The 57,671-nt window shown below is 31.8% G+C and carries 46 protein-coding genes (2 of these 46 cut by a window edge); 29 read left to right on the plus strand and 17 right to left on the minus strand.

Annotation, left to right across the window (positions count from 1 at the left end; all coding sequences use genetic code 11):
- On the plus strand, positions 1-384 hold the 3' end of the coding sequence (locus D1816_RS00210; RefSeq protein WP_066311305.1) for an MFS transporter. The gene continues 1,017 nt to the left of window position 1, outside the view; 384 of the gene's 1,401 nt are visible here — the last part of the coding sequence; its start codon lies beyond the left edge, outside the window; the stop codon is at positions 382-384.
- Positions 385-707: 323 nt separating this feature from the next.
- Here the strand turns inward: D1816_RS00210 and D1816_RS00215 are convergent, their stop codons facing one another.
- The 7 genes from D1816_RS00215 to D1816_RS00250 form a co-directional block, all read right to left on the minus strand.
- Positions 708-2,498 carry a cytochrome c biogenesis protein gene (locus tag D1816_RS00215; protein ID WP_118500745.1) on the minus strand — a complete coding sequence of 597 codons (1,791 nt, stop codon included), beginning with the start codon at positions 2,496-2,498 and terminating at the stop codon, positions 708-710.
- Complete coding sequence (locus D1816_RS00220) at positions 2,495-3,880, minus strand: cytochrome c biogenesis protein ResB (protein WP_233565261.1); 1,386 nt, start codon at positions 3,878-3,880, stop codon at positions 2,495-2,497. The genes D1816_RS00215 and D1816_RS00220 overlap by 4 nt, the downstream gene beginning before the upstream one ends.
- Positions 3,881-3,898: 18 nt before the next feature.
- Positions 3,899-4,258 (minus strand): hypothetical protein, encoded by a 360-nt coding sequence (locus tag D1816_RS00225; RefSeq protein WP_066311299.1) that lies wholly within the window; start codon positions 4,256-4,258, stop codon positions 3,899-3,901.
- A gap of 12 nt (positions 4,259-4,270) precedes the next feature.
- Positions 4,271-4,993, minus strand: a complete 723-nt coding sequence (locus D1816_RS00230) for a cytochrome c3 family protein (protein WP_066311295.1) — start codon at positions 4,991-4,993, stop codon at positions 4,271-4,273.
- An 8-nt stretch (positions 4,994-5,001) separates the two neighbouring features.
- On the minus strand, positions 5,002-6,042 hold the full coding sequence (locus tag D1816_RS00235) for a ferredoxin--NADP reductase (protein ID WP_118500747.1): 1,041 nt from the start codon (positions 6,040-6,042) through the stop codon (positions 5,002-5,004).
- Between the two features lie 507 nt (positions 6,043-6,549).
- Positions 6,550-7,410 (minus strand): DUF3365 domain-containing protein, encoded by an 861-nt coding sequence (locus tag D1816_RS00245; RefSeq protein WP_066311288.1) that lies wholly within the window; start codon positions 7,408-7,410, stop codon positions 6,550-6,552.
- A gap of 50 nt (positions 7,411-7,460) precedes the next feature.
- The gene (locus D1816_RS00250) at positions 7,461-7,889 is read right to left on the minus strand and encodes a globin family protein (RefSeq protein WP_066311287.1); all 429 of its coding nucleotides are present in this window, start codon (positions 7,887-7,889) and stop codon (positions 7,461-7,463) included.
- 538 nt (positions 7,890-8,427) lie between these two features.
- Between D1816_RS00250 and D1816_RS00255 the strand changes: the two genes are divergently transcribed.
- The 3 genes from D1816_RS00255 (at position 8,428) to D1816_RS00265 (ending at position 14,094) form a co-directional block, all read left to right on the plus strand.
- A complete protein-coding gene (locus D1816_RS00255; protein ID WP_118500749.1) occupies positions 8,428-11,952 on the plus strand; it encodes a nitrate reductase in 3,525 nt (1,174 codons plus the stop codon).
- 7 nt (positions 11,953-11,959) lie between these two features.
- A complete protein-coding gene (locus tag D1816_RS00260) occupies positions 11,960-13,402 on the plus strand; it encodes a rubredoxin (protein WP_118500750.1) in 1,443 nt (480 codons plus the stop codon).
- A gap of 362 nt (positions 13,403-13,764) precedes the next feature.
- On the plus strand, positions 13,765-14,094 hold the full coding sequence (locus tag D1816_RS00265; RefSeq protein ID WP_066311281.1) for a hypothetical protein: 330 nt from the start codon (positions 13,765-13,767) through the stop codon (positions 14,092-14,094).
- A gap of 122 nt (positions 14,095-14,216) precedes the next feature.
- Here D1816_RS00265 and D1816_RS00270 read toward each other — a convergent pair whose 3' ends face one another.
- Positions 14,217-14,723, minus strand: coding sequence for a lipocalin family protein (locus D1816_RS00270; protein WP_118500752.1), 507 nt, complete (start codon positions 14,721-14,723; stop codon positions 14,217-14,219).
- A 189-nt stretch (positions 14,724-14,912) separates the two neighbouring features.
- Between D1816_RS00270 and D1816_RS00275 the strand changes: the two genes are divergently transcribed.
- The gene (locus D1816_RS00275; protein ID WP_066311275.1) at positions 14,913-15,101 is read left to right on the plus strand and encodes a hypothetical protein; all 189 of its coding nucleotides are present in this window, start codon (positions 14,913-14,915) and stop codon (positions 15,099-15,101) included.
- Between the two features lie 9 nt (positions 15,102-15,110).
- Here D1816_RS00275 and D1816_RS00280 read toward each other — a convergent pair whose 3' ends face one another.
- From D1816_RS00280 to D1816_RS00295, 4 genes are all read right to left on the minus strand, one after another.
- Positions 15,111-16,565: a S41 family peptidase gene (locus tag D1816_RS00280; protein WP_066311272.1), complete on the minus strand. Its 1,455-nt coding sequence runs from the start codon at positions 16,563-16,565 to the stop codon at positions 15,111-15,113.
- A gap of 191 nt (positions 16,566-16,756) precedes the next feature.
- Positions 16,757-18,046, minus strand: a complete 1,290-nt coding sequence (locus D1816_RS00285) for a carboxypeptidase-like regulatory domain-containing protein (RefSeq protein WP_066311269.1) — start codon at positions 18,044-18,046, stop codon at positions 16,757-16,759.
- 126 nt (positions 18,047-18,172) lie between these two features.
- Positions 18,173-19,573, minus strand: coding sequence for an ATP-binding protein (locus D1816_RS00290; RefSeq protein ID WP_066311266.1), 1,401 nt, complete (start codon positions 19,571-19,573; stop codon positions 18,173-18,175).
- Between the two features lie 302 nt (positions 19,574-19,875).
- A complete protein-coding gene (locus D1816_RS00295) occupies positions 19,876-20,409 on the minus strand; it encodes a hypothetical protein (protein WP_066311263.1) in 534 nt (177 codons plus the stop codon).
- Between the two features lie 393 nt (positions 20,410-20,802).
- Between D1816_RS00295 and D1816_RS00300 the strand changes: the two genes are divergently transcribed.
- From D1816_RS00300 to D1816_RS00310, 3 genes are all read left to right on the plus strand, one after another.
- Positions 20,803-21,255: an antitoxin Xre/MbcA/ParS toxin-binding domain-containing protein gene (locus tag D1816_RS00300; RefSeq protein ID WP_082832347.1), complete on the plus strand. Its 453-nt coding sequence runs from the start codon at positions 20,803-20,805 to the stop codon at positions 21,253-21,255.
- Positions 21,255-21,719 carry an RES family NAD+ phosphorylase gene (locus tag D1816_RS00305; protein WP_066311260.1) on the plus strand — a complete coding sequence of 155 codons (465 nt, stop codon included), beginning with the start codon at positions 21,255-21,257 and terminating at the stop codon, positions 21,717-21,719. Before D1816_RS00300 ends, D1816_RS00305 begins: the two co-directional genes overlap by 1 nt.
- Before the next feature lie 206 nt (positions 21,720-21,925).
- The gene (locus D1816_RS00310) at positions 21,926-23,983 is read left to right on the plus strand and encodes a M13 family metallopeptidase (protein WP_082832346.1); all 2,058 of its coding nucleotides are present in this window, start codon (positions 21,926-21,928) and stop codon (positions 23,981-23,983) included.
- Between the two features lie 46 nt (positions 23,984-24,029).
- Here the strand turns inward: D1816_RS00310 and D1816_RS00315 are convergent, their stop codons facing one another.
- Complete coding sequence (locus D1816_RS00315; RefSeq protein WP_066311255.1) at positions 24,030-24,674, minus strand: hypothetical protein; 645 nt, start codon at positions 24,672-24,674, stop codon at positions 24,030-24,032.
- A gap of 112 nt (positions 24,675-24,786) precedes the next feature.
- On the opposite strand from D1816_RS00315, the gene D1816_RS00320 reads away from it, so the two are divergent.
- From D1816_RS00320 to D1816_RS00425, 21 genes are all read left to right on the plus strand, one after another.
- The gene (locus D1816_RS00320; protein WP_066311252.1) at positions 24,787-26,124 is read left to right on the plus strand and encodes an aspartate kinase; all 1,338 of its coding nucleotides are present in this window, start codon (positions 24,787-24,789) and stop codon (positions 26,122-26,124) included.
- A gap of 360 nt (positions 26,125-26,484) precedes the next feature.
- Complete coding sequence (locus D1816_RS00325; protein WP_118500754.1) at positions 26,485-27,231, plus strand: hypothetical protein; 747 nt, start codon at positions 26,485-26,487, stop codon at positions 27,229-27,231.
- Positions 27,228-29,987: a TonB-dependent receptor domain-containing protein gene (locus tag D1816_RS00330; RefSeq protein WP_118500755.1), complete on the plus strand. Its 2,760-nt coding sequence runs from the start codon at positions 27,228-27,230 to the stop codon at positions 29,985-29,987. The genes D1816_RS00325 and D1816_RS00330 overlap by 4 nt, the downstream gene beginning before the upstream one ends.
- A 6-nt stretch (positions 29,988-29,993) precedes the next feature.
- A complete protein-coding gene (locus D1816_RS00335) occupies positions 29,994-31,202 on the plus strand; it encodes a DUF4249 domain-containing protein (RefSeq protein ID WP_118500756.1) in 1,209 nt (402 codons plus the stop codon).
- A gap of 15 nt (positions 31,203-31,217) precedes the next feature.
- Complete coding sequence (locus D1816_RS00340; protein ID WP_118500757.1) at positions 31,218-33,017, plus strand: hypothetical protein; 1,800 nt, start codon at positions 31,218-31,220, stop codon at positions 33,015-33,017.
- A 77-nt stretch (positions 33,018-33,094) separates the two neighbouring features.
- Entirely contained in the window at positions 33,095-34,633 is a 1,539-nt protein-coding gene (locus tag D1816_RS00345; RefSeq protein WP_118500758.1) for a YifB family Mg chelatase-like AAA ATPase, read from the plus strand.
- A gap of 85 nt (positions 34,634-34,718) precedes the next feature.
- Positions 34,719-37,592, plus strand: a complete 2,874-nt coding sequence (locus D1816_RS00350) for a pitrilysin family protein (RefSeq protein ID WP_118500759.1) — start codon at positions 34,719-34,721, stop codon at positions 37,590-37,592.
- Between the two features lie 193 nt (positions 37,593-37,785).
- Positions 37,786-38,916 (plus strand): DUF2891 domain-containing protein, encoded by a 1,131-nt coding sequence (locus tag D1816_RS00355; protein WP_118500760.1) that lies wholly within the window; start codon positions 37,786-37,788, stop codon positions 38,914-38,916.
- Positions 38,917-40,137 carry an Nramp family divalent metal transporter gene (locus D1816_RS00360; protein WP_118500761.1) on the plus strand — a complete coding sequence of 407 codons (1,221 nt, stop codon included), beginning with the start codon at positions 38,917-38,919 and terminating at the stop codon, positions 40,135-40,137.
- Between the two features lie 25 nt (positions 40,138-40,162).
- Positions 40,163-40,894 (plus strand): 5-oxoprolinase subunit PxpA, encoded by a 732-nt coding sequence (gene pxpA / locus D1816_RS00365; RefSeq protein ID WP_118500762.1) that lies wholly within the window; start codon positions 40,163-40,165, stop codon positions 40,892-40,894.
- A 5-nt stretch (positions 40,895-40,899) separates the two neighbouring features.
- Positions 40,900-41,625, plus strand: a complete 726-nt coding sequence (gene pxpB, locus D1816_RS00370) for a 5-oxoprolinase subunit PxpB (RefSeq protein ID WP_118506178.1) — start codon at positions 40,900-40,902, stop codon at positions 41,623-41,625.
- Positions 41,625-42,479 (plus strand): biotin-dependent carboxyltransferase family protein, encoded by an 855-nt coding sequence (locus tag D1816_RS00375; RefSeq protein WP_118500763.1) that lies wholly within the window; start codon positions 41,625-41,627, stop codon positions 42,477-42,479. Before pxpB ends, D1816_RS00375 begins: the two co-directional genes overlap by 1 nt.
- Before the next feature lie 308 nt (positions 42,480-42,787).
- Positions 42,788-43,180, plus strand: coding sequence for a hypothetical protein (locus D1816_RS00380; protein WP_118500764.1), 393 nt, complete (start codon positions 42,788-42,790; stop codon positions 43,178-43,180).
- A gap of 748 nt (positions 43,181-43,928) precedes the next feature.
- On the plus strand, positions 43,929-44,630 hold the full coding sequence (locus D1816_RS00390; RefSeq protein ID WP_233565260.1) for a sensor histidine kinase: 702 nt from the start codon (positions 43,929-43,931) through the stop codon (positions 44,628-44,630).
- Between the two features lie 122 nt (positions 44,631-44,752).
- Positions 44,753-45,400, plus strand: a complete 648-nt coding sequence (locus D1816_RS00395; protein ID WP_066311212.1) for a response regulator transcription factor — start codon at positions 44,753-44,755, stop codon at positions 45,398-45,400.
- Positions 45,401-46,055: 655 nt separating this feature from the next.
- Positions 46,056-47,732 (plus strand): dihydroxy-acid dehydratase, encoded by a 1,677-nt coding sequence (ilvD, locus tag D1816_RS00400; RefSeq protein ID WP_118500767.1) that lies wholly within the window; start codon positions 46,056-46,058, stop codon positions 47,730-47,732.
- Positions 47,733-47,830: 98 nt separating this feature from the next.
- Positions 47,831-49,564, plus strand: coding sequence for a biosynthetic-type acetolactate synthase large subunit (ilvB, locus tag D1816_RS00405; protein ID WP_118500768.1), 1,734 nt, complete (start codon positions 47,831-47,833; stop codon positions 49,562-49,564).
- 2 nt (positions 49,565-49,566) lie between these two features.
- Positions 49,567-50,100: an acetolactate synthase small subunit gene (ilvN, locus tag D1816_RS00410; RefSeq protein ID WP_066311204.1), complete on the plus strand. Its 534-nt coding sequence runs from the start codon at positions 49,567-49,569 to the stop codon at positions 50,098-50,100.
- 119 nt (positions 50,101-50,219) lie between these two features.
- On the plus strand, positions 50,220-51,695 hold the full coding sequence (gene ilvC, locus D1816_RS00415; RefSeq protein ID WP_118500769.1) for a ketol-acid reductoisomerase: 1,476 nt from the start codon (positions 50,220-50,222) through the stop codon (positions 51,693-51,695).
- Positions 51,696-51,814: 119 nt separating this feature from the next.
- Positions 51,815-53,080 (plus strand): threonine ammonia-lyase IlvA, encoded by a 1,266-nt coding sequence (gene ilvA / locus D1816_RS00420; RefSeq protein WP_066311200.1) that lies wholly within the window; start codon positions 51,815-51,817, stop codon positions 53,078-53,080.
- A 175-nt stretch (positions 53,081-53,255) separates the two neighbouring features.
- Positions 53,256-53,804 (plus strand): porin family protein, encoded by a 549-nt coding sequence (locus D1816_RS00425; protein ID WP_147405061.1) that lies wholly within the window; start codon positions 53,256-53,258, stop codon positions 53,802-53,804.
- A gap of 141 nt (positions 53,805-53,945) precedes the next feature.
- Here the strand turns inward: D1816_RS00425 and D1816_RS00430 are convergent, their stop codons facing one another.
- The 4 genes from D1816_RS00430 to D1816_RS00445 form a co-directional block, all read right to left on the minus strand.
- A complete protein-coding gene (locus tag D1816_RS00430; protein WP_118500771.1) occupies positions 53,946-54,623 on the minus strand; it encodes a bifunctional 4-hydroxy-2-oxoglutarate aldolase/2-dehydro-3-deoxy-phosphogluconate aldolase in 678 nt (225 codons plus the stop codon).
- Complete coding sequence (locus D1816_RS00435) at positions 54,623-55,627, minus strand: sugar kinase (protein ID WP_118500772.1); 1,005 nt, start codon at positions 55,625-55,627, stop codon at positions 54,623-54,625. Before D1816_RS00435 ends, D1816_RS00430 begins: the two co-directional genes overlap by 1 nt.
- A gap of 139 nt (positions 55,628-55,766) precedes the next feature.
- Positions 55,767-56,528 (minus strand): SDR family NAD(P)-dependent oxidoreductase, encoded by a 762-nt coding sequence (locus tag D1816_RS00440; protein WP_066311188.1) that lies wholly within the window; start codon positions 56,526-56,528, stop codon positions 55,767-55,769.
- A gap of 24 nt (positions 56,529-56,552) precedes the next feature.
- Positions 56,553-57,671, minus strand: partial view of an MFS transporter gene (locus tag D1816_RS00445; protein ID WP_118500773.1) — the 3' portion only. 144 nt of this gene lie beyond the right edge of the window; the window shows 1,119 of its 1,263 coding nt (coding positions 145-1,263); its start codon lies off the right edge, out of view; its stop codon occupies positions 56,553-56,555.

The following is a 57,671-nucleotide window of genomic DNA, read 5'->3' on the forward strand; positions in this document are numbered from 1 at the left end:
TTTTTAGTAGGTTTCAGTTTAACGGTTCAGATGGCTGAAGGAGCTACTTTTTCGGTTGTTCCTTTTATAAATAATAAGGCCATAGGATCTATCTCTGGTATTGTTGGTGCAGGAGGAAATGTTGGAGCTTTTGTAGCGGCATTGGTGTTAAAGTCAAAATCTGCTATAGCAGAAAAAACGGCAATTGCTGCAAACCAAGATTTAGGGCAAGAAGCAGTAGAAGCAGCACAAGCAATAGCTTCTTCGCAAGCGGTCTCTAGTGGGTATTTTATTATAGGGATATTTGTTGTTTTTACCGCTGTTGTTTCTTTAGCTATTAAATTTTCTACTGAAGATGAAAAGGCAGTTGCTAAAGAAATGAAAAATATTCCCGCATATAGTTAAAAGAATAATTAAAAATATAAAATAAAATCTTAAGGATTTCGTTGTAAGATTTAGTGTTGAAACCTTAAAGGATTAGGTGACTTTAAGTGTTTCTTGTGTTGCCGGTTACAAGGAGTTGTAACCGGTTTTTTTAATATGAAAATTGATGAACAAGAGAATAGTTCTAATATCATTTTTAGACTATCCCAGTTTATTGAATTCAAGTTTATTTATGAGTTTGTAGGTAAGTTATTTTAAGTTAAAAAAAAATAACTTTAAATCATGTAACTTAAAAATTTCATATTCTTTAAGTTTATTTTGCTTTTGGCTTGAGAAGATTGTAATCAACTTTTTTGCCCATAATGCATAAGGGTACTTTTCTTAGCAACAGCTTTTTTAAATAATGGAATGATTGTAATTAAAAAGATAATTGGGATCATGATATAAATCCATTTAGGAATGGGAAAAGGATCGCCTTTAGCATAAGAGTGTAATCCTGATAGATAATAATTTACCCCAAAAAATGTCATAATAAGACTACCTAATGCTAGTAAACTGCAAACATTATATGTATATAGATAGTTTTTTGGGATAATAATTCTGATGTGTAATACAAACGAATATATGATTATACTTATTAACGCCCATGTTTCTTTGGGATCCCAACCCCAATATCTTCCCCATGATTCGTTAGCCCAAATTCCCCCTAAGAAAGTTCCAATTGTAAGCATATATAGGCCAATTGTACTTGTAAGTTGATTGGTGTTGGTTAATTTTTGAATTGTATTATCTGTTTCTTGCTTGTTTGTTAAAGTATAAATACACATTAAAAGAAGAGTAATTAATGACAGTAATGATCCTAATGCAAGAAACCCATAACTGGCTGTTATCACTGCTACATGAATTAAAAGCCAGTAGGATTTTAGTACAGGAACCAAGTTTGTGATTTCAGGATTCATTAGACTACCATGCGCTATTCCAAGTAGACATATAGCTAATATTGAGGCCGCAGCGGGAGTAAATGAGCTATTTTTGGAAAAACCAAAACCTGCTAGCATTCCTATCCAAGCAATAAAAATACTAGCCTCATACCCATTGCTCCATGGGGCATGCCCTGATATATACCATCTTAATGCAATTCCAAATGCATGTAAAATGAATACACCTACTAAGAAAAACATGACTACTGCAATAAGTCTTTTGATTGTTGTTTTATACTTTTTTAATATTCTTATGAAACTTAACAGCATTAATAGGCTACCAAAGCAAGTATATCCAATAAGGCACCATAAAAAAATATGATTTTTGTTGAACCAAATTTCTGTATTTACCTTTTTGTCAGATAATAAAATAGCTTTTCCATTTTTTTGTTGAAAACTTTTTATTAGTTCAATGGTTTCATTTGCCTTTTGCCAATTTCCTTTTTCAATTCCTAAATCGAGATAAGAAAAATAAGTGGGGATTATTTTGTTTACAAAATGTTTGTCGTTTTTGTTAAATTCAATTTCAGATGTTACGGGTGAGTACCATGTTAAATTGGGATCATCTATTTTTGGGAATATTTTTAAGAATTGACCATTAAAGATACTCCAGACAATATTTAGTCGCTCATCAATTTTTATAATATCTTTATCAAATACGGTTCTCTTTCCTGGGGATTTAGTGTAGGCAGAGGAGACCATTGATTTCAATTTGTAATTTCCTTTAAAATCAAAAAATTGTGAAGCGCTACTATGTCCAGACGTATTGATTTTTATTAATTCCTTTAACTTTGGGATAGCTTTTTTTTCAATTTTAATAAATTCTAATAACTGCCAAGAATCCGGTTTATACTGCATTCCGATAAACACTTGTATAGACGTTAACTGTTTTTTTTGATTTTCTTTATTAATGTAGTCAAAACTATTTTTGCCATATATTTTTCGGATTAATTCTAGAGCTAATGTGCTAATAGGTTTAATTCGACCTTGAAAATCCTGAACCTGTATCGTGGCAAATTTTTCACAATGGTGGGTGTCAATATATTGTCTGTTAACGAGTTCATAGGGTTTTAGTCCATGTAACTGTTGTGCTTGTGCAGCATTTAGTGTAGCTAAAATCAAACTAAGAAAACTATATATAATGTTTTTTTTCAACGTAAAAGCTTTAGTGTTAATCCAAAATGAGAGTTTTTCCAGAATAGACTTAATAACATACCAAGAGCTAATAAACTGTACCCGATGTAAGTGATTAATGTTCCCCAATAATCAAAATTTACAGAAAGAATAGTACCACTTTCATCTGGTAAATAAGCAGATTGAAAAAATCTATAACCTTTATGATCTAAAACATTGTTCATGAATATTGTATGATTCAACAATTTGTTTTTTTCTTGAATTTCTACATCACTATAAAATGCTGATGGACTATTTGATCCAGGATAGCGTTCTAGTTTAAAGTCTTTTAAGTAAATTGAAAAAGGAAGTTTAATGGGTTTAGCACCATACCTAAGTTTTAGATGAGTGCCATTAATAAAAAAAGTACTGAAAGGATTCATATAACCTGGGCCACCAAATAACGTAATTTCTTTATGATCAGCTCCAGATTTTGCTGAAATAATGATAGCGGCCTCAGGATTTTTTATTTCAGAATTCTTTTCTTCGGAAACAAGGGTTCGAACTTTGTTTTCGACTATTTTATTAAATACAATTTGAGTGTTATTTATTTTGCTGAGTGCTTTAAAATGGATAGGAGTAAGTTGATTTTTTGGATAGGAACCGGCTTTATTAAGAATCATAGAAAAATAGTCAGTGATTTCTGGGAAAGAAGCATGCCATGTTTCATTTTTTTTAGTAATCAAAATATCAGTTTTGAGTTTGTTTTGTGTATTAAAAGCAATGGATATTCCATAAATGTTTTCACGAGTCCCTTCCTGGATATAAAAGTCTTTTCTATTTTCGTTTTCAGCAATTACTATATGTAAATAGATATGCCCTGAAATGGTGTCTTTTAGTTCATATTTAGCTCTTGGTATATATTCTTTTAGTTCAAGTTCGATTTTTTTTCCTTCAAAATCGAAGTTTTCTGTTATATTGTTGAACCCTAACTCACTCATTAATATTGGTTTGCTGATATAACTTTTATTTATAGTGCCATTGCCAGCAATTACCTGAAGATAATTGTCAATAGAGATCATTCTATCATTAGATTCTCCTTCTTTGATCGTAATTAATGCCTCATAACCCTTATATCGAGTAATCCCGGCTCCTAATATGATAATGATAAAAGCAATATGAAACAGAAATATTGGGGCTTTTTGAATACTAAAAAGATTGTACTTTGCGATATTGCCTATAAAATTAATGACTAATAAAAGAAGCAGTATTTCAAACCATTTAGCATTGTATATTAGAGCCTTTGCAGTTTCGGTGTTATAATCGTTTTCTAGAAAAGTAGCTATGGCCATTGATATAGCAAATAAGAGTAATAATAATCCACTAAACCGACTAGAAAAAAGAGTATTTAATAGGTATTTCAATTAGTTTGTAATTAGTAGTTAATTCTTCATTCCGGTCTGCACCCATTTCTTGATAAGTTCAATATTACAACTATCTATTTTGACTCCTTTTTTATAGGGCATGGCGATATAACCTTTAGTATGAGTAATAGATCCAATAAGAACCCCAGACTTTCCGGATTTTTTTAAGCTTTCATAGTCAAATATTTTGTTTCTAGAAGCTTTTGTTTTATAAACATCTTGAGCATGACATAAAAAACAATCTGTTTCTATAATAGTTTTGATTTGTTTTGAATACGTAACTTCTTCTGGGATTTGACAAGAAATTTTGTTTTTACAAGAATTTAGAGTTGATATAGTTAAAAAAAGATAAGGGAAAATGGTTTTTTTAGAGTTCATGATAATCTGCTTTTATTTTGAATTGACATACTTAGTTTTCAATTTTAACCATTCATCTTCACTAAGAGGTTGATGTTTTTTTTTCGATGAAAAAGGATCTTTCCCTCCTTTTAGATAATTTTGTATTTCCTGTAGCGGAATAGTATCTTTTATTTTTTCTGCTACTTTGTATAGATGATTACCATGAAAATCATGACATTGTAAACAAGTATTCCATTGTTTATTAGCTATAAGAGTGCTGTGTGGAACATCTATAGGATCATTTTTGACTTCTAAATCGTAATGGCAATTAACACAAAAGTTTGCCTCAGCAAGAACAACTCTTGTATCATTATGTTCTCTATGACAAGTTTCGCACTGTGTGGCATCAATATTTGCAATTGCATCTTTAAATCTTGGTTCTAGAAATCGATGAGTTGGGTGCCGGTCATTTGGACGATCGTGACATGCGATGCATTTTTTATTATCAACATTTTGTGTTCCAAAATCCACTTTAGTTTTTCTGGTGCCAAAAGTATAAGCAATATTGGATTGTAACTGCTGAATTAAACTGCCTTTAGCATCTGTATGACAAGCATTACAGGATAAACCTTCATGACCGGTATTAAGGGGGCCTAAGCTTAGAAAATCTTCTGTCTGTTTTAAAGGTAGAATTATATACGTAATAATTGTAACCGTAATTCCAATTATTGTACCTACGTATTGTCTTTTTCGTAATGGGTTTCTGTTAAGCATGTACTTGTCTAATCGTTAATAAAACTTATGCTTACATTATTGGATCTTGGAAAACTTATACAAGTAAGTATATGTCCTTCTTCAACTTCTTCTTCTGAAAGAAAATGGCCATCTATCATTTTTACTGTACCAGATATACATTTTGCTTTGCAACTACTGCACATTCCTGATCTGCATGAATATGGTAGCATAATATTATTGGCCATAGCAGCTTGTAATATCGTTTTGTCTCCTTTGATATCAAGTATGTGTTTCTTATTATCATGATATATAGTGACAGCGCTTTCTAATTTTTTTGCATCACTTGATGTTATGAGGTTAGTATTGAAAGCTTCTAGTTTGATTTTGTCTCTTGTAATTCCTCTTTCTAAAAGAATTTCTTTGGCTTTATCCATAAACCCATGAGGTCCGCACATCATATAGTTTCCCTTCTCATAGGTTGCATGATGTTTTTTTAAGATGTTATCTACGAGTTCTTTGTTTAATAAATCTTGATGGTAATTAGGTTTCTCTGAACTCTTTTTTTCCAGAATATGTTCTACAGCAAAGGAATTAGGGTATTTCTCTTCTAAATTTTCTATTGCTTTTTTGAAAATGGTAGATTCTTCATTTCTATTGGCGTAAATCAAAATTATTTTGGATAAAGGCTCTTTTTCTAATACTGTTTTAATAATAGAAAAGATGGGGGTTATTCCGCTACCAGCTGCAAACAGGATATAGTTGAATTGTGTATTTTTGTTTGGTACTACATAAAAACTACCTGCTGGTTTTTCGATTTCTATTTTTTGACCTGGTTTAAGTGTGTCACAGATATAACTAGAAACTAGACCTTTTTCAACTTTTTTTACCGTTATTTTTAAAAAATTATCCGTTACAGGACTGCTGCTAAAAGAATAAGCTCTTTTTTCAATTTTATTTTTAATTGGGATTTTTACGGTAAGAAATTGACCAGCCTTATATCTTATTTTATTAAAAAAAAGATTGTTTTTTAATATTACACTAACAGTATCTTTTGTTTCTGGTATTATATCTTTAACAGTTAATAACATGAGATTTAATTTTTTATTTATAATAAAAGACGACACCTATATGAAAAAGGACTAAAAAAGTAATGAAGAACGAAAGTGCGACGTGTGTTATCATCCAGGATTGAAATATCCAGTTTTTTGTGCTTTTTATAATATCTAAATTAATAGTTCCGAGTATCATATTAATGAAAAATATATAGGACAAAAGTGCTAAGTAGCCATACCCAAATTCCATAGCATGGAGATAGAAAAAAATAGGAGATAGGATACCTACCCACTTGTGAATGTAGGTGAATTGCATTGCATACTTTCTCAGCCTTTTTGATATTCTTGTAAAAGTAAGTATCCATTGAAAAAGTATGAATGCGCTAACAAATACTCCAGACCATCGCTTATAATTTTCGTTAAGCTGTAAGTCATATAATACAACCCATCTCAAATTAAGAATGTATTGCAGTATATACACTAAGAATAGGATACTGCCAATAAGTATAAAACTCCCTGATTTATTCACTTTTATTTAATTCTTTAATTAGAAACTAGGTAATTGTTTTTTCTTTTGTCAGAATCTGCTAATAATTTTTCAAAGCTTTTATATGAAGTCAATTTTCTAACACTATCAATAAATACCTCAGCAGTAGGAAGAAAAAAACCTTTAGAAGGCCACTTATTTCCTATAGATGGTTTCGTGCTATCTATTTTAAAAGCTGCTATTTCATCAAGATATGCCGTATATATTGCTTTCGTTCCGTTTCGATACGCTTTAATAACATCAATTGCTTCTTTGTATGACAGTGAATCCGAAGGATATTGCCAGGTAGTTGCCCCCATTACATCTCCAAGTTTCCAATCTGTTTTTGTTGTGTTTTTATGCTCATTATGGCAGTTTACGCAAGGAGCAGCAACTGCTAAATCTGCAAACATTGATGTATATAGTTTTTGATCTTCCTCAAAGAAGTGTTGAGATTCTTTATTGGTTTTTATTTTCTCAAAGAGTTCGGCTTGTTTTCCTATGAACTTATTTGATGCATTGATAGGGAAATCAGATCCTAAATAGAGGCCTAAAGGAACGGGACTTTTTCTTATGTCAGATGATATTCCTCTTAAAAATAAAGCGGGAAGAGGACCAGCTTCAACTTCGTCATCTTGCCAGTCTTCATCAAATTTTAATCCTTGTTTTTTGCCTGCTCCAACAATGGCTTTGGTGTATAATGTCCGAGTAATATCATTTTCTTCTGCTATTAGAGTCAAAATTTCTGCAACAGCGAATACTTTATTAGATTGGGTAGTTGAAGATTTTTCTTCGGGAACACCGCCGCATGATTGAAGTGACAGAATGCTATTTATTGCCAAAAGAAAAACCAATTTTTTAATGCCGTAACGATTCATAATTTTTTTTTGATGAGTGTTTGTATTATTGTGTTGTCACAAGAGTTGTGTTAAGCTACTTCTCCATATGCAGCTGTTTTCATTACTGAAGCCATTACGTTATAAGTTTCGGTCCAAGCTTCTTTTACTTCTGGGGTGAAATCTTCTCCAAGCCCGATAGATAATGTTTCTAGTAAAGCTGCGCCGACAGTATCATAATGAGAAACTTCTACATTGTATCCAACATGAGTTTTTCCTAAGTTTTCTAGTATTGGAATTAGTTTGTCTAGCTGAGTTAAACCTGAAACAGCTGAAGCGAGCATAGTCATTAACTTATTTCCTTGTCCCTTCATAGCTTCGGGATTTGAGGCAGGGAATAACTTTTCCAACTCTGGATCCAATTCAAAAAGTTTATCATAAAAAATTTTTGCAGCTGTTTCTGCTATTGGGGCAACTTTTTCAAAAGATGATTGTACCAATTCAATTGTTCTTTTTTCCATAATTATATCATTTATAATTTTAAAATAAATACTTAAGTATTAATACTTAATTTTGATCAAATATATTTGAACTAAACTTAAATAGCAAATATGAAATATTTAATAAAAGTGTATTTTAGGTGTATTTTATTCTCTTAAAAACCTATTATTTGTTGATTTTTATGATTTTTTAGTAAAAAATATAAGAATAATTTAAAATCATGTATTCTGATTTTCGATAATCATAAAAATGATGTTTTTTAAAGTTTTATAATACCCTTAGAATCATTTGATTGAAATATTTTTTGATAAACTAAATGCTAAATAGTAAAAGACTTGTTTTTTTTGAAATGCCTTTGTAATGTGTTGTTTTATTGCTGTTTTATATTTAATTTTTTTAAATTAGGCTGCCTTTTTATTTTTGATATTTCTTTTTTTTGTACTTCTTTTAGTAATTTGATAATTAATTTGTCTTTAGTTTATTTCGTAGTTATTTAGAATGTTTTTTACGTAATTATACGTAATTTTGATTCTCAGTAAAAACTTGATAAATTTTTTTATGTCCGTATTCAAATCGTATAAAACAACATGTTCATACTGTGGAGTAGGTTGTGGAATCATTGCAAATAAAGATGCAAAAGGAGTGATGACCGTTTCTGGAGATCCAGATCATCCTGTAAATCGTGGTATGTTGTGTTCTAAAGGAATGAATTTACATCATGTGGTACAGGATAAAAGTGATCGAATTCTATATCCAGAAATGCGATGGAGTAAAGGGCATGACCGACAAAGGGTATCTTGGGATCAGGCTTTTGATAAAGCTGCAGCCGTATTTAACGCAATGATAAAAAAATACGGTCCCGATAGTGTAGGGTTTTATGTATCAGGACAATGTTTAACAGAAGAGTATTATCTTGTTAATAAATTGGCTAAGGGGTTTATAGGTACCAATAATGTTGATACTAACTCAAGGCTATGTATGAGTTCTGCTGTTGTTGGTTATAAGCAAGCGTTAGGAGAAGATAGTGTTCCGATTACTTATGATGATATAGAACTAGCTGATTGTTTTATGATAGCAGGAGCAAATCCGGCATGGTGTCATCCTATTTTATATAGAAGAATTGAGGCGCATAAAGAAAAGAATCCGAATACTAAAATTATAGTAGTAGATCCTCGTAAAACACAGTCTTGTGATATAGCTGATTTACATCTTCAAATTTTGCCAGGAACAGATGTTGCTTTGTATAACGCAATTGCAAGAAGACTAATAGACAGAAAAAAGATTGATAAAAATTTTATAGCAAATCATACCGATAACTTTGAGGAGTTAAAAAAATCTTTGATGGCGATGTCGATCTCTGAAGCATCCAAGATCTGTGGTGTTAGTGTTGCAGATATTAAAAAAGCAGCTTCTTATATTGCTGATGCTAAAGGTTTTATAACTATGTGGGCAATGGGGTTGAATCAAAGCTCTATTGGGGTAAATAAAAATAATGCTTTGCTTAATTTGTCATTACTTACAGGGCATATAGGTAAACCTGGATCAGGACCTTTTTCCTTAACAGGTCAGCCAAATGCAATGGGAGGAAGAGAGGTCGGTGGAATGGCAAATCTTTTAGCCGTACATAAAGATTTAGCAAATGATGAACATAGGAGAGAAGTAGCTAATTTTTGGGGAGGAAAAGAAATTTCTAGTAAACCGGGACTTACGGCTACAGAAATGTTTGATGCTTTAGAAAGCGGAAAGCTAAAAGCGGTTTGGGTGATTTGCACAAACCCATTAGTAAGCCTTCCTAATGCAAATAAAGTAGAAAAAGCACTTAAGCAAGCAAAATTCGTAATTGTACAGGATATATCCTATAGATCAGAAACAACAGAATACGCTGATTTATTATTGCCGGCAGCAGGGTGGGCCGAGAAGGAGGGTACTATGACAAATAGTGAACGACGTATAACCCATTTGAGTAAGGTAGTCGATCCACCAGGAGAAGCTATGTCGGATTCTGAAATTCTATGGAATTTTGCAAGAAAAATGGGGTATAGAGGTTTTGATTATAATACTGTAGAAGAGGTTTATAAAGAACATTGTACGTTAACAAAAGGAACAAGTATAGATATCACAGGGCTTAATTATGCTCGCTTAAAAAATGAAGGTAGTTTTCAATGGCCCGTGCCTCAAAATAACCATCCCGGAACGTCAAGACTTTTTGAGGATAAAAAATTTCATACAGATACAAGAAACGCAAAGTTTGTAATACCTAGGTTTATTAAGCCTACTTCAGAATTGATTACAGAAAAGTATCCCTTAATACTCACTACCGGAAGAGTAAGGGATCAATGGCATACCAGAACAAAAACAGGAAAAGTAAACAAATTGCTTACGCATATTCGTGATCCATATGTTGAAATAAGTCAAGTAGATGCCTTTTTGCGTAAACTTAACGATGGTGATATTGCTGTTATAGAAAGTAAACGTGGTAAAGTACAAGTAAAAATAAAAATTACAGATACAATAAGTAAAGGAGTAGTTTTTCTTCCGATGCATTGGGGAAAAGTGTTAGGGAACGACTATGGTCGAGCTAATAACTTAACAACAAGTATAGTAGATCCTATTTCTAAAGAACCGGATTTTAAATTTTCTGCAGTACAAGTATCTAAATATGAAAAAGCAAAACAAAAAATCTGTATTATTGGAGCAGGAACTGCAGCGTATCGCTTTATCCAAACTTATAGAGAGCATAATACTGAAGATGAGATAATAGTATTTTCAAAAGAACCGTATCCATTTTATAATAGAGTGTTACTACCCGAATATGTTAGTGAAGAGCTCACTTGGGAACAGCTACAGAAAATGAGAGAGGGAAATATGGAGTCTCTTAATGTAACTTTATCCACAAGTAATCCTATAGAAGAAATAAATAGAGAAGGTAAATATATTGTTGATAGTAAAGGTGAAAAACATAATTATGATGTAATATTAATGGCTACAGGTAGTCGTGCTTTTGTTCCTAAAGAAGTTCCTATTCATTTGCCAGGAAGATTTACAATGCGAGACCGTGGAGATGCTGATAAATTAAAAACATATCTTGCCGATACAGGTTTACCTGAGCATGAACAACATGTAACTATTGTTGGTGGTGGGTTGTTGGGGCTAGAGCTAGCCGCGGCTCTTCGTAAAAAAGGAGTTAAAATAACGATTGTACAACGCGGAAATAGATTAATGGAACGTCAACTTGATGTTGTTGCTAGTCGTTTGTTGGCAGAAGATGTCATAGAAAAAGGAATTCAAATTCATTTTGATAATGAAGTAGATACTGTTTTTACGCAGGAAAAAGGTGATTTATTGGTGAGTTTAAAATCAGGAAAATCATTTGATTGTAATGCCGTGGTGTATTCTATAGGGACCATCCCAAATATAGATTTAGCAAAGAAAATAGGTGTTGACTGCCGTCGAGGGATTCTTGTAAACCAATATTTACAATCAAGTGATGATGCTATTTTTGCTATTGGAGAAATAGCAGAATACGAAGGAAATTTGTTTGGTATTACCGCTGCAGCAGAGCAACAAGCAGATATTGTTGCTAAATACTTGCTAGGTGATTTTAGCGCAGTTTATAAAGGTTCTGTTTTTATGAATATTCTAAAGTTTGAAGATCTTGACCTTTGTAGTATTGGTAATATTGATATACCTAAAAATGACTATTCTTATGAAGAAATAGTATTTATGGACGTTAGAAAACGTTTTTATAAAAAGTGTATAGTAAGAGATGACCGTTTACTAGGTGCAATCTTAATGGGAGATAAAAAAGAGTTTGCCGATTTTAAGAGATTGATTGAAGAAAAAATAGAACTAGGTGAGAAAAGAGAAGAATTGCTAAGAGGATCACAACCTAGTGAGCCTTTAATAGGTAAACTTATTTGTTCATGTAGTCAAGTAGGAGAAGGAAATCTTGAACAAGCTATAGTTTCAGGATGTGATGATTTTAATGCGTTATGTGTTAAGACAGGTGCTGGTTTAGGTTGCGGAAGTTGTAAGCCTGAAGTAAAAGAAATATTAAATAGAGTAAAACAAGGAGCTAATTAAATGAATTATGGAAAAAGATAAATCTTTGCAAAGAGTAGATATCAAAGGAGGCGTGTTATCTCCTTCAGAATTGCAACGAATCATTGAGTATGTTCAGGAATTAGGTTTAGATACTTTTCATTTCGGATCCAGACAAGATATCATATTTCCTCTGAAAAATGTTAATGATGATGTAATAACAGAACATGCTGCTTTTAACACTTCTTTCTTTGCTTCTCATGCACAACAGAATATTTGCTCCTCATATGTATCCATAGATATTTTTGATGCTACCGTTTGGTTAAGAGGCACAACTTACCTTTATATATTAGAAGAGTTTAGATATCATCCGAAATTAAAAATTAATATAACCGACCCAAAGCAGCAAATAGTTCCTTTGTTTTCTGGGGATTTAAACTTTATAGCTTCTGCGCATGAAGACTATTGGTATTTGTTTTTAAAATTACCTGGTTGGGATGAAATCTACTACCCAGCTCTAATTTATACATGGGATATTGCAAAGATTGCAGAAACAATCGAAAATATTTATGAAAGTGTAGAAGATGTTGAAATGCTTTTTAAGTATCTAAATGAGAATCTGGATACGAACAATAAAGTAATAGAAAAACCACTACAAGTAAATTTTAATCCATTTCCATATTATGAGGGAATGAATAAAATGAGAGATAATCAATACTGGTTAGGATTGTATTGGAGAGATAATAATTACAATTTAAAATTTTTAAAAGCTCTTTGTGAATTTTGTTTAGAACATAGAATAGGAAAAATATGTCTAACTCCTTGGAAATCGTTTATTGTTAAAGGGATTCCAAAGGAGTCAAAATTGACCTTAGAGAAATTATTGGGGCAATTTGGTATTAATGTTAGACATTCGGCATTAGAGTTGAACTGGCATTTACCAGTTAATAATAAGAGGGCACTTGAGCTTAAAAAGTTTTTGGTTATGAATTTTGACCAAAATGATATAAGTACTTACGGACTTACATTTGGGATCTCTTCTTGTCGAAATTCTAAAAGATATTTTACTTCTATAATGATAGAAGAAAATAAAGCACCAGAAACGATTGAAGGTTTTGTTGTGCGGCCTATGTATAATGTGTTGTACGCAAAGAACTTTAACCCTAGTACAAGGCAGTATATAGTGTATGCACAAGATGTAGATCAAATGGATTTGCCTGGGCTTTTGTTAGAACTGACCAAGACATATTTTCAGAATTTAGGGTCAATACCAGATGAATTACATCAAGGAGAAGGGGTAGAAAAAGAAATTCTTGAGATAGAAGTATTTCAGTGTAAAGATTGTCAAAATGTTTATGATCCTTCTGTTGGTGATGTGGTAGGAGGGATTCCTGTTGGGGTAGATTTTAAGGATCTGTCAGATGATTATGGTTGTGCTTTATGTGGGTTGCCTAAAAGTAATTTTGAAAAGATAACCATTGAGGTAATTTGATTCTTTTGTGACTTAATTGCTATTTAATTCGGTTTTTTGGTAACATTATCCACTCAAATTCATTCTTTTTTTGATTATTATATTAGTAAAAGCTTAATTTTATAATTCTGAATTATTAAAAAAATAATTTCTACAAGTTATTTTTCTGTAAAACATAAATTTTGACATACAACCCCTATTTATTAGGGGTTGTTTTTTAATTTTATATCTTTTATGTATAAATTTGTAATAAAAATAGGGGGTTGTTATTGATTATTATAGTTTTTAATAAAACATCCCTGTTTTTAAAGATATCATTTAGCTTCGATTTGCTTTATGATAGTTTTAAATATTTAATATAATAATAAACAAAATTTATGCTTATGAATTTAGAAGAATTAATTACAGTTTCGATTGCAGAATTTTTGGATGTAGAGGTTCATAGAGATACAGAAAACCTGGATTTATCATCTAAAATAGAGATTGTTAGAAAGAGAATAATTGATAAATCTAAGAACAATATCAATCCTACTTTTGTTAATAATGGTTCTATGAATTATGAATATGAAATGTTTTTTAGTAGTAATCCTAATGACATGATTAAAATTGATGGATGGATCCCAATAGAAACGGATAAAATAGGGAAGTCAGATAGAATTTCAGAATATATTGAAATAGGCCTGATTAGAAAAGTAGAAACGGCTTATAGCTAACAAACATTAGTTATGTGTTTTAAAAAACGATAGAAACGTCTATATTTATAGGATGCCCTAATCTATCAATTAACCTTTCCGGTTACTGTATGTGCTGTAACCGGTTTTATATTTTAGATACTTTACCAATGAAAATCCCTGTTTTTTACTTTTGAATGCTCGGGCACGAAAAGGTCTATAAAAGTAGTTTTACTAGAAAATTGTTTGTGTCGATGTTGTAATTCTAAAGTGTCTTTAGTTAGTTTTAAAATTTTAAAGTATTTGTGATTACTTTTCATATTTAAAATTTCAGGAATGTCATTACTGGTCCATTTTATGTAGGAAATACCATTTTTATTCTCTAAAATTTGCCAGTTCCCTCTAAGTGATGGTCCGCAATCTTCTTGTTCTTCATTGTTGTCCTGCATATTACCATCTGGATTATAGGTAATTCTGTAAGATAAAAAACAACCTCTCATATTCATTCGCGTACCTTCGTTAATACGTTTTGATATTTTCCAGGTTTTTCCTTTTTCTCCAGCTAATAGTTCTTTTGCATTTTTTGGTAGTTTATAGTTTGTTTTTTGTGAACAGGAAGTAGAAATTATAATCATTAAACTATAAAAAGCAAAGTGGTGTAGTATTTTCATAATTGTACTTTAGATTAAATACCTATCAAAAATAATACCTACTATGATTAAAAAGAATTGTTAATACTTATGTGTAAAAGTATTCGATTGATAAATTTTAGATATTGATTTATGACATACTTTTGCTTTAGTATAGAAAGGGGTTTTGTAGAAATACATAAGTATAAAAGCTCTTTATAAATTTAGTATATGAATGAATATGTGCTTTTAACGGAAGATCAAAGTTATTTTGTTGAATACCTTATAGGAGAATTAGTTTTGTCTTCTAGTATAAGCGAGGCTATGAAATTTGATGATGAGAACCTTGCGTTACGATTTAAGCAAATGCTTCACAATTCCTGTAAATTAATAACCAGTGTAAATACTTATATTGGATAAAACAACTACTTATCCTTTTATGAGTCTAAAGATATAGTCTAACTCTGCATCTTTACCTAAAATTAAATCTTCTACAGAGTGAATAATATTTTTGTCCGGAGGTATACCCGAACCTAAAGGAATTGACGTTTCTTTAGTATACTGTTCTATTTGTACCATAGACATTACCATAGTGATTTTAGAATTTGGTAATTCGTAGTAAACAGGAAACATTCCAAAAGATTTATAATATCCACCACCAGTTTCTTCACCAATAAGAGTAATATCCGGATTGTTTTTTGCATTCAGGGCAAATGCTGAAGCAGCAGAAAAAGTAGCTCCGCTAATCAAGATATATACTTTGCCATTAAATCTGTTTTTTTGAGGTGCCATTATGGTTTCTAAATCATCAAAAGTAATTCTCCAACCATCATATGTTGGGTGATTTTTAAATTTATCTTCTAGAAAATCCTTTTCATTTAAGAATACTCTCGTGGCATATTTTTTCTCAGGAACAGATAAAGAAATAATAGATTGACTTTTTATTTGCTTAAAAGGGTTTTTGGTAATAAATGAGTATAGGTGAACGCTATTAGGTCTATACCCTCCATCATTTTGCCGTATATCAATAACAAGGTGTTCTATTTTTTTCTTATTAATTTCTCTGAATATTTTTATCAATTTAGATTTAAACTGACTAATATCTCCTCCAAACGAGTTTATGACCAAAACCGCAGTATTTAACTCATCCTTGTAATATACGAAAGGTGCTTTATTATTGATATGCTTATCAAAATAGTCAAAATTATTTTTCTTTTGGTGGTATTTTGCAAAATAGGAGTTACGTTTCGTATTCCTTAATTTAACTTTGATAAAAGACTCTGCATCTAAATCCAAATCATTTTTAATTCCATCTGGAGTTGTGTAAGTAATACTGAAGTTTTTTGAAATGCCGTATTCATAGGCATAAAAAAGTCCGAATTTTAATTCTATTTCTCGATACTTTCGGGTTAGGTTATGACCATCTGTGGCTACATATTTTTTAAGATTTTCAAGTATTCTAGAGGTGTCTTGTCCGTTTATAGTATTTATTTTAGAACCAATAGGAATATTAAAATCATCTGTATCAGTATAAAACTGAGTATTTATGATTTTTAAGATTAAAGGAAAATAATATTGATCTGTTTTTATAGTATTAGGCGCAAATAGCAATAGGTGTCCGTCTTTTACTTCATTTGTAATGCTTAACATCTTTTTATAAAGATCAATATCTGTTAGACTGTCATTAATGGATTCTTTTGCTGTGTTAAAAATATACTCTAAAGAATCTTGTTTGATATATTGATAAAGACCAGGGTGTCCTTTTTTTAAAATGTTTTCAAAAATTTTTAAATCTTTACTAACTGCAAGGGAATCCATATTCTTTTGCGCATTTAGTGTACTTATCAATAACCCAAATAGAGCGATCAAAAATTTTTCTTTCATTCGATAATTTTGAAACGTAAGTTTTCTTTTAAGTGACTTATTAAGATTGCTAGGTGTTGCAAGCTTTTTTAGTTTTTGTGGGAGTAAAAGTAATAAAATAGAATCATCTAGTACTGTTAATTAGCATATTGAAAATAAAAAAACACGTATATGTAAAATACGTGTTTTTTATAAGGATAGAATTTTGTGAGTTAATTCAGTTTTCTTATTTGTTTCTGTATTTTTTTGATTGCAGATTCAATTGATTTTTCAGGTTCTATAACATTATATTCACCCCAAAATTTTGGATCCGAGAACCCAGAGGCTTCATCGGCAATTACCACAGATGATTTTAATCGATCTTTAGGTTTAATTATTTCTTTATCTTTATTTTTTCTCCAATCGGTAATTGCCATTTCTACATTTAGTTTATAATTAGAGTTAAATAATTTTTTTCTCCAATTGATTTTGACTGCGAGGTCAATTCTGCCATATCCATAATACCATTTTCCATTCTTTTGACGGTAATCAATATTATAAGATGCTTCTGTAAAGTAAACTTTAGCATTTCCTGGTTTTTTCTTAACAAACATTTTACTCACTTCCTCTTTGTCCTGCATGTTAAGACTAAAAACAGCTTTAGTCATCGCTAATGTTTGTGCATCTATGTAAAGTTTTCCAAAGTACAAAGGTTCTTTAATAATTTCCTTTTGCTTAAAATTTAATACATAGATATACTTATCATTAATTTTTGTAGACGGTGCAAAACTAAAATCATAAAATTTTAGCATTTCCTGAGTGAAAACATTTTCAGGATTTTTCATCACATCAATATACAATGTAGTTGTTGGTCCTCCTTGTAATTTTAAGGTTAGTGTGTCAAGCTTTTTATAATCGGCACTTTTTCTTGCTTTATATAATTTAATAACATCTGTTTTTTGAGAATCATAAGGGTTCTTGTACACATCAATCACAGCTTCAGACAAAGAAACATAAGTACGTCTTTTCTTTATTGTTTCTCTATAAAAAGCAGTCATTATGGTGTTATCATTAAGATAATTAGATCCTTTTTTCTTCATTACTTCACGTATTAAAGCGTTAGGATCTTTAGGGTCAATATTAACTTCAGATAATTCGGTGATAGATGTAGTAAGTTTTATTTTTAACTCCTTATCATTGAAAGCAGACAATTCAAGCACTTTATCATTATATCCAAGAGATGAAACTGTTATTTTATTGCCGATATTTTCTTTCGGTACTTTTAATAAAAATTTCCCTTCATCATTTGTTACAGTAGAAATGTTGGTATTGTTAATAGATACAGTTGCAGATACTATTGGATCATTATTTTCACTACTCACCACTAAACCTTTATACTCATTGTAATTGTTATCTTGAAAATAAGACGATGCTTTTAAGTTTGTAGCATAGCCAATAATCAGAAGAATGAGTAATATCGAGGAGAGGTGTTTTTTAAGAGGTAAAACACTTTTTTCTTTCATGACTCAAATTTTTAGTTTATTATTTAATTTACGAATATTATCGCAGTATACAAGATACTAAATTTTACTAGAGTAGTTAATCAATATACCGTTAAAACCATTAGTTTTCTTTGAAAAACAACTATTTTAATGATACTCGTAATGATCACCAAACCAATTTTTAAGTTTAATATTTAGGATTTCGGTAGTGTATGGTTTTGTTATATAGTCATCGAGGCCTTTTGCAATAAAGCGTTCGGCATCTCCAGGAAGCGCGTTGGAAGTAAGTGCTATAACAGGCGGTACATTATTGTATTTTTGTTTTATAAGGTTGCATGTTTGTACTCCATCGAGTTCAGGTAAATTAATATCCATTAAAATAAGATCATATGTGTCCTCTTTAAATAGTGTTAGAGCTTCTCTACCGTTTTTGGCAATATCTACGGTACAGTTTAAATATTTTAAAATTTGCGTGGAAACTAGAATATTGGTATCAGAATCTTCTACCAGTAAAACATGTAAATTATACTGAGGTATTTTACTGGTAGTTGCGGTTTTGATATTATTTTGAATAGAAATATTAGATGTTTTGGCTACAAAAGTAAATGAGAAATTACTTCCTTTGTTTATCTCGCTTTTTACATCCAAGGTTCCTTGCATTAGATGTACTAATTTTTTACATATTGCTAAACCTAAACCGCTGCCTGTTGTAGAGGAGATGGAAGTTTCATGAAATTGACTAAAGCGATCAAACAATTCTTGCTGATCTTTTTTGCTGATACCTATTCCTGTATCAATAATTTCTACTTTAACTGTTATAGTATCGTTTTTTTGAGATACAAGAAATGCTCTAATAGTAATCGTTCCTTTATCTGTAAATTTTATAGCGTTTCCTATTAGGTTAGAAATAACTTGCGATAAGCGATTATTGTCGGCTATAATATGTTGTGGTAGATCTTTAGAATAATCTGATACAATATCAATTTCTTTTGCTTTAGCTATTGCAAGAAAGAGCCCAACGTTTTGTTCGATAAGTTGATTAAAATCAATATAAGATGGAGAAAGTTCAAATTTTCCAGATTCTATTTTAGAAAGATCTAAAATTTGATTTAAGATATCCAATAAATTAAGTGAAGATTGATGGATTGTATGTACATACTCTTTTTGAATGTTATTCAATTTAGTGTTTTTAAAGAGTAAATCTATCATTCCAATAACACCTACCATTGGTGTTCTTATTTCATGACTCATATTAGCCAAAAAATCATGCTTAAATTGAGAAGCTTTTAAGATTTGTTTATTCGTTTCTTTTAGTTTATCCAAGTTTCTTCCACCAAACATAGCAAAGAGACCTAAAAATAACGGAGCCGTATCTATAATATAATGTATTGGATACTTTTCTTGAACATATTTTGCAGATTGCCAAGAAAATCCAAGATCAAACCTAACAATATCAATACATGTAGCAAGTATAGGAAATAGAAAGCCAAATACTATTCCGTAACAAGTATACTTAAATGCTTCAGATTTAAACCATGTTATTTGCATGCACGCTCTTATATTAGGTACTGTTTTACTTTGTTTTTAATTTAAAATGGAGGTACGTGTTTAATTATCTAGGGGATTACTTGATAAATATAAGGTTTTTAAAAAAAAGTGAAAATCCTTTTTTGTGAAATGACCTTTTTCTTATTTCAAATATTAGTTGTAATGTAAGTGTTTGTTTATTAAATGAATGGGATGATTCCTTAAAATTATGATGTTTGGATAATAAAAAAGTGAATGAGATAAAAAAAATCCGCGGTAACTAAGTACCGCGGATTAATGAACCTTACTTTTGATGATTGATTTTAACCTTTAAATACTATTTTTCTTAATTTGTACCCTTCTATTTTTAATAAATATGTTTTTGGATCAACTAAGTGTTGGATATAGTCATCAATCGTACCTTTATCCAATAGTCTTCCATCTAGAGAGTAAAGACTATATTTAAGTCCTTGTGGTACCTCTATGATGTGTCTGAATGTTTTTTGATCTGTACTTTGTTGGCAGGTATCATCTGCTAAGAACCTATTGATAAATGTAAATCGTCCTTGCTTTTCTCCTTCTAGAGTAACAGTGGCAGATTCATCAATATCGATGATTCCTTTTCCAGTGATATCTCCAAGTATAATTAAACATGCGTTTCTTACTTTAACGCGTGCTCCTTCTTCTACATGTAAACTCTCTGTGATAAATATAACACCTTCTTCGGTGTTTTCATCTAAGCCGTCTATCACAGTATTTTCTGTAACAAACATTAACTTGTAGGAAATGTCAATTTTTGTATTTGCAAATGCAATGCTTGTAAAGAACAAGACTAGTAGGGGTAAAAGTGTTTTCATATTAAGTTTGGTTTTTAGGGTTAAACCTCAATTATCAAAAAGTAAGAATTTACTTACTTTAAACTTGTTTTTATCGTTGTAAAACATAAAATCAACGACAATATACAACTTTTTATGTGAAAAAATCACTTTTTTTACAGATAAAATCGATTTATTTTGTAAAAATTTTACTCAAAATTGGGGTATCCCCCGTAAACACTGATATGTTGCGACTTGGTATCTTTTTGTTTTTGTTAACAATTGTTTATGATAATTAGTTGTATTTCACTGATTTTAGAGAAATAAGTTCAAATATCTATAAAAGAAAGAGTTGTCGTGTTTTTTATTATTTAAAAGATATTTTTTTGACAATTGTCATTTATTTTTGTATTTTTGTCGTAAAATTTAATAATTATGGTGGCAGTATCCCCTTTAGATTTTGATAGTTTTGAAAATAAAGGACTATTAAGGTATTTGAATATTGATATTCCATTAAGGAATATGTATGATTTTATAGAACTATCTCGAAATGGTATAGATAAAAAGGCATTATTACACCTCGCTAAAACGATTAGTTTTGATCTTAAAGAGTTAGCATTAGTAATACATATGTCAGAAAGAACTATTCAAAGATACGATTTAAATAAAAAATTAAGTACAGAGGCTAGTGCAAAGGCATTACAATTGGCTAAACTTTACGGAAAAGGAGAAAAAGTTTTTGGTGATTTAGAGCGGTTTAAAAATTGGATGAACCACCCTTGTACTGCTTTGGCTTCAAAAAAGCCAAAAGAACTTCTAGATACAACTTTTGGATTCGAATTACTTAATGAAGAATTAATGCGTATAGAACACGGAATTTTTGCATAATGTTGGTTTACAGAATAGCTAAGCAAAAATATATAAAAGATTTAACTGGTATTGGGGCTAAATCTGTTGGTGGAAGATGGAATCCTAAAGGAGTAGCTCTTTTATATACAAGTACTACAGCATCACTCTCTGCATTAGAAGTATTGGCTCATTTACCTGCGGCATATTTTCCTGATGATATGGCTATGGCTACTATTGAGATTCCAGATAAATTAATAACAAGTGTTGCTGTTGATCAATTACCAGAGGATTGGAATAAAGTACCAGTACCTATGAATGTGCAAAATTTTTCTATTCAATGGATAGAAGAAAATAAGTTTTTAGGATTATTGATTCCAAGTATTATCATTCCTAATGAAAATAACCTTTTAATAAACCCAATCCATCCTGATTTTAATAAACTAAAATTAATTAATGTAGCACCGTTCTTTTTTGATGATAGATTACTAAAAAGCGGTTTTTAAGGTTACAAAAATAGATTCTTCTTTAACTTACTTATAATAAGGTTTTTATTTTTTTTAAATCTTATTTTTTCGTTAAAAAAATATTTTTAAAGTTAAACATCTACCATTTTGTATAAATTACGAAAATATTATGCGTAACAAATATGCAATAGTTACGTCATATTGCTAATAACTAATTTCAATTTAATAACACAATGAACATAAAAATGAAAAATGTGTATTTTTTAGCAGCATTTCTTCTTGCTTTTGTGAGCTGTAAAAAGGAAACAAAAGAAGTAAAAGAAGTTGCTGAAGTAGAAAAAATCCCTGGGATTGTATTGGAAAACATGGACACCTCTGTGAGTCCAAAAGACGACTTTTATAATTATGTAAATGGTAGTTGGTTAAAAAATACAGAAATCCCTGCAGATCGTACGAGCTGGGGAGGTTTTGGAGTACTTCGTAAATCAACAGATCAAGACGTTCTAGAAATTTTAGCAAAAGCTAAAGAGAGCGGAAAGTATAGTGCTGATACAGATCAGGCAAAAGCTTTAGCAATTTTTGATACTAAATTAGATACGACTTCAAGAAATGCTGCAGGTGTTAAACCATTACAACCGGCATTAGATGATATCGCAGGAATTAAAAATCTAAGTGATTTACAGACTGTTTTGGCGAAAAATGCTGCTGTTTCTTCTCCATTTGTAGGAATCGGTGTGCAAGCAGATTTAAATAATAGTGCAATGAATGCAGTATATTTAGGATCTGGAGGGTTAGGATTACCTGATCGCGATTATTATCTGGATCAAGATGATAAATCAAAAGAAATCCGTGAAAAGTATAAAAAGCATATTGTTAGAATGCTTACGTATTTAGGAGATTCAGAAGCCGATGCTACTGCAGCTTCAGAAAAGATTCTTGAGTTAGAAACAAAACTAGCAGAGCCAAGATTAAATAAGGTTGAACGTAGAGATACTCGTAACTATAATAATCCAAGAACAATTGCTGAAGCAGATGAAATGTTATCATCAATTGACTTAAATAAAATGATTAGTGATCTAGGTATCACTAAAAAATTCGATACTATTATTGTTGCTCAGTTACGATATACTAAAGCATTAGATGGTTTCTTAAAAAGCACTCCTATAGAGGACATAAAAACTTTAATTAAGTGGGATACTTTTAATAGCGCTACTGGACGATTAAGTACAGAGATAGAAACTATGAACTGGGAGTTTTATAGTAAATACTTAAGAGGACAAAAACAACAACGTCCTGCAGACGAAAGAGCTTTGGCTGTTGTTAATGGTACTGTAGGAGAAGCGTTAGGTCAATTATATGTTGATGCTAAATTTCCACCAGAAGCAAAAGCAAAAGCAGAAAAAATGATTGCTAATGTTATTGGAGCTTACAAAGCTCGTATCCAAAAATTAGATTGGATGGGGGATGAAACCAAAGCAAAAGCTATTGAAAAATTAGATAAGTTTACCGTTAAAATAGGATATCCAGATAAATGGGAAGATTATTCTAAAATGGAAGTTTCTGCAGATAAAACCTATTATGAAAATATGGTTGCTGTAAACAAATGGGGAACAGATAAAAACTATGAAGAAATAGGAGAGCCTGTTGATAAGTCAAAATGGGGTATGTCTCCTCAAACAGTGAATGCATACTTTAACCCTTTAAATAACGAAATCGTATTTCCTGCGGCGATACTTCAGCCACCATTTTATAATTATACAGCAGATGAAGCCGTTAATTATGGAGGTATAGGAGCCGTAATAGGTCATGAGATATCTCATGCTTTTGATGATAGTGGAGCACGATTTGATGCGTCTGGAAATCTTAAAAACTGGTGGACAGAAGATGATTTAAAAGCATTTACAGAAAGAGGAAACGCTTTAGCAGAACAATACAGCAATATCGAAGTCTTAGACAGTGTTTTTATCAATGGTAAATTTACTTTAGGTGAAAATATAGGAGATTTAGGTGGTGTATTAGGAGCTTATGATGGATTACAACAGTTTTTTAAAGAAAATGGTAAGCCAGAAAAAATAGATGGTTTTACTGCCGAGCAACGTTTCTTTATGTCTTGGGCTACTGTATGGAGAACACTTGTTAGAGATGATGCTTTAAGAACTCAAATTAAAACAGATCCTCACTCGCCAGGTAAAACACGTGCAATACAACCTTTATTAAATGTACCAGCATTTTATGAAGCGTTTGATATTAAAGAAGGAGATCCAATGTATTTGGCCCCTGAAAAACGAGTTAATATTTGGTAATTTTGATCAGATATAATTTAAAAACCCTGCTTTTAGCAGGGTTTTTTTAATTCTCTTTGATTTCATTCATTAACAAGAAAGCTTTGTTAACATGTTCTTTTTCAAGAAAAAGTGTAAAGTAGTTGGATGTAGAAATTACTTCAAATACAGGAATACCTTCATATGCCAATAACTTAAAAAGATAGAAATATAATCCTACAGCTTTAGAATTATCCTCGGGTAGTGCAATTGACATAGAGGCTAAATTGTCTGCAATAGAGATACATGTTTCATTTTTAAAGTGTTTTTCTACAGTATCTTTAAGAGAAGAAGTTACTAATATGTTACTCTCTTGAAAATTACTCGAATACGTGAAATATGCTTTGACTTCGTTTTTTACACTATTTAATAAATTTGTTTGGCTCGTTAATATTGTATTAGAATTCAAGAAAGTATATTCGGTAATTCCTGACCTAACAACAATATCTCCAAGATTCCTTAGATTATCTATATTTTTAATTGTACGAGGGTTGTATCTTCTTAAAGCCATCACGATAGAACCGGGTTTTACAGGTTTTCTCATGACTTTTTCAACCTGAGGTAATAAGTCAATAGCCAGGGAGCTAAAATTAATGATATCTCTGGATAATGCATCTTCAAGAAAAGGTTGGTGTCTTAAAATATTATGGACACAATCAGTAATAGTTTTCATTGTTACATATTTAACATTTTGTGCAAATTTAGACTTTTTCTTTTAAAATATTTATTCTTTGTTGTTAATTAACTAATTATGCAATATAAATATAAAGCTAAAAAAGAGATTAATGAAAATATTGAAGTTTGGTGGAACGTCTGTTGGATCGGTAGAAAACTTAAATAGAGTAAAGGAAATTCTTATATCAGATCAGGATAAAAAGATTGTAGTATGTTCTGCAATGTCTGGAGTAACGGATCAATTAGTTAATCTTGTAGAAAACATTAAATTTAGAGATTCAGAAGCAATCACAAGAAATTTACATAGACTAGAGGATAAACATATCGATGTTATTGATGCATTAATTAAAGATCAAGATTTAAGAAGCACATTAAAAAATGGTTTGTCTCTTATTATTACAGAAATGTTTGAAGTATCTAGTCAGGAGTATTCTGAAGTGGTTAATTCTAGAATTATCACTTATGGAGAAACAATCTTAACCTATATATTTTCTGGCTACCTAAATGCAATAGGTGTATCTAATGTATTACTAGACGCCAAAGAATTTATGTTTGTTGGTTCTGTAGAAAATCCAAGTATAGAAAAAGTTAGTAAGAAGTTAAATAAAGTCTTAGACAATAATATTCAATCCTCTATTTATATTACTCAGGGCTTTGTTTGTAGAGATGAGAACGATGAGATAAGTCAATTAAAAAGAGGAGGTAGCGATTATACTGCAACAATTATCGGAGCAGCATTAAATGCGACAGAAGTACAGATATGGACAGATATTGATGGATTACACAATAATGATCCAAGATATGTAGAGCATACACATCCAATTGCTCATTTAACATACAATGAAGCAGCAGAATTAGCATATTTCGGAGCTAAGATTCTTCACCCTCAAACGGTTTCTCCTGTGGTTGGTAAAGATATTCCAGTATTATTAAAAAATACTTTTGATCCTGAAGCTTCGGGTACTGTAATCTCGAATAAAACATACAAAAAAGGTTTGAAAGCTATTTCTGCAAAAGATGGCATAACTGCGATCAAAATCAAATCTAATAGAATGTTGATGGCTCATGGATATTTAAGAAGGATTTTTGAAGTCTTTGACAATTACAATACGTCAATAGACATGATTACGACATCAGAAATTGCAATATCATTGACTATAGATGACATTAGTAATCTTGATAAAATTGTAAAGGAAATTGAGAGCTACGCTGAGATTACTGTAGAACAGGATCATAGTATTATCTGTATTGTTGGTGAATCTGTTATCAATGATAAAAATTCATATAAACTTTTTGAAATTCTTAATTATATTCCTGTTCGTATGGTTTCCTACGGAGGAAGTAATAATAATATTTCACTTTTGGTCGATACCAAAGATAAAATACCAACATTGCGATTTTTAAATGAAAAGCTTTTTCATTTTGAAAAAAAAGAAGTAGTCGCATAATTGATGTAAAATAAATTTTTAAGTAAAAAGTGGGGTTATACCTTGATATCATACGTAATATATCTTTTGCTGTATATCCCTACTTTTTGATAGTCTTTCCCAATAATTATTTTTATTAAAGAATTACGTTTTGTTTTCACTTCTTTTGCGGTAAAACATGTTAATTAACCAATTTTTAACAACTAGAGAAATTTTTTGATATCCTAAAATCTGTACTTTTAAAAAAGTAAGAAATATCTCTTTTTCTTTATTGTTAAAAGGCTTTAGCGTATTCACAATTTAATTTTTAAAATTGTGACTATAGTTTTTAATTGCCGCATGTTTTCAATTTGGTTAAAAGAGTACAACTAACCACAACCAATGACCACAAAACTGTTATTTTTTTCTTTACTATTATCTTCTTTTTTTTTATCCAGTCAATCTAGCACCAAAGAAAACCAAAAAACTTACATCTCTTTTGATAAATATTTGGGCGTTGAGAATATAGATTTATCTAATGGTATAATTGAGGAAAACGAATATAGAAGTATATATAATAATCATCATCAATTTTTTAAGTCCTTAGACTTTCTTCCCGGTTCAGTTCATTATAACAATCAATCATATTTTGGATTAAGTTTAAAGTATAATATTTATGAGGATGAAGTACTAGTGAAACTCCCTAATAAATACGGAGCAGTAACTCTTAAGCTTTTAAAATCAAAAGTTGAAAATTTCGTGATCGATAGTCATAAATTTATTCGTGTTGATAGTGTTACATCTACAAACGATGAGTTAAAAGGGTTTTATGAGGTATTGTTAGAAAAAAAAAATGTCGTACTGTACAAGAAATATGACCAGGCTAAAAGAGATGTTATTGAAAATAGAAAAGTGTTCTATCACTTCTTGAATAAGAATTCATACATTTTATATTATAAGGATGCTTATTATAAAGTAGATACTAAAAATGCTTTAAGTAAAATATTACCAGATCATAAAAAGACGATCAGAAATTTTTATGCTAAAAACAAAGCATTATACAAATTAAAACCGGATAGCTTTATGACATCACTAGTACGCAAGGTGTATTCAGAAATTTCCAGAACTAATAATAAAGTTACAGAATGAGGTTTTTTTCGATAATTTTAATAGTGTTTTGTTCTGGAGTAATGAATGGGCAAGATATTTCAAAATTAGTTTCAATATCATTTGAAAATGTAGATAAAAAAACAGTTTTATCTCGGTTAGAAAATCAGACTGATGTTACATTTTATTATTTAGATGAATGGTTAGGAGAAGAATTAATTACTAAAGAATATCAGAATGTTACATTAAAAACAATTCTGGACGATCTTTTCTCTGATACAGTTTTGAATTATTATTTCTTGAAAGAAAAGGAAGTCGTTCTAACCAGCAATATTGTTATCTATGATAATTTGCCAGATAGATTCTTTGGAGAAGAAAAAGATAGCTTAGTAGTTAATAAACCGAAGCAAAAAATAGCTCCTGTTTTTTATACCAAAAAGAAGTCTCTAAACGAAGCTAAAATTTCCACCGTAAAAATAGGAAAAGCATCGGTCTATAGTAAAGAAAAATATGAGTTAAGTGGTTATGCTAGAAATTTTACTACAGGAAAACCAATTCAAAACCTTGCAATACTTGTAGAAGGTAAAGATTTAGTAGCAACTACTGATAAAAATGGGTATTACCTATTGGAACTACCGGCAGGAGAAAATATATTGAGCACTACTTCTTTAGGAATAGCCGATTCAAAAAAACGAGTAATTTTATATAATAATGGTACTTTAGATTTTGATCTTACAGAAAGTTTAGAGGTTCTTGATGAGGTACTTTTAGAATCGAACAGAGATGAAAATATAAAGGACGTTGTTACAGGTAAAGAACAAGTAGATGTAGAAGCTTCTAAAAACATACCTCTTGTATTAGGAGAAAGAGACGTACTTAAAGTTGCAACAGCTTTGCCTGGTATTACAACTGCAGGTGAAGGGGCAGCAGGGTTGAACGTGAGAGGAGGGAAAGCTGACCAAAATTTAACACTATTAGATGATGCACTTATTTATAACCCCCAACATTTTTTCGGCCTATTTTCTGCATTAAACCCTTTTACAATTGGTAAAGTAGATATTTATAAAGGAGCAATACCAGCAGAGTACGGAGGTAGACTATCATCTGTTTTTGATATTAAAACAAAAGACGCTAGAACAGATAAATTAGGTGTAGAGGCGTCAATAGGACCTGTGACAGGAAATGTAACAGTAGAAACTCCGGTTGTTAAGGATAAATCAGGTCTTTTATTTGGAGCAAGAGGTGCTTATGCAAATTGGATACTAAGATCATTAGATGAAGAAACTTTAAATAATAGTCAAGCATCATTTTATGATGCAATTTTAAAATATAATCATGAAATTAATGAAAATAATAAAATCAATGCAACTGGATATTATAGTAGAGATGATTTTAGTATAACTTCAGATTCAATATATGTTTATAGCAATAGAGCATTTTCTCTGCGTTGGGATCATACATTTAATGATAAACATAAAGGAAATGTTTTGCTCACGAATAGTCAATATAAGTTTGATATTAATTTTGATGGAGACAGTAATAACGACTTCAATTTAGGGTATAGCGTAGAAGAAACAGAGGTGAAACTTCAAATGAAATATGAGCTTAATCCAATGTATAAATTTCATTATGGAATAGCAAATAAACTATATCAAGTACGTCCCGGTAGTATAAAACCTGACGGGGATGGATCAATAGTTACTCCTTTTAGTATTCCAAAAGAAAAAGCATTAGAATCAGCAGCTTTTATTTCAGGTAGATTTGATTTTACACCAAAATTTTCTGTTAACGCAGGAGTGCGCTATTCATTATATAACGCTTTAGGAGAAGGAACTCAAAGAAAATATGAAGAAAACAGACCAAGAAATGAAGGTACCGTAACCAATACTATACAATATGAAAATAATGAAGTAATTGAAACATATGATGGGGTTGAACTAAGACTTTCTTCTAGATATATTATAAAACCCGACCTTTCAATCAAAGCAGGATATAGCAATACGTATCAGTATATTCATACGTTATCAAATAATACAACAGTTTCTCCAATAGATACCTGGAAACTTTCAGATCTCAATATAGCTCCTCAAAAAGCACAACAATATTCGTTTGGTGTTTTTAAAAATTTAAATGAAAGTACATATGAAATTAGTTTAGAAGGATTCTATAAAAAACTAGATAATATAGTGGACTTTAAAGTAGGATCGCAAATATTACTTAATGAAAATATAGAAACCGAAGTGTTACAAGGAGAAGGTAAAGCATATGGAGTTGAATTTCTTTTAAGAAAAAACAAAGGAAAATTTAATGGTTGGTTTAGTTATACATATTCTAGATCTTTTGTAAAGTTGGATAGTGAGTTTGCAGAAGAACGTGTTAATAACGGAGAGTTTTTTCCTGCGAATTATGATAAGCCTCATGATATAAGTCTAGTTAGTAATTATAAGTTTACAAAACGATTTAGCCTCTCTGCTAATTTCGTGTATCAAACAGGAAGACCAGTTACTTTTCCCGTAGGACAATTTATCTTAAACGGATCAGAGTTTGTGGTTTTTAGTGATCGTAATAAATTTAGAATCCCAGACTTTTATAGGTTAGATCTCGGATTTAATATTGAGGGTAATCATAAAAACAAAAAATTAGCACATAGCTTTTGGACGATTTCTATTTATAATGTTTTAGGAAGAAATAATCCATTTTCTGTATTTTTTGTTGCAGACGATGGAGAGATAAGAGCCTTGCAAAGTTCTGTTTTCTCAATTCCAGTGCCTTCTATAACGTATAACCTTAAATTTTAGTAGGATATGAACTTAGAAAATAGTGCAAAAAGAAGATTTTTTCGATTATGTTGTATATTACTATTAGGTGGGTTAGTAACTACATGTGTAGAACCTTTTGAAACAGAAATAGAAAGCTTCGAAAGTATACTAATAGTAGATGCAACATTAACAAATGAGCAAAAACAACAACAAGTTTTGTTATCAAGAACATTTCGTTTTAATGAAGAACAACTTGTAGAAACAGGTGCAGAAGTTGGTATCGTTGATGATCAGTCTACGCGATTCGAATTTATAGAAACAGAACCAGGAAAATACCTGACTCCTTCTGAATTTATGGCCGTACCCGGAAGAGATTATCAATTGATTATAAAAACAGCAGAAGGAAATGAGTATGCGTCGGACTTTAGATCACTCACACCAGTATTAGAAATTGATGATTTGTACGCTGAGCGTACTGTAAATGGTCAGGGGGTTCTAGGAATAACCGTTTTTGCGGATAGTTCTGACCCACAAGGAAATGCAAAATTTTATAGGTATGAATATGACGAGACGTATAAAATTATAGCTCCAAGATGGTCTCCTGTAGAAATAGAGGTTTTATCGAAAAACCCACCAGAAATACAATTTGTTACCAAAACAGAAGAAACAAGAGTCTGCTATGGTAGTGCATCATCTACTGATATTATTTTAGCATCATCTACTGAATTTGATGAAGATAAAGTAACTCGATTTCCTATTCGATTTCTTAGTAAAGAGAATTTTTTGACTCAAAATCGATATAGCATTTTGGTGCGTCAATTTGTGCAATCTCCAGAAGCATTCGCATTCTATGAAACGCTTAAAGAGTTTTCTGATTTTGAAAGTTTATTTTCTCAAACACAACCTGGATTTATTACCGGAAATATAGTTTCTCGTACAAACTCAAGTGAAAAGATAATCGGTTTTTTTGACGTTTCGTCAGTATCTTCTAAACGTATCTTTTTTGAACATATAGACTTTTTTCCTGAAGGACCTCCACCTCCATTCATTAATGATTGTGAAACCTTTAGCCCTCTCTTCTTTTTTTTAGGCTTTTCCCCTTTAATAGATGCTTTAGAAACAGGTTTTTTTACATATTTTAATGTAAATGATGATCCGACACCAGATGAAGGTCCTTATTTATTAGTGCCAAAGGAATGTGGAGATTGTAGGGTGTTGGGGAGTAATAAAGTTCCTGATTTTTGGGAAGAATAATATTAAAAAATAACCATGAATAAGTTTGTTTTTTTAGTGCTGTATGTTTCTGCTTTGCTATTTCAACCTGCAAATGCACAAGTAATATCCTCAGATGGCATAAACCCTATAGTAACTTTCAAAGATACACCTCAAGAACAAGTGTATGTGCATTATAATTCTTCTCTTTTGTTTACAGGAGAATATCTGTATTATAAAATATATTGTCTAACTGGGGCAAAATTACAATTTAGTAGTTTGAGTACTGTAGCATATGTAGAATTAGTAAGCGAAGACAAAACTGTCGTATTTCGACATAAAATTAAATTAACATCTGGTAAAGGACAGGGAGACTTTTTTATACCTACATCTGTGGCTTCAGGTAACTATAAATTAATAGGTTATACCCAATGGATGCGAAACTCTAAGAGAAATAAGTTTTTTCAATCAGATATTGCAATTATAAACCCATATCAAGGAGACCAAAAAAAGATAACTCGTGCTTATGAAAGCCCAGAAAAACAACTTGGTTTTTTAACTGAAAACAATCAAGTTTCACAATCAGATATTTCATCGAATGAGGGATCTAATGTAATCCGTTTGTTTGTTGATCAAAAGCAATATGGTAAAAGAAAAAAAGTATCACTAAAGATTAATCATAAATCTACTAATTTCTCTAATTCTTATACTTCATTATCAGTACGAAAAATAGATACGATTAATGTTCCTGTACGAACAACGGCAAATGTTTTTACTGCGTCAATCGATAAAATGTCTAACCATAAGGTAGACCTGACTGCAAATAGGGTTTTTTTTCCGGAGCTTAGAGGTTGGTTGTTTTCTGGTAAAATTGTAACAGAAAATCCAAAATTAAGTATGGAAAACAAAAAGGTTATTCTTTCCGTACCAGGGAAATCATACGACCTAAAAATGGCAACGACAAATGATGATGGTTCTTTTTTTATGAATATTGATAAACCTTATGTAGAAAGCGAAGCATTCATACAAGTATTAGGAGATAATGATAAGTTTTCGATTAACATTGATCAGCATGTTCCGATGGATTATAAAGGTCTAAAGTTTGAAAATAATTTCTATATAACTTCAGATATGAAACAGATGATTTTAGATAGAAGTGTATATAATCAGATAAACAATGGTTACTTTAATGCAAAACCTGATACAATCAATCTTCCCAGACCTATTGTACCATTTTATGGAGAGCATTTACAAGCTTATAATTTAGATGACTATACCAGATTTCCAACAGTTAAAGAGACTGTAGTGGAGATTGTAGAAAATGTAAGAACAAAAAAAATAGGCGAAGAAAAATTCATTTTTTTAATTAAGAAAGAGAAGCCGGTTTTTGAAGGCTCAAATTTTTTGCCTCTGGTTATTGTAGATGGTTTAATGATCCAAGACCATACAGATGTAGTAACATATAATGCAAATAATGTAGAAAAAATTAGCTATTCTAGAATCCCTTACTTTATAAGTTCTCAAATTTTTCAGGGAGTCCTGGATATTAAAACGAATACTAGTAATTTTTACGAAAAATATACTAAGAGTTATTTAAAAAAGATAAAGTTATTTACACCAGAACCTAAGAAGAATTACTTTATTCAATCGTATGATGGTGATAGAGAAAAACAATTTAGTCATGTACCTGATTTTAGACAGCAATTACTTTGGTTACCCGATTTAAAGTTAGATAAAGAAGAAACAAATATTAATTTTTATACTTCAGACAATACAGGTTCGTATGAAATATGTTTAGAAGGGTTTAATGAGCAAGGAAAACCAATTTCTGTCAAAAAAGTTTTTCGTGTAGAGTAATGCTATATTTTAATTCATAGTTCAGTTTCATTTTTTGAAACTCGTGATCTTTATGTTTACTTCTTTAAATAAAGATTATGCTAACAAAAGTTTTTGGAAGTGCTGTTTTTGGAGTAGAAGCTACAACAATCACAGTAGAGGTTAATATTGATAAGGGAATAGGATATCACCTTGTCGGTTTACCGGATAGTGCAATTAAAGAAAGTAGTTATCGTATTGCCGCAGCATTACAAAATAATGGTTATAAACTCCCAGGGAAGAAAATTACAATTAATATGGCGCCGGCTGATTTACGAAAAGAAGGATCGGCGTATGATCTTACCCTTGCATTAGGGATTCTTATTGCGAGCTCTCAAATCAAAGGTGAAGATGTTTCAGAATACTTAATCATGGGAGAATTGTCATTAGATGGCAGCTTACAACCTATTAAAGGTGCATTACCAATTGCTGTAAAAGCAAGAGAAGAAGGGTTTAAAGGATTTATTTTACCTAAGCAAAATGCAAAAGAAGCAGGGATAGTAGATAATCTTAAGGTATACGGAATAGAAAACATTAAGGAAGTAATTAATTTTTTTGAAGAAAAAGGTGAATTAAAAGAAACGGTAATAGATACTCGTAAAGAATTTTATGAGGCGTTGGATAATCCAGAATTTGATTTTGCTGATGTAAAAGGTCAGGAAAGCATTAAGAGATGCATGGAAATCGCGGCGGCAGGAGGTCATAACATTATATTGGTGGGTCCTCCTGGAAGTGGAAAAACAATGTTAAGCAAAAGATTACCGAGTATTTTGCCTCCTATGTCATTGCAAGAAGCCTTAGAAACGACAAAAATACATAGTGTCGTTGGCCGTGTAAAAGACAATATTGGGCTTATGGCTCAACGCCCTTTCAGAAGCCCTCATCATACAATATCAAATGTAGCTTTAGTTGGGGGAGGTAGTTACCCACAACCAGGTGAAATTTCTTTATCGCATAACGGGGTTTTGTTTCTTGATGAACTACCAGAATTTAAAAGAGAGGTGTTAGAAGTAATGCGACAACCATTAGAAGATAGGGAAGTTACCATATCAAGAGCAAAATTTACAGTAACTTATCCTTCAAGTTTTATGTTAGTAGCTAGTATGAATCCAAGTCCGGGAGGGTACTTTAATGATCCAAATGCCCCGGTAACTTCTTCTCCAGCAGAAATGCAGCGGTACTTAAGTAAAATTTCAGGGCCATTACTAGACCGAATAGATATACATATTGAGGTTACACCTGTACCTTTTGATAAGTTAAGTGATGAACGTAAAGGAGAATCTAGTGTGATTATTCGAAAAAGAGTGATAATGGCAAGAGATATACAAACAAAGCGTTTTGCTAAATTGGAAAAGACGCATTATAATGCCCAAATGGGAGTAAAGCAGTTGCGAGAATATTGTAAACTGGATAAAGATTCAAAAGAATTTCTAAAAACAGCGATGGAGCGTTTAAACTTATCTGCAAGAGCATATGATCGAATCCTAAAAGTAGCAAGAACTATTGCTGATTTAGATGGGGTGACTTCAATTCAAGGAGATCACATTTCAGAAGCAATTCAATATCGTAGTCTAGATAGAGATGGGTGGTTGGGGTAGATTTTTAACTTTTTTTTAGGAAAAGTTCGTGTTTAATAATCAGTAGCTTAGGTTACTTTTAAATGTTTAATCAAAAAACCAAAATATGAATACTCAAGTTTTCAGAATATTACCTGTAGTAATATTCTTTTTATTTTTAGGGGTTGTCTCGTGCAAAAAAGAGACAGAATCAAAACCTCAAACTGAAGAAGTAGGGAAACTTTCTATCGATTTTGAAAAATATGAACTCGAAAATGGCCTTCAAGTAGTATTGCATCAAGATAAATCTGATCCAATTGTTTCAGTTGCAATTCAATATGGTGTAGGTTCTAATCGAGAGAAAACCGGAAGAACAGGTTTTGCTCATCTATTTGAGCATATGCTGTTTCAAGAATCAGAAAATGTTGCCCAAGATCAATTTTTTAAAAAAATACAAGATGTAGGGGGGACTCTTAATGGGGGTACATGGCAAGATGGAACTATATATTATGAAGTGGTGCCAAAAAATGCAATGGAAACAGTAATGTGGTTAGAATCTGATAGAATGGGCTTTTTAATCAATACAGTTACAGAGAGTGCGTTTAAAAATCAGCAAGAAGTTGTACAAAATGAAAAGAGACAGCGAGTTGATAATAACCCTTATGGTCATACCAATTGGGTAATTGATAAAAATATATTCCCCGAAGGTCATCCGTATAATTGGCAGGTAATAGGAGAATTAGTAGATCTTCAAAATGCTACTGTAGAGGATGTAAAAGAATTTTATGATAAGTATTACGGACCAAATAATGCTACTTTGGTATTAGCAGGGGATTTTGAAACTGATAAGGCCAAAGCAATGATCCAAAAGTATTTTGGAGAGATTAAAAAACGCCAACCAGTAGAGAAGTTAAAAGTGCAAAATGTTACATTATCAGAAACGAAGAGATTTTCTCATGAAGATAATTTTGCGACTACTGCTCAATTAAATATGGTTTGGCCAACCGTAGAACAATATACAGATGATGCCTATGCTCTAGATTTTTTAGGACAATTACTATCCGACGGTAAAAAAGCTGCTCTATATAAAGTTTTAGTTAAAGAAAAAGAATTGACTTCTAAAACTGATGCGTGGAACAGATCTATGGAGATTGCTGGGAAATTTAGGATCAATATAACCGCAAACGAAGGTAAAAACCTTGCAGATGTTGAAGCTGGAGTTTTTGAAGCATTTAGAAAATTCGAAGAAGAAGGTATTACAGATGTTGATATAGAACGAATAAAGGCAGGTTTAGAAACGCAATTTTATAATGGGATTAGTAGTGTATTAGGAAAATCATTTCAACTCGCACAGTATAATGTTTTTGCTGGAGATCCTGGCTTTATTACACAAGACATAGAAAATATTAAAGCGGTTACAAAAGATGATGTTATAAGGGTATATAATAAATATATAAAAGATAAACCTTATGTGGTAACTAGTTTTGTTCCCAAAGGGAAACCTGAGTTGGCTGCTAATGATTCGCAAATAGCTGCAGTAGTAGAAGAAAAAATTAAGGAAAATGTAGAAGAAGCTGTTGCAGAAACTAAAGTAGAAGTTGAAAAAACACCATCAGCTTTTGACCGCTCTGTAGCTCCTGCAGAAGGAGAAGCTCCGAAACTTAATATCCCTAAATCATGGAATGCTTCATTGTCTAACGGCATGAAAGTCTATGGTATCCAACAAAACGAATTACCCTTGGTTAATTTTAGTTTAACAATTCCTGGAGGGCACTTATTGGATTCTTTTGATAAAATAGGGGTTGCAAATCTAATGACCGATATTATGATGGAAGGTACAGCTACAAAAACCCCAGAACAATTAGAAGAAGAAATAGAGCTGCTTGGAGCCTCAATTAATATGTTTACCACAAATGAATCTATTGTGATTAGAGGAAATACCTTAGTACGTAATCTAAGTAAAACTATTGATTTGGTAGAGGAAATATTGTTAGAACCACGATGGGATGAAGAAGAATTTGGTAGAATAAAAACTAAAACCATAAATGGAATTAAAAGATCTGCAGCCGATCCTAATACAGTGGCTAGAAATGTATACAGCAAACTTTTGTATGGTGAAAAGCATATGTTAGCATATCCAACAACTGGTACTGTTGCTTCTGTTGAAGCAATCACTATTGATGATTTAAAACAATTCTATACAAATAACTTTTCTCCATCTATTAGTCGATTTCATATTGTAGGGGATATTGATCAAACTAAAGCACTTGAATCACTTAAAAATTTAGAAAGTAAATGGGCAAGTAAAGAAGTTAAAATACCAACGTATGAAATTGCAACTAAAAGAGATAAGTCATCACTTTATTTTGTTGATATCCCTAATGCTAAGCAATCAGTAATTAATATAGGATACTTATCTATGGCTCGTACAGATAAAGATTACTTTCCAGCTACTGTAATGAATTATAAATTAGGAGGGTCTTTTTCTGGAAACGTGAATTTAATTCTTCGAGAAGAAAAAGGGTATACCTATGGGGCAAGATCAGGATTTAGAGGTAGTGAAATACCAGGTCCTTTTACCGCTTCTTCAAGTGTTCGAACAAATACTACTTTTGAATCTGTTAAGATTTTTAAAGATGAAATAGAAAAATATAAAAGTGGTATTTCAGAAGATGATTTAAAATTTACTAAAAATGCATTGATCAAATCAAATGCGCGTAGGTTTGAAACCCAGAGAGCGCTTTTGGGAATGTTACAAACTGTTAGCCGATATGGTTTTGCTCCTGATTATATTAGCAAAGAAGAAAAAATAATTGAAAGTATGACGCTAGAGCAACATAAGGCGTTAGCAAATAAATACCTTGATGAAACTAAAATGGCATATGTATTAGTTGGAGACGCCGCTACTCAATTTAAGCAATTTAAAAATGCAGGATTTGATGAGGTGTTACTATTAGATAAAGAAGGAAACGAGGTAACGCTTAAAGATGTTAAACCGTAGCTGGTTTATCAAAATGATTTAAAGAAAGAGGCATGAGTTATATTTCATGCCTCTTTTTTGTTGCCCCCGTTTAAACTGCTTCTCGAATAAGAATTTATAAACTATTCAATGTTCTTATTAACAATCCATTTACTTTCCATAAGGAATTCAATATTTTTAGGAACATACATATTCTTAAATTTAAATATTGATTATGAATAGAACAATCTTTCTGATTTCCATACTCGCTTTTTGTAGTTGTAACAAGACGACAAACACCAAAAAAGATCCAGTAAAAGAAGAGGTTGTTAAAGAGGTAAAAGAAAATCCCATTCAAAAGCCTTTGCAGCTTACTCTTAAAGAAGCTAATGCCTTAGCCAGTTTGCCCTTAGCTTGTTTACAAGTAGAGTACCCTAATAAACTTAATCAAACATTAGGGGGTAAAGAAAACCTAGGAGAACCTAAAGAGTTACATCCTACATTTTATGGTTGTTTTGATTGGCACTCTTCGGTTCATGGTCATTGGTCATTGGTAAAACTTTTAAAACGTTTTCCAAACCTTGAAAAAGGTAAAGAAGCAAGAGCCAAATTACTCCAAAATATATCGAAAGCAAATATAGAAATAGAAGTAGCGTATTTTGCGGATAAGCACAATACATCTTTTGAGAGAACATATGGTTGGGCTTGGGTGCTTAAACTAGCAGAAGAACTACATACGTGGGATGATCCTTTGGCAAAGGAGTTAGAAGGTAATATGAAGCCTTTAACCGACCTCATTGTTCAAAAATATATAGACTTCTTACCTAAGCTCAATTATCCCATTAGAGTAGGAGAGCACACCAATACAGCTTTTGGGTTGTCATTTGCTTGGGATTATGCTGTTAGACTAAAAAATGAACAATTAAAGAAAAGTATCGAAACCAGAGCCAGAGCATTTTATAAAAATGATCAAGGTTGTCCAATAGGTTGGGAGCCGAGTGGGTATGATTTCTTATCCCCTTGTTTAGAAGAGATTGATCTAATGAGAAGGGTTCTAAAACAAGAAGAGTTTAATGAATGGATTACTTTATTTATGCCTCAATTAATTGCTAGAGACTTTGATTTAGAAGTAGGAAAAGTATCTGATCGAACAGATGGAAAGCTAGTGCACCTAGATGGTCTAAACTTTAGTAGAGCATGGGTACTGTATGGATTAGCAAAGCAGTATAAAGAATATGATCATCTTTTTTATGTAGCCAATACTCATATATCATATTCTTTACCTAATCTGGTAGGAGATAGTTACGAAGGAGGGCATTGGCTAGGTTCCTTTGCTATTTATGCATTAGATAATACTGCAAAATAAATGAAAAAGTGGTTTTCTAATATCGGACCAGCTACATTGGTCACAGCAGCTTTTATTGGTCCTGGTACCGTTACTGTATGTACATTGGCTGGAGTTAAATTTGGATACACATTACTATGGGCGATGCTGCTTTCTATTATAGCCTGTGTAGTATTACAAGAAATGGCGGCTAGATTAGGGGTGATAACCCAAAATGGACTTAGCGCAGTTCTCAAATCCCAGTTTGAAAACAAATTTGTAAGATCAATACTTATTATCATTATAATATCCGCAATTTTTATTGGTAATGCAGCTTATGAAGCAGGTAACATAAGTGGCGGAGTATTGGGGCTATCTACTATTTTTAAGGATCCGACAATTACATTAGGAGGGCTTTCCTTTAATTATTTAAGTTTGATTATAGGTGTTATAGCGTTTTGTTTATTGTATATAGGGAATTATAAAGTGTTAGAACGCAGTTTAATAGTATTAGTACTGTTTATGAGTTTAGCATTTATAATTACTGCTATAGTCACTAAACCAGATTTATCTCTAATAGCTAAGGGGTTCGTCCCAGACTTTTCATCTGAAAAGTTAATCATGATAATTGGGTTAGTAGGTACAACAGTAGTACCTTATAATCTATTTTTACATGCTTCTTTGGTGAAAGAAAAGTGGCATAGTCCAAAAGAATTACCTTTTGCTCAAAAAGATACTGTTATTGCTGTTGTTCTTGGTGGAATAATGTCTATGGCAATAATCGTTTCTGGTGCTGCAATTCAGAACATAGAAATAAATAGTGCTGCGGATTTGGCGAAAAGTTTAGAACCAGTCTTTGGATCTGCAGCAAAATATGTGCTTTCTACAGGTCTTTTTGCAGCTGGTATTACATCTGCAATTACCGCTCCTTTAGCAGCAGCTTATGTTGTGAAAGGATGTTTGGGGTGGCAAGGTGATATGCGTAGTATGAAGTTTAGATCAGTATGGATGTTTATTCTTTTTTTAGGTGTTGTGTTTTCATCTCTTGGGATAAAATCTATCACCATTATCCAGTTTGCGCAAGTTGCAAATGGACTTCTGTTACCTATTATCGCGGGCTTCCTTTTATGGGTTATGAATAGAAAGAAAATATTAGGAATATATACAAATTCATTGTTCCAAAATATAGTAGGTTTTTTAATTCTTCTTGCTATGGTTTTTTTAGGATTTAGGAGTATTTGGAAAGTGATAATAAACTTGTAAGTTTTTTGTTTTTAATTTGTAGGAAATGAAACGAATAATATTTAATGCAGATGTTGGAGAAGAAGCAGGTTTTGATGCCGAAATAATGCCGTTTATATCATGGTGTAATATCTCATGTGGGAGTCATGCTGGCAGCGATGTCACTATTCAAAAAACTATAAAGCTCGCTATGAAGCATAATGTAAAAATTGGAGCACATCCATCATACCCTGATCGTGAAAATTTCGGAAGAGTAAGTTTAGATATACCATATAACGATTTGATTCAGACAATAACAAGCCAGATTAAAAAAGTGAAATTTTATGTTGAACAAGCAGGAGGTACATTACATCATGTTAAACCTCATGGAGCACTTTATAATGATGTGTTTAAAAATGATGAAAGAGCGCAGGCTGTTTTAGAATCAGTCAAAAGTATTGATAAAAGTTTGTATATTATAACGCAAGAAAATTCTAAATTATCGTATGTTTGTAAAGATCTTTTGGTGGTGAAAAATGAAGTTTTTGCCGATCGTAATTATAATGAAGATTTAACGTTGGTTTCGCGTTCTAATAAAAATGCGGTGCTTAAAAAACCTAAAGAAGTATTTGATCATGTTTCGAAAATGGTTTTGGATAGCAAAATAAAAACTTTAAAAGGAGAGGAGTGTTCTGTTTTTTTTGATACAATATGTGTTCATGGCGATAATCCAAATTCTGTTTCGATTTTAGAGCATCTTTATAAAAAATTTTCTGAATTGAATTTTACTTTTAAATGAATAAAATGAAGTATGATTTACAATATAAAAGATATTCAGAAAGTGCTATTTTAATAGAATGGCCATCGCAGATCGATGAAAATATACTTCAAGACCTCCTTTTGTTCAGGAGAAATATAGAACGTGTTTATGTTAAAGAAATTGTTGAGGTAATTTCAGCATATAACTCGTTATTAATTTATTATAATATAACTATAGAGGATGTTTATAGTAAGATTTTTGATCTAAAAGAGTTGTATTTGTCTATTAATGATGTTTTGATGCAAAAAAATAGACTCTGGAAAATCCCTGTTTGTTATTCTTTGAAACTTGCTCCTGATCTTGGTTCGTTTTTAAAAGCTAAATCCTTGACGATTGATGAGTTAATCGTATTGCACACTACTCCATTATATAGAGTTTATTTTTTGGGATTTCTACCAGGATTTTTTTATTTGGGAGGTTTGAACGAAAAGTTGAATTTACCTAGAAAAACAACACCGGCTTTAAAAGTTGCTAAAGGTTCTGTCGCTATAGGTGGTAATCAAACAGGAGTTTATCCGTCTGATAGTCCTGGTGGGTGGCACGTGATTGGTCGTTCGCCAATTGATTTTTTTAATCTTAAAAAAGGCACTCCTTGTTTTGTGGAGCCCAATGATCTAATTCAGTTTATGTCTGTTAAAGAATCAGAATATAACGATATCAGAACTCAAATTTTTAACGATATGTTTTCTTTAAATCCTATAGAGTTGTAATGGGAAAAGTTGAAATTTTAGAATCAGGTTTTTTTTCTACCATTCAAGATGAAGGTCGTTTAGGATTTTCGAAATTTGGTGTTCCAAGAAGTGGTGCTATGGATAAAACTTCATTTAGGTTGGCAAATGCTCTTCTCGGAAATCAAGAAAATGATGCTTGTATAGAGTGGGTGTTTCAAGCTCCTGTTTTAAAATTTTCTGCCCCCACTAGTATAAGTATTACAGGTGCTTTTACAGAGTGCTTTTTAAATGGTGTTCCCGTAAAAATGTATAGCAGGATATTTGTAAAAAAAGGAGATGTTTTTTCTTTAAATTTTTGTAAGAATAAAAAATATGGATATGTAGGAATAAGAAACGGTTTTCTTTCAGATGTTCGATTAGAAAGTAGGTCTTTTTTTAAATCAATAACATCATCACCTATATTGTCAAAAGATGATGAAATAGCATACCAAAAGGATGAAAAATCTGTAATGTCATTTTCTTCGATTTCTGATGCGTCTTATTTTGACGATCATGATAAATTAATGGTGTATAAAGGAGCCGAATTTGATCAATTAGCAAGTGTTCAAAAGAGAGTGCTTTTAAATTCTGAGTTTACAATATCTGATCAGGCTAATCGTATGGCTATACAATTAATAGAGAAATTAAAAAATACATTACCCTCAATGCTTACTTCTCCTGTTTTGCCAGGTACGTTGCAGTTGACCCCTTCTGGTAAATTAATTGTTTTAATGAGAGATTGCCAAACTACAGGTGGTTATCCAAGGGTATTACAATTAAGTAATAAAGCAATAGATATAATTGCACAAAAAAGAAGAGGAGAAAAGTGCAAGTTCCAGTTAATAGAAGAGTAAAAGATGTATACTGTTGTATCGAAGTGATTTAAACTTTTTTGATTTTAGCGAAAAATGACATTTTTATGGCGAATTAAAAAAGTTTAAACTACTTCATCATATAGGGGGAAATACCCCTTTTGTGTACAGGGGGAAAATACCCTGTGTTAAAATTTTTGGTAATTTTTATATCTCTTTAATATCTTGATAATTAACGCTTATATATTGCGGTTTAACCTTATTTGCTTTTATAAAAGGGTATTGCCATTTGTTTTAAAGAGTACTTTTTGAATATATTAGCAAGAGTTAACCTAAAATAAAGTATAGTTATGGGAAAAAAGATACCTAAAAAGTGTATTAGTGTAGAAGAGGCAAAAGAATTACAAAAGGCTTGGTGCGATACCAGGACACCAGAAATAGATAAATGTTTGGGTTTTGAAGATACTAGAGAATTTCATTGGAGTGTTAAAGAATTAAAACAATATTTAAAATATGTAAAGAAACAATCCAAAAAGCAAGGAATAAAAAACCCAGGAATAAGAGTTTATTTTGGAGCATATCCTAAGGAACAATGTAAAATGGATAGAGGTTATTCAACTGTGTTTTTAGCTCCAACTGGTGCTCCAGTTGGAGAAGGAAAAGATGGAGATGATGCTCCTAATAATTATCTCATACAGCCTTTTAATCACAATAACGGAGGGATGCCTCCAAACGTATTTTAATGGGGACATTTGGTTTAATAATTGTAAGTTTATTAGAGTTATTTGCAGCCATCTTAGGGACATTATATGTAGTAAAATATCGAGAAGATAATCCTTCTCGATATTTTGTGATGTTTTTATGGTTAACTGTTTTGGTGGAAACAATAGGTGTTATTCCTACTGTTGTTTATTCAGTTCCTAGTTTGGATTATTTGAAGGATTCTTTTTGGTCTAAAAAAAACCTTTGGCTATATAACTCTTACTTGATTATTAGTATTATTTTTTATGTTTTTTATATAAAATTAAATTTAAAGTCGGATTTTTTTAGAAAAGTTTTAGTATATTTTATCTTGTTTTATGGAACTACCTCAGTGATTAATTTAATTTTTTCAGATGTTTTTTTTGAGGTTTATTCTTCGTACAGCTTTTTGATAGGATCAATTTTAATATTTCTTTGTATTGGTTTGTATTTCTATGAGATTCTGCAGAGTAATGCAATTCTTAGTTTTGGAAAATTAATTCCATTTTATTTCTCTGTTGGAACATTAGTTTTTCATTTATGCGTTACCCCATTATTTATTTATAGTAAATATCTTAGTAATTCAATAAGTCCAGATTTTGTTAGTATTTATCGGTTAATACTTACTATAGCAAATATTTTTATGTATACTTGTTACTCAATTGGTTTTATAGTATGCTTCAAAAAGAACAAATCTTACTCATAATATATTTTATCGTTATTATTCTTTTTTTTATAATTTTCGGTATTGTGTTTTTTATTGCGTTTCAGCGTAGAAAAAACAAATTAATTTTTGAAAAATTAAAAGCAGAACAACGTTTTGAAGATGAGATATTTAAATCTCGAATAGAGATTCAAGAACAAGCACTTAAAAATGTAAGTTGGGAGTTGCATGATAATATTGGTCAGTTGTTGTCTACCGCAGTGATGCAAATTAATATTCTAGGTACTTCTATAGATAAAAAAACAGCCGATGGACTACAAGATATACGTAGTCTAGTGGGAGATAGTCTTCAAGAGATTCGAAATTTATCTAAAACCTTAAATCATGAGGTTATTGAGAATGTAGGGCTAGAAAAATCTATTAGAGTAGAACTCAAGCGCTTTAAAAAGCTTAACTTTTTAACGCCAACCTTAACCATAAAAGGAGAAGAAGAACATATCGATCCTAAAGATGAGATTATATTGTACCGAATCATACAAGAGTTTTTTTCAAATACTATTAAATATGCAGAGGCATCAAATCTGGATGTCGAATTAGAATATACAGAAGAACATTTACATATAAAGATTCAGGATGACGGGGTTGGTTTTGATATGAATACCGTAGAAGCGAGCTCTGGTTTATTAAATATGAAAAGCCGTGCTGCTCTGCTTAAAGCAAAATATGAATATACTTCTGCTCCCAATAAAGGAGTTTTACTTACCTTGTCCTATCCAATTAAGAATTAAAGTTTGATTAAAAAGGGGTAAATGAAACCGACATAATTAAAATAATTTTTTAGATAGGTAAAAAATAATTATTTTAATTATCAAAGATTCCATGTGACCATTGAAAAAAATAAAAACAACACATGAAAAAAAAGACCATAGTTATTGTTGATGATCATCTTTTATTTGCACAGTCATTAGAAAGTTTGATATCAAAACTTGAAGAATACGAGGTTCTTGCGATTCTAAAAAACGGAAAAGAACTTACTCAGTATTACAAGCATAAACGTAAAGTACCAGATCTTATTCTTTTAGATGTTAAGATGCCAGTTATGGATGGTGTTCAAACAATGCAATGGCTCAAAGAGCATAGATCCGAACAAAAAGTATTAGCGTTAACAATGGAAGATGATGAGGATACTATTATTAAGATGATTCGCGCAGGAGCCAAAGGGTATTTGTTAAAGGATATACATCCTGAGAATTTTGAATTCGCTATGAAAATGGTTATCGAGCAAGGATTTTATTATTCTGGTAAAATAGAGAATGCCTTAAGACATTTTGAAGAAGGAGGCGGTAGTGTAGAATTTCATGAGCGTTTAACAGATAAAGAAAGAGGATTTTTAAAGTTAGCCTGTTCAGAACTTACCTATAAAGATATAGCGGGAGAAATGGGCTTAAGTCCAAAAACGATAGAAAACTATAGAGAAACAGTTTTTAGAAAACTAGAAGTAAAAACCAGAGTCGGACTAGTGATTTATTGTATGAAAAATAAATTATTCAAAGTATAGGGGTTTGTTTTTTAAAACTTTTTTATATTTGGAGTCTTGAATGAGAAATTTAGATAAAAATATCATTAGTGTCATTAGTATTGAGGTGATTATTTCGCCTTGATAAGGGACGTTGATGATTTTAGAGATATCATATAAATCCCTTTGCATAATGTAAAGGGATTTTTTTTGTTACCGTATTTTTAAAATCATTATTACGAAATTCTTATAAAAAATAGGGTTTGGTTATGAATTTTATCGAAAATTAAAATAAGATAAAGAATCTGTTTTTAAAACCGAATTATAAATATGTTTAATTGTGTAATTATTAATGTCATTAGTATTGTGGTGATTAACTCATCATAAAGGAGGGATAATGATGCAATTTAAAATTTATAGATCCCTTCAAGTTTTTGAAGGGATTTTTTTTTGATCTAAAATAATGTTTAATAAAAATTAACAAATAGTGATTGTAAATAAAAAGAGTGTAAGTATCTGTAAATCAATACTAAAAGATGAATGGTGTTATGTTGGATATTGTAAGGAGGTTGAATTATAAATGTCACTTTAGCCACAACAAAATAATTTTATACTGTCGGATTTTATTTAAATGCGAATATGTAGGTGAAATAGTTAAATTATTGAATAATTAATAAAATAAATACATTCAGAAAGAATGAATATAAATAAATATAGTAAACAAGTTACGCAAGATGATACACAGCCTGCAGCACAAGCTATGTTGCATGCAATTGGTCTTACCGAAGAAGATTTTGAAAAGCCTTTGGTTGGTATTGCTAGTACTGGTTATGAAGGTAATCCTTGTAATATGCATCTTAATGATCTTGCCAAATTGGTTAAAAAAGGAACCCTAGAAGAAGATGTAGTGGGTTTAATTTTTAATACTATAGGAGTAAGTGATGGAATTTCAATGGGTACACCCGGAATGCGTTTTTCATTGCCATCAAGAGATGTTATTGCAGATTCTATGGAAACCGTAGTTCAAGCCATGTCTTATGATGGAATGGTGACCGTAGTGGGGTGTGATAAAAATATGCCGGGAGCCTTAATGGCTATGTTGAGATTAAATCGGCCTTCAATATTGGTGTATGGGGGTACAATAGCTTCTGGTTGTCATAATGGAAAAAAACTTGATATAGTTTCAGCTTTTGAAGCATGGGGAGAAAAAGTTGCTGGTACTATGGAAAATAGTGAATATAAATCAGTAATTAAAAAATCAGTTCCTGGAGCCGGAGCTTGTGGTGGGATGTATACTGCCAATACAATGGCTTCTGCAATAGAAGCATTGGGTATGTCATTGCCGTTTAACTCATCAAACCCTGCAATTAGTAAAAATAAAGAAGAAGAGAGTATCGCAGCAGGTAGAGCGATGAGAGTACTTCTGGAAAAAGATATTAAACCTAAAGATATCGTAACAAGAAAATCTTTAGAAAATGCTATACGATTAGTAACTGTTCTTGGCGGTTCTACCAACGCAGTTTTACACTTTTTAGCCATTGCAAGAGCTGCTGATGTAGAGTTTACACTTGCAGATTTTCAAAGAATTAGTGATGAAACACCCTTCTTGGCGGATTTAAAACCAAGTGGTAAATATTTGATGGAAGATGTTCATGAAGTAGGAGGAATCCCTGCGGTATTAAAATATTTATTAGTAAAAGGATTGTTACATGGGGATTGCCAAACAGTCACAGGAAAAACACTAGCAGAAAATTTGTTAGAAGTAGAAGATTTGACAGAAGGTCAAGAAGTCATAAAACCACTAGAAAATCCAATAAAGCAAACTGGTCATCTTAGAATTATGTTTGGTAACCTGGCAGAAGAAGGTTGCGTTGCAAAAATTACTGGTAAAGAAGGATTACGTTTTCAAGGTAAGGCTAAGGTCTTTGAAGGTGAATATGAGGCAAACAAAGGTATTAGAGAAGGACAAGTGCAGAAAGGAGATGTCGTCGTCATTCGATATGAAGGACCCAAAGGAGGTCCTGGTATGCCAGAAATGTTAAAGCCAACAGCTGCCATTATGGGAGCAGGTTTAGGAAAAGATGTGGCTTTGATAACTGATGGAAGATTTTCAGGAGGAACACATGGTTTCGTTGTGGGACATATTACTCCTGAAGCACAAGAAGGAGGATTGATTGGTTTAGTTAAAAATGGAGATATAATTACTATAGATGCAGAAACCAACTCAATAACAGTAGATGTTGATACGAAGGAAATTGAAAAAAGAAAAGCATTATGGGTACAACCAGAACTAAAATTTAGTAAAGGTGTATTGTATAAATATGCGAACACAGTTTCATCTGCATCTAAAGGATGTGTAACAGATGAATTTTAAAAATAAGTTTTCCTTCTAAACTTGATAGATAGAAAAAGAAATCAAAAAAAAGTCTAGACTCATAGTTTTATGAATCTGGCCTCAAATAAAAAAAGCGTATGGAAACACAAACGCAGACAATAAAAAAGGAAACCATAGCAACAACAAAGAAAATGACTGGAGCAGAAGCGGTAATTAGATGTTTGCTAGCAGAAGGAGTAGATTTGATCTATGGATATCCTGGTGGGGCTATTATGCCCGTGTATGATGAGTTATATAAGTTTCAAGATCAATTGCGACATATCTTAACAAGGCACGAACAAGGCGCTACACACGCGGCGCAAGGGTATGCCAGAACTAGTGGTAAAGTAGGGGTAGCAATAGCAACTTCCGGACCTGGAGCTACTAATTTTGTTACAGGTATTGCAGATGCTCAAATTGATTCTACACCAATGGTATGCATCACAGGACAAGTAGGCTCTCATTTACTAGGTACAGATGCTTTTCAAGAAACAGATATTATCGGAATCTCTACACCAATTACCAAATGGAATTGTCAAGTAACGAAAGCTGAAGATATCCCTGAAGTAATTGCCAAAGCTTTTTATATAGCACGCTCAGGTCGTCCAGGTCCTGTGTTAATTGATATTACTAAAGATGCTCAGTTTGGAGAGTTGGATTTTGAATATGAAAAATGTAAAGGAGTCCGAAGTTATAAACCAGTTCCTGAAACAGATCCTAAGAGCCTAGAAGAAGCAGCCGAATTGATAAGAAACGCTAAAAAACCAATGATTGTTTTTGGGCAAGGAGTAATTCTAGGCGAGGCAGAAGAAGAACTCAAGAACTTTATAGAAAAAACAGGTATTCCTGCAGCATGGACAATTTTAGGACTATCTGCACTACCAACGATGCATCCTTTAAATGTGGGAATGGTTGGTATGCATGGTAATTACGGACCAAATAAATTAACTAATGAATGTGATTTATTATTGGCCATAGGAATGCGTTTTGATGATAGAGTAACAGGTAACTTAGAAACCTATGCAAAACAAGCTAAAGTTATCCATTTTGAAATAGATCCTGCAGAAGTAAATAAAAATGTATATGCTGATGTAGCTGTAATGGGAAATGTTAAAAAAACATTATCCAAATTAATGCCTTTAATAGAACCTAATTCCCATGATGCTTGGGTTCAGGAGTTCAAGGATTATGATACTATAGAATACGATAAAGTTATTAAGGAGGAGTTACATCCTACTAAAGATAGTCTTTCTATGGGTGAAGTATTAAGAGGCATTAATGAAGAAACAAAAGGTGATGCTGTAATTGTTTCAGATGTTGGACAGCATCAGATGATTGCATGTCGCTATGCAGAATTTACAAAGACTAAAAGTAATATTACTTCAGGAGGATTAGGTACCATGGGCTTTGCATTACCTGCTGCAATTGGAGCAAAAATGGGTGCGCCAGAAAGAGAAGTAGTAGCTATTATCGGTGATGGAGGTTATCAAATGACAATACAAGAATTAGGTACTATTTTTCAAACTAGAGTGCCAGTGAAAATTGTTGTATTAAACAATGATTTTCTTGGTATGGTGCGTCAGTGGCAACAATTATTTTTTGATAAGAGATATGCTTCCACAGAAATGGTAAACCCTGATTTTGTCACCATTGCAAAAGGTTACCATATCGAAGCTAAAAGAGTAACAAAACGAGAGGATTTACAAGAAGCTATTTCAGAGATGATCGCTTCTAAAGAACCGTACTTTTTAGAGGTATGCGTAGAAAAAGAAAATAATGTTTTTCCTATGATTCCTACAGGTGCATCAGTTTCAGATATAAGATTAAGTTAGTTATGGAAAGAGAGAATTATACGATTTCGGTTTATACCGAAAACAACATAGGATTGCTTAATAGAATATCTGCAATCTTTTTAAAACGTCATATTAATTTGGATAGTATGACTGCATCTCAATCAGAGATTAAAGATGTATTTCGATTTACGATAGCTATAAAGGTTACCGAGGAACAAGTAAAGAAGATAGTCGGGCAAATAGAAAAGCAAATTGAAGTTATTAAAGCTTTCTATCATAGAGAAGAAGAAATCATATATCAAGAAACAGCTTTATTTAAGGTAGAATCAAGATTACTGTTTGAAGAACGTCAGATTCAAAATGTTATAAAAAATAGCAACGCAAATATTGTCACGGTAACACCAGAGTTTTTTGTAATAGAGAAGACAGGAAGAAGAAGAGAAGTAGAAGCGTTATATCATAAATTAGAACCTCATGGATTAATGCAATTTGTGAGATCTGGTAGAATTGCAGTCACTAAAGATAAAATGCATATCTCTAAAATATTAGAAAGCTTTACAGAAGAAGTTGAATAAAATTTAAGGAATACATGCTAATCTCAGTTTTTTTGAATTGAGAGATAATATAAAGACACAACTAAAATCAAAATTAAATCAAGTTTCCAAAAAGGAGACAACAACAAATTAGAACAGAAATGGCAAATTATTTTAATACGCTATCATTAAGAGACCAGTTAACACAATTAGGAAAATGTCGATTCATGAATGCAGATGAATTTTCAGAAGGTGTTGAAGCTCTAAAACAAAAGAAAATTGTAATTGTAGGATGTGGTGCTCAGGGACTTAATCAGGGCTTAAATATGAGAGATTCTGGACTTGATATTTCTTATACGTTACGTGAAGCTGCAATTAAAGAAAAAAGACAATCATATAAAAATGCTATGGATAATGGGTTTACTGTAGGGACTTATGAGGAACTTGTTCCTACTGCAGATATGGTAATTAACCTTACTCCAGACAAACAACATACACAAGTAGTTAATACGGTGATGCCTTTAATGAAAAAAGGAGCAACTTTATCTTACTCTCATGGATTTAATATTGTAGAAGAAGGTATGCAGGTCAGAGATGACTTAACCGTAATTATGGTCGCACCAAAATGCCCAGGATCAGAAGTAAGAGAAGAATATAAAAGAGGATTTGGTGTTCCTACTTTAATAGCGGTGCATCCAGAGAATGATCCTCAAAATCATGGATTTGATCAAGCTAAAGCTTATGCAGTAGCCACAGGAGGGCATAGAGCAGGAGTATTAGAGTCTTCATTTGTAGCAGAAGTAAAATCTGATCTCATGGGAGAACAAACAATTTTATGTGGTTTGTTACAGACAGGATCAATTTTGTGTTTTGATAAAATGATAGAAAAAGGAATTGATGCTGGTTATGCTTCTAGGTTAATACAATACGGTTGGGAGACTATTACCGAAGGATTAAAATATGGAGGAATAACAAATATGATGGATAGATTATCTAATCCTTCAAAAATTAAGGCTTTTGAATTATCTGAAGAGCTAAAAGATATAATGCGCCCCCTGTTTAGAAAACATATGGATGATATTATATCTGGATATTTTTCAAAAACAATGATGGAAGATTGGAGTAATGACGATAAGAACCTTTTGTCATGGAGAGAAGCTACAGGAAATACAGCATTTGAAAAAACGGCTGCAGGTGATGTAGAGATTTTTGAACAAGAATTCTATGATAATGGTGTACTTATGGTTGCATTTGTAAGAGCCGGAGTAGAATTAGCCTTTGAAGCAATGACGGATTCAGGAATTATAGAAGAATCAGCGTATTATGAGTCTTTACATGAGACACCTTTAATCGCGAATACGATTGCACGTAAAAAGTTGTTCGAAATGAATAGAGTTATTTCTGACACAGCTGAGTATGGTTGTTATTTGTTTGATCATGCATGTAAACCATTACTAACTGATTTTATGAAAAATATTGATACCAATGTTATCGGTGAAGCATATGACAAAGGAAAAAATAATGGTGTTGATAATGCAAAATTAATTGAAGTTAATGCTGCATTAAGAAATCACCCAATAGAACGTATCGGTGCAAAGTTAAGAGCATCGATGACGGCAATGAAACCCATAGTTTAACCAACTAAGGTGAATAACCACTAAATTTTGTCTGGTCGGGGTCTGTTAAAGTTTTTGAGATGTGTATTGTGTACCTTTAATGGATCCAGACTAGCAAAATGAAAATGACGTAAGAACAAATGAATGTAGCGACCACCACTTATTTTCCTGAATTAGAAGATATCCAAAAAGCAGCTTCTATGATTAAAGATGTTGCTATGGAAACTCCTCTTATGAATAGTATTAGGTATTCTAGACGATATGATGCCAATATCTTGCTTAAAAGAGAAGATCTTCAACGTGTTAGATCGTATAAGATTAGAGGGGCATTTAATAAAATAAGCTCTCTTAGTAAGGAAGAATTAGAAAGAGGGGTAGTTTGCGCTAGTGCAGGAAATCATGCTCAAGGTGTAGCTTTTGCATGCCATCATTTAGGTATCAAAGGTACTATTTATATGCCTACAGTTACCCCAAAACAAAAGATAGCTCAAACTCAAATGTTCGGTGGTGAGCATGTGAAAATAGTACTTGAAGGAGATACTTTTGATGACTCTTCAAAAGCCGCAATGAAAATTTGCAAATCCGAAGGAAAAACATTTGTACATCCTTTTGAAGATCCTAAAACCATAGAAGGGCAAGGAACAATTGGTCTTGAAATATGTAAACAAACAAATGTTCCTATAGACTATATTTTTGTAGCAATAGGAGGAGGTGGGCTTGCATCAGGCCTATGTGGTGCAATAAAAGCGTTATCGCCAAATACTAAAATTATTGGTATCGAACCAAAAGGAGCACCCTCAATGTTAACATCGATAAGGAATAATGTAAATACAGAAATTTCAAATATAGATAAGTTTATTGATGGAGCTGCGGTTCAAAAGGTTGGAGATCTTAATTTTGAGATTTGTAAAGAACACTTGTCTGATATGTTTACCGTTCCAGAAGGGCTAGTATGTCAAACTATTTTAGACTTATACAATAGAGATGCAATAGTAGTCGAACCGGCAGGTGCACTTACCCTAGCAGCTTTAGAATTTTATAAAGATAAAATCAAAGGTAAAAATGTTGTTTGTATTGTAAGTGGAAGTAATAATGACATTACGCGCACGGCAGAAATAAAAGAAAGGGCTTTACTATATGCAGATTTGAAACATTACTTTATTGTACGATTTCCGCAAAGAGCAGGAGCGTTAAAACAGTTTGTAGGAGAAGTACTAGGACCTAATGACGATATTACCCATTTTGAATACTCTAAGAAATCTAGCAGAGAAAATGGTCCTGCTGTTGTAGGGATAGAGTTAAAGGATAAAAAAGATTTAGAACCTTTGGTTTGTAGAATGAAAGATCTAAATTTCTTTGGTGATTATTTAAATGATAAACCAGATCTTTTTCAGTTTTTGGTTTAATTTTTCTCGAATTTCAAGATACTTACTTAATATATTGATCCATCGTTAACCGTTAATAACGTATGGGTTACTTATGTTCAAAATAGATTTAAATAGTAATTTTTATTAATAAAATGTTAATAATATGCTTTTTATCGATATATTAGCGCATTTAAACGATAAAACTAAATCTATTATGAAAAAATTTTTACTATTTACTGCAATTGCATTATTAAGTATTACTGCTGCAAATGCTCAAGTTAAACTTGGTTTTGGTGTTGGGTATGCCGTTCCTTCAGGAGATGCTGCTGATTTTTTAGATGGAGGTCTTTCTGCTCATTTTGAATTAGGATATGGTGTTACCGAAAGAATTGATATTTCTATATTATACCAAGGAGACTTTTTAGTTGGCGGTGATCTCGATGGTGCTAGTGTAGGTAATTTAGCATTAGGAAGTTATATGCTTAATGGTAGATATTTCTTTACAGATACTAAGTTTAAACCTTATGGTAGTCTTGGTTTAGGTTTGGCTACAGTAGGCTCGGTAGAAGTAGAGATTGCAAATGGAGGCGGTACAGTAGAAGGAGACAGCGAGTCTAATTTTGCACTTCGTCCGGCACTTGGTTTTAAATATGGTATTCTTAATATGAATGCTGCTTACTTAAGTGCGGGTAAAGTAAATGATGCATCTATTTCAGATATTACTTTAAATATAGGATTGTTATTTACTTTTGGTGATAATTAATAAACTACTTTTTGAAAAGTAACTTTATAGAATAAAAAAACATACCCTTATAAAATAATTATAAGGGTATTTTTGACACCGTTAATGTCAACTGTAATCTAATTTAAGTTAGAGTTTTACATAACACACACACTACATAAATTAGTTTTCTTTTTTTAACGTATTTACAATATCTATTGATTTTTTAGTTAATTCAGTAATCATTTTATAATCGAATTCAATTTCATTTTTCTTAACAATTAGTTTGGATCCCATTCCAACACAATGAACACCGGCGTTAAACCAATCAGAAAGGTTTTTTTCATCTGGACTAACTCCACCACTTGGCATTATACTAGACCATGGGCAAGGAGCTTTTATGCTTTTAACATAATTAGGGCCACCAACTTGACTGGCAGGAAATATTTTTACTATTTCGGCGCCTAATTCTTCTGCGTAATTAATTTCTGATAATGTTGCGCACCCCGGAAGCCAGGCTATTTTTCTGCGATTACATACTTTGGCAATTTCAGGGTTCAGAATAGGAGATACTATAAAATTAGCTCCGTTCTGTATAAATAAGGACGCGGTTCCTGGATCTACTATAGATCCAATTCCTAAAATCATTCCAGGAAGATCTTTAGTTACCCATTTACATACTTCAGAAAATATATCCTGAGCATGATCACCTCGGTTTGTAAATTCAAATACTCTTGCGCCTCCGTCATAACACGATTTGATTACGTTCTTTACGATTTCTATGTCAGAATGATAAAACAAGGGAACAATCCCTGTTTCTTTCATTACTTGTGCTACTTCTATTCTTGTATATTGTGCCATTATCTTATTATTCTTCCAGAAAGATTACCTTCTATGATACTAATTACTTCTTGCTCAGTTACTAAATTTGCATCTCCCTCGATGGTGTGTTTAATTGCGCAAGATGCATTAGCAAATTGCAATGCTTTTGTATCGTCGTAATGCAATAAACCATGAATTAATCCTGCGGCATAAGCGTCTCCTGTACCAATCCTATCTATCACATGCGTAATTTCTAGTTCATTTGTTTCCAAAAACTCTAAACCATTCCACATTCTGGCTTGTATTTTATGCCAATTTGCATTTATTGATTTTCTTGTTTTATCAAATACCTTTTGGATATTAGTATGTTTTTTAAGGAGTAATTTACTACCCTTTATGAAATCATCATTTTCATATGAAAATTTGGTACTAAGTAGTTCATTAATTTCATTTGGACCACCAATAAAAATAGTAGATAGTCCAACTAATTCATTTAATATTTTTTTAGCATCTTTTCCGTAGTTCCATAGGTCTTTTCTGTACGCAGGATCTGCAGAAATAGGAATTCCTTTTTGATTGGCAACAGTTAAACCTTCTTTTAGTGCTTGATATGCGTTAAGAGATAGAGCAGGGGTAATCCCAGTCCAATGAAACCATTGACAATCTTTTAAAATTTCTTCCCAGTTTATTTTTTTTGGATCAATATTAGAAAATGCAGAGTGTGCTCTATTATAAGCAATAGTACTAGATCTCATAACTGCTCCTACTTCAAGGAAATATAATCCTAAAGGATGATGAGAATTGTGTATTGCGCTTGTATTAACGCCAAATTTCTGTAAAAAGCTTTTTGCAGCATCTCCTACAAAATCATTAGATACTGCACCTACATGCTGTGTTTGATTTCCGAATTGAGAAAGTGATATAGCAACATTTGCTTCTGTACCTCCAAAGTAGTACTCTAGTTGGTTGGTTTGTTTTAATTTTTTATTTCCCAAAGGAGCTATGCGCATTAAAACTTCTCCAAAGGTTACTACTTTATTCATTGTTGAATTAATTTAAGTTGATATAAATGGAAGCTAAATTTTAACTAGCCTTCCATTTATATCAACGTTGTTTTTTAATAATAAAGATGATTAATAAATGACAAAACAGCCTCTTATTTTATAGTTTTCTTCTTTATTTTTAAATTCCTAAAGCTTGTCCACCACCAATTTGAATAGTTTCAGCAGTTAAAAAAGCAGCATTATCACTAGCTAAGAAAGACACAACAGAAGCTACATCTTCTGGTTGACCTAATCTTCCAAGTAATATATTATTTTTCCACGATGCAAAAACTTCCGGTTTTGTTGACTTGATTTGTTCATGAAATGGAGTATCGATTGTACCAGGTGATACTGCATTTACTCTGATACCATATTCAGCCAAATCTTTTGCTAATGCTCTAGTTATTGCATTTACCGCAGCTTTAGAAGTTCCATAAATTCCGGCTCCAGGGCCTCCTGCTGTCCATCCGGCATTTGACGTATAGTTAATTATAGAAGCATTTTCTCCTTTTTTAAGAAATGGTATAGCAGCTCTTGACGCAAAAAATGTCGAATCAAGGTTTAGAGCCATTACAGATCTATAAAACTCTGTTGTCATACCTTCAAAACGAGATCTACCGCCTAATCCACCTGCATTGTTTACAAGTACATCGATTTTACCATATTTCTCTCCAATTGTATTTATGTTTGAAGTAACAAGATCTTCATTTGTAACGTCAAATCCATAATACTCGCAAGTTATTCCTAGAGCAGTAAGTTCTTCTATTCTTTGAGCTCCTTTTTCATCTTCTATACCATTTAAAATAACAGTATATCCGTCATTGCCTAGTCTTTTTGCAACTTCATAGCCTATTCCTCCGGTGGCCCCAGTTATTAAGGCAACTTTTCCTTTTGATTTCATTTTTTTAAGTTTATGTTTAATTGATTACTTTTCTAATGGTTTTATCTCTTTTATTAAAACAAATATTGATAATGCTGCTAATGGTGCCAATACAGCCAGAATAACAAAAGCTGGAGTATATGACACTGTTGTTATTTTTGGAATTAAATAATTCATAATAACCACAGATATAGCACCGATTGTTCCAGCCAAACCCGCTAGAGAGCCTACTGATTTACTTTTTAAAAGATCACTTGATAGTGTTTGTATATTACTAATAGAAAACTGGAACCCAAATAATACCACAAATACAAAAGACACAAATTTTTCTGGTGTATCTGCAAATAGTATTGCTCCAATTATTGCTACGAATATGATTGCACATCCAATAGCGATTACCTTTTTTCTCGCGCTGTCAACAGTCTTAGATTTCATTAACCTTTGAGCGTACCATCCACCTACAATACTACCGATGGCTGCACCTACATATGGAAACCATGCATAATACCCTATTTCTTTTACATTAAATCCGTATTCTTTATTTAGATAAATAGGCATCCAGAAAACAAATAACCACCATATTGGTTCAATAAAGAATCTTGAAGCTAATACACCCCATACTTCTTTAAACCCAAGTATTTTAGAAAGAGGCAATCCTTTTTGATTTTCGTCTTCTTGATTAAGTTCTGGTTGTCCAGAAGTAATTAATAGTTTCTCTTCTTTTGTTATCCACGGGTGTTTTTTAGGTTGTGCTTTATTGAAAATTAACCAAGGTATAATCCATAAAAATCCTAATACTCCGATAATTATAAATGTCCATCTCCAGCCATAACCTTCAAACAATTCGGCAATTGTTGGAGCGGCTACTATAGAACCGATAGCGGCACCGGCATTAAAAATACCTTGGGCAATAGCTCTCTCCTTAATAGGAAACCATTCTGCGTTGTTTTTAACTGCCCCTGGCCAATTACCAGCTTCAGATACACCTAAAATACCTCGATAAATTCCCAGAGAAACTAATCCTCTAGCAAAGAAGTGAAGTAAAGAAGCTAATGACCAAAAGAAAATCGATAATACAAAACCAATTTTGGTACCTACTTTATCATATATTTTACCCGAAATAAACTTACCTGCAGAATAGGTGATCGTAAATATGTTAATAAT

This window comes from Aquimarina sp. AD10, from assembly GCF_003443715.1.
GTDB classification, from domain to species: domain Bacteria; phylum Bacteroidota; class Bacteroidia; order Flavobacteriales; family Flavobacteriaceae; genus Aquimarina; species Aquimarina aggregata.

Coding starts and splice junctions, on each gene's coding strand:
- D1816_RS00375 (WP_118500763.1), top strand. CDS start 41,625: ATGGGAAAAGTTGAAATTTTAGAATCAGGTTTTTTTTCTACCATTCAA.
- ilvD (WP_118500767.1), top strand. CDS start 46,056: ATGAATATAAATAAATATAGTAAACAAGTTACGCAAGATGATACACAG.
- pxpA (WP_118500762.1), top strand. CDS start 40,163: ATGAAACGAATAATATTTAATGCAGATGTTGGAGAAGAAGCAGGTTTT.
- ilvN (WP_066311204.1), top strand. CDS start 49,567: ATGGAAAGAGAGAATTATACGATTTCGGTTTATACCGAAAACAACATA.
- ilvA (WP_066311200.1), top strand. CDS start 51,815: ATGAATGTAGCGACCACCACTTATTTTCCTGAATTAGAAGATATCCAA.
- D1816_RS00330 (WP_118500755.1), top strand. CDS start 27,228: ATGAGGTTTTTTTCGATAATTTTAATAGTGTTTTGTTCTGGAGTAATG.
- ilvC (WP_118500769.1), top strand. CDS start 50,220: ATGGCAAATTATTTTAATACGCTATCATTAAGAGACCAGTTAACACAA.
- D1816_RS00310 (WP_082832346.1), top strand. CDS start 21,926: ATGAAAAATGTGTATTTTTTAGCAGCATTTCTTCTTGCTTTTGTGAGC.
- D1816_RS00290 (WP_066311266.1), bottom strand. CDS start 19,573: ATGCAAATAACATGGTTTAAATCTGAAGCATTTAAGTATACTTGTTAC.
- D1816_RS00435 (WP_118500772.1), bottom strand. CDS start 55,627: ATGAATAAAGTAGTAACCTTTGGAGAAGTTTTAATGCGCATAGCTCCT.
- ilvB (WP_118500768.1), top strand. CDS start 47,831: ATGGAAACACAAACGCAGACAATAAAAAAGGAAACCATAGCAACAACA.
- D1816_RS00440 (WP_066311188.1), bottom strand. CDS start 56,528: ATGAAATCAAAAGGAAAAGTTGCCTTAATAACTGGGGCCACCGGAGGA.
- D1816_RS00335 (WP_118500756.1), top strand. CDS start 29,994: ATGAACTTAGAAAATAGTGCAAAAAGAAGATTTTTTCGATTATGTTGT.
- D1816_RS00315 (WP_066311255.1), bottom strand. CDS start 24,674: ATGAAAACTATTACTGATTGTGTCCATAATATTTTAAGACACCAACCT.
- D1816_RS00260 (WP_118500750.1), top strand. CDS start 11,960: ATGGAAAAAGATAAATCTTTGCAAAGAGTAGATATCAAAGGAGGCGTG.
- D1816_RS00265 (WP_066311281.1), top strand. CDS start 13,765: ATGAATTTAGAAGAATTAATTACAGTTTCGATTGCAGAATTTTTGGAT.
- D1816_RS00230 (WP_066311295.1), bottom strand. CDS start 4,993: ATGCTTAACAGAAACCCATTACGAAAAAGACAATACGTAGGTACAATA.
- D1816_RS00360 (WP_118500761.1), top strand. CDS start 38,917: ATGAAAAAGTGGTTTTCTAATATCGGACCAGCTACATTGGTCACAGCA.
- D1816_RS00395 (WP_066311212.1), top strand. CDS start 44,753: ATGAAAAAAAAGACCATAGTTATTGTTGATGATCATCTTTTATTTGCA.
- D1816_RS00255 (WP_118500749.1), top strand. CDS start 8,428: ATGTCCGTATTCAAATCGTATAAAACAACATGTTCATACTGTGGAGTA.
- D1816_RS00340 (WP_118500757.1), top strand. CDS start 31,218: ATGAATAAGTTTGTTTTTTTAGTGCTGTATGTTTCTGCTTTGCTATTT.
- D1816_RS00345 (WP_118500758.1), top strand. CDS start 33,095: ATGCTAACAAAAGTTTTTGGAAGTGCTGTTTTTGGAGTAGAAGCTACA.
- D1816_RS00430 (WP_118500771.1), bottom strand. CDS start 54,623: ATGGCACAATATACAAGAATAGAAGTAGCACAAGTAATGAAAGAAACA.
- D1816_RS00245 (WP_066311288.1), bottom strand. CDS start 7,410: ATGAATCGTTACGGCATTAAAAAATTGGTTTTTCTTTTGGCAATAAAT.
- D1816_RS00235 (WP_118500747.1), bottom strand. CDS start 6,042: ATGTTATTAACTGTTAAAGATATAATACCAGAAACAAAAGATACTGTT.
- D1816_RS00320 (WP_066311252.1), top strand. CDS start 24,787: ATGAAAATATTGAAGTTTGGTGGAACGTCTGTTGGATCGGTAGAAAAC.
- D1816_RS00355 (WP_118500760.1), top strand. CDS start 37,786: ATGAATAGAACAATCTTTCTGATTTCCATACTCGCTTTTTGTAGTTGT.
- D1816_RS00280 (WP_066311272.1), bottom strand. CDS start 16,565: ATGAAAGAAAAATTTTTGATCGCTCTATTTGGGTTATTGATAAGTACA.
- D1816_RS00270 (WP_118500752.1), bottom strand. CDS start 14,723: ATGAAAATACTACACCACTTTGCTTTTTATAGTTTAATGATTATAATT.
- D1816_RS00305 (WP_066311260.1), top strand. CDS start 21,255: ATGTTGGTTTACAGAATAGCTAAGCAAAAATATATAAAAGATTTAACT.
- D1816_RS00285 (WP_066311269.1), bottom strand. CDS start 18,046: ATGAAAGAAAAAAGTGTTTTACCTCTTAAAAAACACCTCTCCTCGATA.
- D1816_RS00225 (WP_066311299.1), bottom strand. CDS start 4,258: ATGAACTCTAAAAAAACCATTTTCCCTTATCTTTTTTTAACTATATCA.
- D1816_RS00250 (WP_066311287.1), bottom strand. CDS start 7,889: ATGGAAAAAAGAACAATTGAATTGGTACAATCATCTTTTGAAAAAGTT.
- D1816_RS00275 (WP_066311275.1), top strand. CDS start 14,913: ATGAATGAATATGTGCTTTTAACGGAAGATCAAAGTTATTTTGTTGAA.
- D1816_RS00325 (WP_118500754.1), top strand. CDS start 26,485: ATGACCACAAAACTGTTATTTTTTTCTTTACTATTATCTTCTTTTTTT.
- pxpB (WP_118506178.1), top strand. CDS start 40,900: ATGAAGTATGATTTACAATATAAAAGATATTCAGAAAGTGCTATTTTA.
- D1816_RS00380 (WP_118500764.1), top strand. CDS start 42,788: ATGGGAAAAAAGATACCTAAAAAGTGTATTAGTGTAGAAGAGGCAAAA.
- D1816_RS00295 (WP_066311263.1), bottom strand. CDS start 20,409: ATGAAAACACTTTTACCCCTACTAGTCTTGTTCTTTACAAGCATTGCA.
- D1816_RS00425 (WP_147405061.1), top strand. CDS start 53,256: ATGAAAAAATTTTTACTATTTACTGCAATTGCATTATTAAGTATTACT.
- D1816_RS00350 (WP_118500759.1), top strand. CDS start 34,719: ATGAATACTCAAGTTTTCAGAATATTACCTGTAGTAATATTCTTTTTA.
- D1816_RS00300 (WP_082832347.1), top strand. CDS start 20,803: ATGGTGGCAGTATCCCCTTTAGATTTTGATAGTTTTGAAAATAAAGGA.